Source organism: Gordonia sp. (in: high G+C Gram-positive bacteria) (assembly GCF_047600565.1).
In the GTDB taxonomy this organism is placed as follows: Bacteria; Actinomycetota; Actinomycetes; order Mycobacteriales; family Mycobacteriaceae; genus Gordonia.
Genome location: NZ_JASGKN010000001.1, coordinates 968,688 through 1,026,358, shown reverse-complemented (window position 1 = coordinate 1,026,358; position 57,671 = coordinate 968,688). Strand labels below are relative to the sequence as shown.

Annotated in this window: 53 protein-coding genes (2 of these 53 cut by a window edge); 47 read left to right on the top strand and 6 right to left on the bottom strand. The window is 69.8% G+C overall.

Translation table 11 applies throughout. The features are described from left to right. The 4 genes from QM774_RS04970 to QM774_RS04955 form a co-directional block, all read left to right on the top strand. On the top strand, window positions 1-822 hold the 3' portion of the coding sequence (locus tag QM774_RS04970) for a glycosyltransferase family 4 protein (protein WP_414974827.1). It extends 303 nt beyond the left edge of the window; only the last 822 of its 1,125 coding nucleotides appear in the window; its start codon lies beyond the left edge, outside the window; it ends in the stop codon at window positions 820-822. A gap of 10 nt (window positions 823-832) precedes the next feature. Further along, window positions 833-1,336, top strand: a complete 504-nt coding sequence (locus QM774_RS04965; RefSeq protein ID WP_414974826.1) for an NUDIX hydrolase — start codon at window positions 833-835, stop codon at window positions 1,334-1,336. Between the two features lie 95 nt (window positions 1,337-1,431). After that, window positions 1,432-2,334, top strand: a complete 903-nt coding sequence (gene pdxS / locus QM774_RS04960; protein WP_414974825.1) for a pyridoxal 5'-phosphate synthase lyase subunit PdxS — start codon at window positions 1,432-1,434, stop codon at window positions 2,332-2,334. Window positions 2,335-2,340: 6 nt separating this feature from the next. Beyond that, window positions 2,341-3,144: a PP2C family protein-serine/threonine phosphatase gene (locus tag QM774_RS04955; protein ID WP_414974824.1), complete on the top strand. Its 804-nt coding sequence runs from the start codon at window positions 2,341-2,343 to the stop codon at window positions 3,142-3,144. A 7-nt stretch (window positions 3,145-3,151) separates the two neighbouring features. Here QM774_RS04955 and QM774_RS04950 read toward each other — a convergent pair whose 3' ends face one another. Next, window positions 3,152-5,113 carry an acyl-CoA dehydrogenase gene (locus tag QM774_RS04950; RefSeq protein WP_414974823.1) on the bottom strand — a complete coding sequence of 654 codons (1,962 nt, stop codon included), beginning with the start codon at window positions 5,111-5,113 and terminating at the stop codon, window positions 3,152-3,154. 54 nt (window positions 5,114-5,167) lie between these two features. Between QM774_RS04950 and QM774_RS04945 the strand changes: the two genes are divergently transcribed. The 12 genes from QM774_RS04945 (at window position 5,168) to QM774_RS04890 (ending at window position 17,445) form a co-directional block, all read left to right on the top strand. Continuing rightward, window positions 5,168-6,022 carry an acyl-CoA thioesterase gene (locus tag QM774_RS04945; protein WP_414974822.1) on the top strand — a complete coding sequence of 285 codons (855 nt, stop codon included), beginning with the start codon at window positions 5,168-5,170 and terminating at the stop codon, window positions 6,020-6,022. Next, window positions 6,019-6,645 carry a pyridoxal 5'-phosphate synthase glutaminase subunit PdxT gene (pdxT, locus tag QM774_RS04940; protein ID WP_414974821.1) on the top strand — a complete coding sequence of 209 codons (627 nt, stop codon included), beginning with the start codon at window positions 6,019-6,021 and terminating at the stop codon, window positions 6,643-6,645. Before QM774_RS04945 ends, pdxT begins: the two co-directional genes overlap by 4 nt. Further along, window positions 6,642-7,397 carry a YebC/PmpR family DNA-binding transcriptional regulator gene (locus tag QM774_RS04935; protein ID WP_414974820.1) on the top strand — a complete coding sequence of 252 codons (756 nt, stop codon included), beginning with the start codon at window positions 6,642-6,644 and terminating at the stop codon, window positions 7,395-7,397. The genes pdxT and QM774_RS04935 overlap by 4 nt, the downstream gene beginning before the upstream one ends. An 83-nt stretch (window positions 7,398-7,480) precedes the next feature. Next, entirely contained in the window at window positions 7,481-8,053 is a 573-nt protein-coding gene (gene ruvC, locus QM774_RS04930; protein ID WP_414976595.1) for a crossover junction endodeoxyribonuclease RuvC, read from the top strand. Next, window positions 8,050-8,646 (top strand): Holliday junction branch migration protein RuvA, encoded by a 597-nt coding sequence (gene ruvA, locus QM774_RS04925; RefSeq protein ID WP_414974819.1) that lies wholly within the window; start codon window positions 8,050-8,052, stop codon window positions 8,644-8,646. The genes ruvC and ruvA overlap by 4 nt, the downstream gene beginning before the upstream one ends. Further along, complete coding sequence (ruvB, locus tag QM774_RS04920) at window positions 8,643-9,722, top strand: Holliday junction branch migration DNA helicase RuvB (RefSeq protein WP_414974818.1); 1,080 nt, start codon at window positions 8,643-8,645, stop codon at window positions 9,720-9,722. Before ruvA ends, ruvB begins: the two co-directional genes overlap by 4 nt. Window positions 9,723-9,759: 37 nt before the next feature. Continuing rightward, complete coding sequence (gene yajC / locus QM774_RS04915; protein WP_414974817.1) at window positions 9,760-10,140, top strand: preprotein translocase subunit YajC; 381 nt, start codon at window positions 9,760-9,762, stop codon at window positions 10,138-10,140. A gap of 11 nt (window positions 10,141-10,151) precedes the next feature. After that, window positions 10,152-11,753 carry a protein translocase subunit SecD gene (secD, locus tag QM774_RS04910; RefSeq protein ID WP_414974816.1) on the top strand — a complete coding sequence of 534 codons (1,602 nt, stop codon included), beginning with the start codon at window positions 10,152-10,154 and terminating at the stop codon, window positions 11,751-11,753. After that, window positions 11,750-12,874, top strand: a complete 1,125-nt coding sequence (secF, locus tag QM774_RS04905) for a protein translocase subunit SecF (RefSeq protein ID WP_414974815.1) — start codon at window positions 11,750-11,752, stop codon at window positions 12,872-12,874. Before secD ends, secF begins: the two co-directional genes overlap by 4 nt. Then, window positions 12,871-14,562, top strand: coding sequence for an ABC transporter substrate-binding protein (locus tag QM774_RS04900; RefSeq protein ID WP_414974814.1), 1,692 nt, complete (start codon window positions 12,871-12,873; stop codon window positions 14,560-14,562). Before secF ends, QM774_RS04900 begins: the two co-directional genes overlap by 4 nt. Further along, entirely contained in the window at window positions 14,559-15,125 is a 567-nt protein-coding gene (locus QM774_RS04895) for an adenine phosphoribosyltransferase (RefSeq protein ID WP_414974813.1), read from the top strand. Before QM774_RS04900 ends, QM774_RS04895 begins: the two co-directional genes overlap by 4 nt. 13 nt (window positions 15,126-15,138) lie before the next feature. Continuing rightward, on the top strand, window positions 15,139-17,445 hold the full coding sequence (locus tag QM774_RS04890; protein ID WP_414974812.1) for a RelA/SpoT family protein: 2,307 nt from the start codon (window positions 15,139-15,141) through the stop codon (window positions 17,443-17,445). Window positions 17,446-17,458: 13 nt separating this feature from the next. Here QM774_RS04890 and QM774_RS04885 read toward each other — a convergent pair whose 3' ends face one another. Continuing rightward, the gene (locus tag QM774_RS04885) at window positions 17,459-18,436 is read right to left on the bottom strand and encodes a peptidylprolyl isomerase (RefSeq protein WP_414974811.1); all 978 of its coding nucleotides are present in this window, start codon (window positions 18,434-18,436) and stop codon (window positions 17,459-17,461) included. Window positions 18,437-18,627: 191 nt separating this feature from the next. Between QM774_RS04885 and QM774_RS04880 the strand changes: the two genes are divergently transcribed. Both QM774_RS04880 and hisS read left to right on the top strand, forming a co-directional pair. Continuing rightward, window positions 18,628-19,332, top strand: a complete 705-nt coding sequence (locus QM774_RS04880) for an MBL fold metallo-hydrolase (protein WP_414974810.1) — start codon at window positions 18,628-18,630, stop codon at window positions 19,330-19,332. Continuing rightward, entirely contained in the window at window positions 19,329-20,603 is a 1,275-nt protein-coding gene (gene hisS, locus QM774_RS04875; RefSeq protein WP_414974809.1) for a histidine--tRNA ligase, read from the top strand. The genes QM774_RS04880 and hisS overlap by 4 nt, the downstream gene beginning before the upstream one ends. Window positions 20,604-20,667: 64 nt before the next feature. On the opposite strand, the gene QM774_RS04870 is transcribed toward hisS, so the two are convergent. Then, entirely contained in the window at window positions 20,668-21,537 is an 870-nt protein-coding gene (locus tag QM774_RS04870) for a neutral zinc metallopeptidase (protein WP_414974808.1), read from the bottom strand. A 151-nt stretch (window positions 21,538-21,688) separates the two neighbouring features. Here QM774_RS04870 and aspS point away from each other — a divergent pair, with 151 nt between their 5' ends. The 11 genes from aspS to aroB all read left to right on the top strand — a co-directional run bounded on the left by aspS (window position 21,689) and on the right by aroB (window position 35,261). Further along, on the top strand, window positions 21,689-23,512 hold the full coding sequence (aspS, locus tag QM774_RS04865) for an aspartate--tRNA ligase (RefSeq protein ID WP_414974807.1): 1,824 nt from the start codon (window positions 21,689-21,691) through the stop codon (window positions 23,510-23,512). Next, window positions 23,509-24,645: a phosphotransferase family protein gene (locus QM774_RS04860; RefSeq protein ID WP_414974806.1), complete on the top strand. Its 1,137-nt coding sequence runs from the start codon at window positions 23,509-23,511 to the stop codon at window positions 24,643-24,645. The genes aspS and QM774_RS04860 overlap by 4 nt, the downstream gene beginning before the upstream one ends. Before the next feature lies 1 nt (window position 24,646). Next, on the top strand, window positions 24,647-26,020 hold the full coding sequence (locus QM774_RS04855) for a replication-associated recombination protein A (RefSeq protein ID WP_414974805.1): 1,374 nt from the start codon (window positions 24,647-24,649) through the stop codon (window positions 26,018-26,020). Window positions 26,021-26,127: 107 nt separating this feature from the next. After that, the gene (gene alaS / locus QM774_RS04850) at window positions 26,128-28,797 is read left to right on the top strand and encodes an alanine--tRNA ligase (RefSeq protein ID WP_414974804.1); all 2,670 of its coding nucleotides are present in this window, start codon (window positions 26,128-26,130) and stop codon (window positions 28,795-28,797) included. A 4-nt stretch (window positions 28,798-28,801) separates the two neighbouring features. After that, complete coding sequence (gene ruvX, locus QM774_RS04845; RefSeq protein ID WP_414974803.1) at window positions 28,802-29,239, top strand: Holliday junction resolvase RuvX; 438 nt, start codon at window positions 28,802-28,804, stop codon at window positions 29,237-29,239. Between the two features lie 7 nt (window positions 29,240-29,246). Beyond that, window positions 29,247-31,040, top strand: coding sequence for an endolytic transglycosylase MltG (mltG, locus tag QM774_RS04840; RefSeq protein ID WP_414974802.1), 1,794 nt, complete (start codon window positions 29,247-29,249; stop codon window positions 31,038-31,040). After that, on the top strand, window positions 31,040-31,867 hold the full coding sequence (locus tag QM774_RS04835; RefSeq protein WP_414974801.1) for a shikimate dehydrogenase: 828 nt from the start codon (window positions 31,040-31,042) through the stop codon (window positions 31,865-31,867). The genes mltG and QM774_RS04835 overlap by 1 nt, the downstream gene beginning before the upstream one ends. A 110-nt stretch (window positions 31,868-31,977) precedes the next feature. Beyond that, the gene (locus tag QM774_RS04830) at window positions 31,978-32,385 is read left to right on the top strand and encodes a prepilin peptidase (RefSeq protein ID WP_414974800.1); all 408 of its coding nucleotides are present in this window, start codon (window positions 31,978-31,980) and stop codon (window positions 32,383-32,385) included. Between the two features lie 49 nt (window positions 32,386-32,434). After that, window positions 32,435-33,625: a chorismate synthase gene (gene aroC, locus QM774_RS04825; RefSeq protein ID WP_414974799.1), complete on the top strand. Its 1,191-nt coding sequence runs from the start codon at window positions 32,435-32,437 to the stop codon at window positions 33,623-33,625. Further along, complete coding sequence (locus QM774_RS04820; protein WP_414974798.1) at window positions 33,622-34,158, top strand: shikimate kinase; 537 nt, start codon at window positions 33,622-33,624, stop codon at window positions 34,156-34,158. The genes aroC and QM774_RS04820 overlap by 4 nt, the downstream gene beginning before the upstream one ends. Further along, window positions 34,155-35,261: a 3-dehydroquinate synthase gene (aroB, locus tag QM774_RS04815; protein ID WP_414974797.1), complete on the top strand. Its 1,107-nt coding sequence runs from the start codon at window positions 34,155-34,157 to the stop codon at window positions 35,259-35,261. The genes QM774_RS04820 and aroB overlap by 4 nt, the downstream gene beginning before the upstream one ends. Window positions 35,262-35,272: 11 nt before the next feature. On the opposite strand, the gene QM774_RS04810 is transcribed toward aroB, so the two are convergent. Then, the gene (locus QM774_RS04810; RefSeq protein WP_414974796.1) at window positions 35,273-36,250 is read right to left on the bottom strand and encodes a B-4DMT family transporter; all 978 of its coding nucleotides are present in this window, start codon (window positions 36,248-36,250) and stop codon (window positions 35,273-35,275) included. Window positions 36,251-36,294: 44 nt separating this feature from the next. Here QM774_RS04810 and QM774_RS04805 point away from each other — a divergent pair, with 44 nt between their 5' ends. The 10 genes from QM774_RS04805 (at window position 36,295) to pyrF (ending at window position 47,350) form a co-directional block, all read left to right on the top strand. Further along, complete coding sequence (locus tag QM774_RS04805) at window positions 36,295-37,401, top strand: M24 family metallopeptidase (protein WP_414974795.1); 1,107 nt, start codon at window positions 36,295-36,297, stop codon at window positions 37,399-37,401. A gap of 39 nt (window positions 37,402-37,440) precedes the next feature. Further along, window positions 37,441-38,004 (top strand): elongation factor P, encoded by a 564-nt coding sequence (gene efp / locus QM774_RS04800; RefSeq protein WP_414974794.1) that lies wholly within the window; start codon window positions 37,441-37,443, stop codon window positions 38,002-38,004. Then, window positions 37,991-38,485 (top strand): transcription antitermination factor NusB, encoded by a 495-nt coding sequence (nusB, locus tag QM774_RS04795; RefSeq protein ID WP_414974793.1) that lies wholly within the window; start codon window positions 37,991-37,993, stop codon window positions 38,483-38,485. The genes efp and nusB overlap by 14 nt, the downstream gene beginning before the upstream one ends. 72 nt (window positions 38,486-38,557) lie before the next feature. Continuing rightward, a complete protein-coding gene (gene pyrR / locus QM774_RS04790; protein ID WP_414974792.1) occupies window positions 38,558-39,166 on the top strand; it encodes a bifunctional pyr operon transcriptional regulator/uracil phosphoribosyltransferase PyrR in 609 nt (202 codons plus the stop codon). Further along, window positions 39,163-40,155 carry an aspartate carbamoyltransferase catalytic subunit gene (locus QM774_RS04785; protein WP_414974791.1) on the top strand — a complete coding sequence of 331 codons (993 nt, stop codon included), beginning with the start codon at window positions 39,163-39,165 and terminating at the stop codon, window positions 40,153-40,155. Before pyrR ends, QM774_RS04785 begins: the two co-directional genes overlap by 4 nt. Beyond that, complete coding sequence (locus QM774_RS04780; protein WP_414974790.1) at window positions 40,155-41,468, top strand: dihydroorotase; 1,314 nt, start codon at window positions 40,155-40,157, stop codon at window positions 41,466-41,468. Before QM774_RS04785 ends, QM774_RS04780 begins: the two co-directional genes overlap by 1 nt. Next, window positions 41,465-42,040, top strand: a complete 576-nt coding sequence (locus QM774_RS04775) for a transporter (protein ID WP_414974789.1) — start codon at window positions 41,465-41,467, stop codon at window positions 42,038-42,040. Before QM774_RS04780 ends, QM774_RS04775 begins: the two co-directional genes overlap by 4 nt. Continuing rightward, window positions 42,037-43,167, top strand: a complete 1,131-nt coding sequence (gene carA, locus QM774_RS04770; RefSeq protein WP_414974788.1) for a glutamine-hydrolyzing carbamoyl-phosphate synthase small subunit — start codon at window positions 42,037-42,039, stop codon at window positions 43,165-43,167. Before QM774_RS04775 ends, carA begins: the two co-directional genes overlap by 4 nt. Next, window positions 43,167-46,517: a carbamoyl-phosphate synthase large subunit gene (gene carB / locus QM774_RS04765; RefSeq protein WP_414974787.1), complete on the top strand. Its 3,351-nt coding sequence runs from the start codon at window positions 43,167-43,169 to the stop codon at window positions 46,515-46,517. The genes carA and carB overlap by 1 nt, the downstream gene beginning before the upstream one ends. Continuing rightward, a complete protein-coding gene (pyrF, locus tag QM774_RS04760) occupies window positions 46,514-47,350 on the top strand; it encodes an orotidine-5'-phosphate decarboxylase (RefSeq protein WP_414974786.1) in 837 nt (278 codons plus the stop codon). The genes carB and pyrF overlap by 4 nt, the downstream gene beginning before the upstream one ends. On the opposite strand, the gene QM774_RS04755 is transcribed toward pyrF, so the two are convergent. Continuing rightward, entirely contained in the window at window positions 47,347-48,339 is a 993-nt protein-coding gene (locus QM774_RS04755) for an IS481 family transposase (RefSeq protein WP_414974785.1), read from the bottom strand. The genes pyrF and QM774_RS04755 overlap by 4 nt on opposite strands. Window positions 48,340-48,445: 106 nt before the next feature. Then, a complete protein-coding gene (locus QM774_RS04750) occupies window positions 48,446-49,540 on the bottom strand; it encodes an alpha/beta hydrolase (protein WP_414974784.1) in 1,095 nt (364 codons plus the stop codon). A 210-nt stretch (window positions 49,541-49,750) separates the two neighbouring features. Between QM774_RS04750 and mihF the strand changes: the two genes are divergently transcribed. The 8 genes from mihF to QM774_RS04710 form a co-directional block, all read left to right on the top strand. Beyond that, window positions 49,751-50,068, top strand: coding sequence for an integration host factor, actinobacterial type (gene mihF / locus QM774_RS04745; protein ID WP_414974783.1), 318 nt, complete (start codon window positions 49,751-49,753; stop codon window positions 50,066-50,068). Between the two features lie 2 nt (window positions 50,069-50,070). Then, window positions 50,071-50,661 (top strand): guanylate kinase, encoded by a 591-nt coding sequence (gene gmk / locus QM774_RS04740; RefSeq protein WP_414974782.1) that lies wholly within the window; start codon window positions 50,071-50,073, stop codon window positions 50,659-50,661. Between the two features lie 24 nt (window positions 50,662-50,685). After that, window positions 50,686-50,982: a DNA-directed RNA polymerase subunit omega gene (gene rpoZ, locus QM774_RS04735; protein WP_414974781.1), complete on the top strand. Its 297-nt coding sequence runs from the start codon at window positions 50,686-50,688 to the stop codon at window positions 50,980-50,982. Between the two features lie 9 nt (window positions 50,983-50,991). Continuing rightward, window positions 50,992-52,266, top strand: coding sequence for a bifunctional phosphopantothenoylcysteine decarboxylase/phosphopantothenate--cysteine ligase CoaBC (gene coaBC, locus QM774_RS04730; protein WP_414974780.1), 1,275 nt, complete (start codon window positions 50,992-50,994; stop codon window positions 52,264-52,266). Window positions 52,267-52,322: 56 nt separating this feature from the next. Then, window positions 52,323-53,537: a methionine adenosyltransferase gene (metK, locus tag QM774_RS04725; RefSeq protein WP_414974779.1), complete on the top strand. Its 1,215-nt coding sequence runs from the start codon at window positions 52,323-52,325 to the stop codon at window positions 53,535-53,537. Window positions 53,538-53,763: 226 nt separating this feature from the next. Then, a complete protein-coding gene (locus QM774_RS04720) occupies window positions 53,764-55,704 on the top strand; it encodes a primosomal protein N' (RefSeq protein ID WP_414976594.1) in 1,941 nt (646 codons plus the stop codon). A 1-nt stretch (window position 55,705) separates the two neighbouring features. Next, entirely contained in the window at window positions 55,706-56,647 is a 942-nt protein-coding gene (gene fmt / locus QM774_RS04715) for a methionyl-tRNA formyltransferase (protein WP_414974778.1), read from the top strand. Continuing rightward, window positions 56,644-57,671: the 5' portion of an RsmB/NOP family class I SAM-dependent RNA methyltransferase gene (locus QM774_RS04710; protein WP_414974777.1), read on the top strand. 397 nt of this gene lie beyond the right edge of the window; 1,028 of the gene's 1,425 nt are visible here — the first part of the coding sequence; it begins with the start codon at window positions 56,644-56,646; its stop codon lies off the right edge, out of view. The genes fmt and QM774_RS04710 overlap by 4 nt, the downstream gene beginning before the upstream one ends.

Genomic DNA, 57,671 nt, shown 5'->3' with positions numbered 1-57,671 from the left:
TCCATGCTCGCGCTGATGGTCGCCACCGGACCGATCGTCACCACGTTCCACACCGCCACCACCAAGTCGCTGTGGCTGTCGGCGTTCGACGGCATGCTGCGCCAATTCCGGGAACGGATCTCCGGCAAGATCGCCGTCTCCGAGCTGGCGCGGCGCTGGCAGATGGAATCGCTCGGCAACGACGCCGTCGAGATCCCCAACGGCATCAACGTCGCCCAGTTCGCCGACGCACAGCCGCTCGACGGCTATCCGAGGGCCGGCCGCACCATCCTCTTCCTGGGCCGCTACGACGAACCCCGCAAAGGCATCGACATCCTGATGCGCGCCCTGCCCCGCATCGTCGAGTCCTACCCGGACGTGCGGGTGCTGGTGGTCGGCGGCGGCAACGAGAAGGCCCTGCAGCGACGGGCCGGCGCGCTCGCCGGACATCTCGAGTTCCTCGGCATGGTCGACGACGCCACCAAAGCGAGTGCCCTGCGCAGCGCCGACGTCTACGTGGCGCCGAACCTGGGCGGCGAGAGCTTCGGCATCGTCTTGGTCGAAGCGATGGCGGCCGGTGCCGCGGTGGTCGCCAGCGACCTGGTGGCGTTCTCCCGGGTGCTCGACGGCGGCAGCGCCGGACGGCTCGTCGAGACCGGCTCGCCGACCGCACTCGCCGACGCGGTGATCGACCTCCTGGGTGACGACGCCGAACGCTCGGCACTGGTCGAACGCGGCCGCCGTCGAGCGGACCTCTACGACTGGTCCCGCGTCGCCGACCAGATCCAGACGGTCTACGAGACGGTCACGCTGGGCGCCGGCCCGGTCGTGGTCTCGGATTGAGGGGGCCGACGTGCACACCCTGATCGTTCTGCTCGTCGTCGTCGCGGTCGCCGCACTGCTGTGGCTGGGCGTTCTGGCCGCGACCCGCGCGACCCGGCTCAACCGTCTCAACGTCCGCGTCGACCTGGCCCGCGCCTCGCTGCTGTCCGCGCTGGACCGCCGGGCGGTGGTCGCCCGCTCCATCGCCGCCACCTGTGACGACCCGGACCTGGCGGCGTCGCTGACCGCGGCGGCGACCGCCGCCGAGGACGCGGCCCCGGACGATCGTGAGGCCGCCGAGAACCGGCTCACCACCGTGCTCGCCCGAACCGGACCCGACCAGCGCCCGCCCGCCCTGACCGCAGAGCTCGCCGACGCCCAGGCCAGGGTCAGCATCGCCCGCCGGTTCTACAACGACTCGGTCCGTGACGCCCGCACCCTCGGCGGCCGCCGAATGGTGCGCTGGCTCCACCTGGGCGGCCACGCGCGACTACCGGAGTACTTCGAGATCAGCGAGCGCCTCACCCCGGAATAGACCGCCCTTGGGTCCGCGGCCCACCATCGGGTTTACTTATCTGGTGCTCGCACGTGGCGAGCAGCGTGCATGTGATGACTTCAGGAGCTGTGAGAGTGACTACCGACGCCAAGACCCCCGCCACCGGAACCGCCCGCGTCAAGCGCGGAATGGCCGAGATGCTCAAGGGCGGCGTGATCATGGACGTCGTCACCCCGGAGCAGGCGAAGATCGCCGAAGACGCGGGAGCCGTCGCGGTCATGGCCCTCGAGCGGGTCCCCGCCGACATCCGCGCCCAGGGCGGTGTCTCGCGCATGAGCGATCCCGACATGATCGACGGCATCATCAAGGCCGTCTCGATCCCGGTGATGGCCAAGGCGCGGATCGGTCACTTCGTCGAGGCGCAGATCCTGCAGTCGCTGGGCGTCGACTACATCGACGAGTCCGAGGTGCTGACCCCGGCCGACTACGCGAACCACATCGACAAGTTCTCCTTCACCGTGCCGTTCGTGTGCGGTGCCACCAACCTGGGGGAGGCGCTGCGCCGCATCACCGAGGGCGCGGCCATGATCCGTTCGAAGGGCGAGGCCGGCACCGGCGACGTCTCCAACGCCACCACCCACATGCGCAAGATCCGCGACGAGATCCGGCGCCTCACCTCGCTGCCCGAGGACGAGCTGTACGTCGCCGCCAAGGAACTGCAGGCCCCCTACGAGCTGGTCGTCGAGGTCGCCCGCGAAGGCAAACTGCCGGTCACGCTGTTCACCGCCGGCGGCATCGCCACCCCGGCCGACGCCGCCATGATGATGCAGCTCGGTGCCGAAGGCGTGTTCGTCGGATCGGGCATCTTCAAATCCGGCAATCCGGCCCAGCGGGCCGCCGCGATCGTCAAGGCCACCACCTTCCACGACGACCCGGACGTGCTCGCCCAGGTCTCGCGCGGCCTCGGAGAGGCCATGGTCGGCATCAATGTCGACGACATCCCGCAGCCGCACCGTCTCGCCGAACGCGGGTGGTGATCCGCCGTGGCCGAGTCGGGAACGAGTGAACCGTCGATCCTCCGGGACACGGCGGTGTCGGGCAGCGATGAGCTGGCCGGCCTGCGCATCGACTGGGCCGTGGCCTGCCATGTCGGCAGCGTCCGTGCCGCCAACGAGGACGCCGTGCTGGTGCAGCCCGGCCGCTACCTGCTCGCCGACGGCATGGGCGGACACGACAGCGGTGAACTCGCCAGCGAAGCGGCTCTGCAGACGCTGGCCGCCGCCCCCGTCGGCGACGAGCTCGACGAGACGACCGCAGCCCTCGCGAACCTCCTCGACGAGGCCCAGGAAAGGATCGGGGACCTCGACGGTGACCCTGCGCGGCGGGCCGGTACCACCGCCACGGGTGTCGTCCTGGCGACCGCACACGGCGAACCGCACTGGGTCGGTTTCAACATCGGTGACTCGCGCACCTATCTGCTGACCGGCGGCAAGCTCAAACAGGTCAGCGTGGACCACTCGCAGGTCCAGGAGCTCATCGAGGCCGGTGTCCTGACCCCGGAGACCGCCCGCATCGATCCGCGCCGGAACGTCATCACACGTGCACTCGGGGCCGGCATGACCGCGCCCGAAGCCGACTACACCGCGTTCCGAGCCGTTCCCGGCGACGTCGTCCTGCTCTGCTCGGACGGCCTCAACGGCGAACTGACCGACGACGAGATCGAATTCGTGCTGCGTCAGACCCCGGACCTGCGGGTCGGCGTGGAAGCGCTGGTCGAGGCCGCCCTCGCCTGCGGCGCCCACGACAACGTCAGCGTCGTCCTGGTCACCGTCTCACCGGCGGAGTAGCCGACCGTCAGGACGACAGCATCGGCACGTCGAGGGCGACCTCGGGGACGCCGAACGCGTCCACCAGGTCGCCGGCGATCGGCCGCAGCCGGCCGCAGAGTTCGTTGACGCCGCGGCGAATCGCCTTCGCGCGCTCGACGCTCACATGCCGGTGCATGAGGAACCAGCCGAGATCCTGCTCCAGCAGCGAATAGACGTACAGGTCGCGCACCGTCTCCAGGGTGTCCCGGACGGGCCCCTCGTCGAGCGCCGCGATCGTCTCGACCATGCTCTCCAGCACGAGACGCTCGATGTGTGCGCGGCCCAGCGTCAGCATGTGGTCCTGGGTGGCGGTGAACACCTCCAGCGCGTCCACGTCGTCGTCCTGGGCGCGGCGCAGACGAGCGGCGCAGGTGCGCTTGAGATGGTCCTCGCGGTTGCGCAGCAGACGCAGCTGCGTTCCGGCGTGGGTGAGGTCGGAGTCCTCCGGCTTCTCGCCCGAGTCGTCGAGCAGGGTCTGCACCACCTGGCGGGCGGCGGTCTTCTCCAACGTGACGTCCCGGGCCTGCTTCGCGACGAAACGCACCCATCCGGCGGCGTTCATGCCGGCCGCGTCGTGGGCGTACTCGGTGAGCAGGTTCTTCGCCACCAGCTGGGTGAGCACCGTGTTGTCGCCTTCGAAGGTGGTGAACACGTCGATGTCGCCGCGGAGCAGTGCGAGCCGGTTCTCGTCGAGGTAGCCGGCGCCGCCGCACGCGGTCCGGGCCTCGTTGATCGCCCGCGCGGCGAGATCGGTGTGGCCCACTTTGATGGCGGCGCCCTTGGTCTCCAGGCGGCGGATCTCGTCCGGGTCGACGTCCGCCGGGTCCCGGGTCTGCAGCTCGTGCAGTTCGGCGGTCACCTCGTTCTGGGCGATCGCGAACGCGAACGAGCGCGCGACCAGCGGGAGCAGCCGGCGCTGATGGGCGCGGTAATCCAGAAGCAGCAGTTCCTCGCCGCCGTCCGGACCGTCGAACTGGCGGCGGAACAGTGCGTACCGGACGGCGAGGGCGAGCGCGAGACGGCCGGCGGCGCCACCGGCCGCGCCCACCGTCACCCGGCCGCGGATCAACGTGCCGAGCATGGTGAAGAAGCGTCGGTTGTCCGATTCGATCGGCGACGAGTAGGCGCCGTCGGTCGCCACCGAGGCGTACCGGTCCAGGAGCGCCTCACGCGGCACACGGACCTTGTCGAACAGGATCCGGCCGTTGTCCACACCCGGCAGACCGCCCTTGTACCCGCAGTCCGAGGTGGTCACCCCCGGCAGATCGGCGCCTGCCGCGTCGCGGATCGGCACCACGAAGCAGTGCACGCCGTAACTGCGCCGCTCCTCGCCGGGCGCCGCGGTGAGGAGCTGCGCGAACACCGTGGCATAGCGGGCGTGCTGGGCGGCACCGCCGATGTAGTCCTTGCGGGCCGACGGCGCGGGGGAGTCGATCTCGAACTCCTGCGACTCCGGCAGATAGGTGGCGGTGGTCTCCAGGGCCTGCACGTTCGAGCCGTGACCGGTCTCGGTCATCGCGAAACAGCCGAGAACGTCCAGGTCGATCAGGCCCCTCACATACTCGTCGTGGTGCCGCTGCGTGCCGAGGTTCTCGATGGCGCCGCCGAACAGGCCCCACTGCACGCCCGACTTCACCATGAGCGACAGGTCGCCGTATCCGAGAGTCTCGATGGAGGTGACGGCCGAACCGGGATCGCCGGTGCCGCCCTCGGACTTCCGGAAGCCCTCCGCCGGGATTCCCATGGCGGCGATGTCCCGCATCTGATCCAGGATCCGGGCGCGATAGTCCTCGAGCGAGAGCCCGGCCTGCGGCACGAGCGCCTTCGCCTGGATGTGGTCGCGCACCCGATCGCGGGTAGCGGCCCAGCGGCCGTCGAGGACGGCGCGGAGGCCGGCGGACAGGTCCGCGGTGGTGGTCTCGGTCGGGGTCTGCTCGATGTGGCCCATGACTGCACCCTACCGATCGTCGGAGCCCGGTCGAGGGGGTGCGATAATCATGACGTGCCAAGCATCGAAGAGATCCTCGCCGTCGAGCGGATCGACGCCGACATCTACCGCGGCGGCGCGTTCCAGAGCACGCTGCTCCGCACGTTCGGTGGACAGGTGGCCGGACAGGCACTCGTGTCGGCGACGCGCACCGTCGCCCCCGACTTCGCCGTCCACTCCCTGCACGGCTACTTCCTGCGGCCGGGCAACCCCGACGAGCCGGCCATCTTCCTGGTCGACCGGATCCGGGACGGACGATCGTTCTGCACCCGCCGGGTGACCGGCGTCCAGAACGGGGAGGCCATCTTCTCCATGTCGGCGTCCTTCCAGGTGACCGGCGACGAAGGCATCGAGCACCAGGACCGGATGCCGCCCGCGCCCGACCCGGAGAGCCTGGTCAATCGCAACGACGACGTCGACGCCCCGCACCGGCGGCTCTACCAGGAGTGGGAGAACTTCGACGTCCGCGTCGTCCCCCGTGCCGAACTCGTCACCAACGACGTCTTCGCGGCGCAGCAGCGCGTGTGGTTCCGGTACCGCAATCCGCTGCCCGACGACCAGGTGATGCACGTGTGCACGCTCGCCTACATGAGCGACATGACCCTGCTCGGCTCGGCCAAGGTCCCGCACCACGAGGTGCCGACCCAGACCGCCTCCCTCGACCACGCGATGTGGTTCCTGCGCCCGTTCCGCGCCGACGACTGGCTGCTCTACGACCAGACCTCGCCGTCGGCCGGCGGCGGACGCGCCCTCACCCAGGGCCGCATCTTCGACCGGTCCGGACGCCTGGTCGCCGCCGTCACCCAGGAAGGGCTGTCCCGCACCAACGTGCCGGACAAGTACAAGACCTTCCTCCGGGACGATTCGTGACGCGCATCGGTGTCCTCGCTCTCCAGGGCGACGTCCGGGAGCACCTGGCGGCACTGCAGGCCTGCGACGTCGACGCGGTACCGGTGCGCCGGGTCGGCGAACTGAACGCGGTCGACGGTGTGGTGATCCCGGGAGGGGAGTCCACCACCATGAGCCGGCTGCTCGACGTCTTCGACCTCTACGATCCGCTGAGCGCGCGCCTGCACGACGGCCTGCCCGCCTACGGGTCGTGCGCGGGCATGATCATGCTGGCCTCCCGTATCCTGGACACCCGTCCGGATGCGAAGCACCTCGACGCGCTCGACATCACCGTCCGGCGCAACGCCTTCGGCCGCCAGACCGAATCCTTCGAGACCGATCTGGATTTCACCGGCATCACCGATCGTCCGGGGGCGGAGCCGCTGCGCGCGGTCTTCATCCGGGCGCCGTGGGTCGAGGAGGCCGGCGAGGGCGTGGAGGTCCTGGCGAGGATTCCGTCGGGGCCGGAGCAGGGACGGATCGTCGCGGTGCGCGGCGGCAGAGCGGGCAACGTCGTCGCGACGTCGTTTCACCCGGAGGTCACCGGAGACCATCGGGTGCACCAGTACTTTGTGGACATCGTCCAGGGAAGGGAACAACAGTGAGCGGTCACTCCAAATGGGCCACTACCAAGCACAAGAAGGCCGTCATCGACGCCAAGCGCGGCAAGATGTTCGCCAAGCTGATCAAGAACATCGAGGTGGCCGCCCGCACCGGCGGCGGTGACCCCGCGGGCAATCCGACCCTGTACGACGCCATCCAGAAGGCGAAGAAGTCGTCGGTCCCCAACGACAACATCGAACGCGCCCGCAAGCGCGGCGGCGGCGAAGAGGCCGGCGGCGCCGACTGGCAGACCATCATGTACGAGGGTTACGGCCCGAACGGCGTCGCCGTGCTGATCGAGTGCCTCACCGACAACCGCAACCGCGCCGCCGGCGAGGTCCGCACCGCCATGACCCGCAACGGCGGCAACATGGCCGATCCGGGTTCGGTGTCGTACCTGTTCACCCGCAAGGGCGTGGTGACCCTGGAGAAGGCCGGGCAGTCCGAGGACGACGTCCTGATGGCCGTGCTCGACGCCGGCGCCGAAGAGGTCACCGACCTCGGCGAGGCCTTCGAGGTCGTCTGCGAACCGGGCGACCTGGTCGCGGTCCGCACCGCGCTCCAGGAGGCCGGTATCGACTACGACTCGGCCGAGCCCGACTTCCGGGCCTCGGTGGAGGTCCCGGTGGACGCCGACGGCGCCCGCAAGGTGATGAAGCTGGTGGACGCCCTCGAAGACTCCGACGACGTGCAGAACGTGTACACGAACGTCGACCTGAGCGACGAGGTCCTCGCCGAACTCGACGAGGACTGACACTCCGCGTGTCGACCGCGGCCCGTCGCCGCCTTCCGCTAGAATCTCGAACAACTGTTCGGTGATCGGTGAGAGGCGGCGACGTGCGCGTCATGGGTGTGGATCCGGGTCTGACCCGGTGCGGCATCGCGCTGGTCGAGTCGTCCGGCGGACGGTCGGTGACCGCCCTGGACGTCGACGTCGTCCGCACGCCGGCCTCGATGGACCTGGCGGACCGGCTGCTCGCCGTCTACGTCGCCGCCCAGCACTGGATGGACACCCACCACCCGGATGTCGTCGCCGTGGAACGAGTCTTCGCGCAACGGCAGGTGAGCACCGCGATGGGCACGGCCCAGGCCGCCGGCGTGATCGCCCTCGCCGCGGCGCAGCGCGAGGTCCCGGTGCGCTTCCACACTCCCAGTGAGGTGAAGGCGGCCGTCACCGGCTCCGGCCGGGCCGACAAGGCGCAGGTCACCATGATGGTGACCCGGATCCTCGGCATGCAGCAGGCGCCCAAGCCGGCGGATGCCGCCGACGCCCTGGCGCTGGCGATCTGCCACTGCTGGCGCGGCCCGGTGAACGATCGCATGGAGGCGGCGGCCGCGAAGGCCCGGCAGATGCAGGACGAGCACCGGCGCAAGCTCGCATCGGCGCGCAGAAAGGCGGTGGGGCAGTGATCGCCTCGGTCTCCGGCGAGGTCATCGACATCGCGCTCGATCACGCCGTCGTGGAATGCGCCGGCGTCGGCTATCGCGTGCTGGCGACACCGCCGACGCTCGGCACTCTCACCCGGGGCGAACACGTGCGTCTGCTCACCGCGATGGTCGTCCGCGAAGACTCGATGACCCTCTACGGCTTCACCGACCCCGACGCCCGGGAACTCTTCGGCCTGTTGCAGACGGTCAGCGGTGTCGGACCGCGGCTGGCGATGTCGACGCTGGCGGTGCTCGAACCCGACCGGCTGCGCCGGGCCCTCGCCGACTCCGACGTGAAAGCGCTGACCTCGGTGCCCGGTATCGGCAAGCGGGTCGCCGAACGATTGACCGTCGAACTGCGCGACAAGGTCGGCCCGGCCGCGGCCGTCGCCGGCGGTGTCTCAGCGGGACCGGCCGGATCGACCGGCGACCAGGTGACCGAGGCCCTGGTGGGTCTGGGCTTCACCGAGAACGCCGCCTCCCAGGCGGTGGCCGCGGCACTGGCCGAGGCGCCGGACGCCGACTCGTCGACCCTGCTGCGCACCGCGCTCGCGACCCTGGGACCGCGACGATGAGCGACGAGTACCCGGACGAGGAACTGCTGGCGGCGTCGCTGGTCCCGGGGGACAGCGACTTCGATGCGAGCCTGCGCCCCAAGTCGCTGGCCGACTTCATCGGCCAGCCGAAGGTCTGCGAGCAGCTCGAACTCGTCCTGCACGCCGCCCGGCAGCGTGGCGGCACCCCGGATCACATCCTGCTGTCCGGTCCGCCCGGCCTCGGCAAGACGTCCCTGGCCATGATCATCGCCGCCGAGATGGGGGCCGCCATCCGGATCACCTCCGGTCCGGCCCTCGAACGAGCCGGCGACCTGGCGGCCATGCTGTCCAATCTCGTCGAGGGCGACGTGCTGTTCATCGACGAGATCCACCGGATCGCCCGGCCCGCCGAGGAGATGCTCTACCTCGCGATGGAGGACTTCCGGGTGGACGTGGTCGTCGGCAAGGGCCCCGGCGCCACCTCCATCCCGCTCGACGTCGCCCCGTTCACTCTCGTCGGGGCGACCACCCGCTCGGGTGCCCTGACCGGACCGCTCCGGGACCGGTTCGGTTTCACCGCGCACATGGAGTTCTACGAGACCGCCGAACTGGTGCGGGTGCTGCGCCGGACGGCGTCGATCCTGGGGATCGACCTCGCCGACGACGCGGCCGCCGAGGTCGCCGGGCGCTCCCGTGGCACGCCCCGCATCGCGAACCGCCTCCTGCGGCGGGTCCGCGACTACGCGGAGGTGCGCGGCGACGGCCGCGTCGATCTGGCCAGCGCGCGCGCCGCCCTCCAGGTGTACGACGTCGACGAACTCGGTCTCGACCGGCTCGACCGGGCCGTGCTGCACGCGCTGGTGAGCGGTTTCGGCGGAGGTCCGGTCGGCGTCTCGACCCTGGCGGTGGCCGTCGGGGAGGAGCCGGCGACGGTCGAGGAGGTGTGCGAGCCCTTCCTGGTGCGTGCCGGCATGATCGCGCGCACCCCCCGTGGACGGGTCGCCACGGCCGCCGCATGGCGGCATCTCGGTCTGCAGCCGCCCGCCGGAGCCCTCAGCCAGACCTACGGCGTCCGCGGTCGCGACGACGCCCCCACGCTCTTCGGCGAGGGTTGATCGGTTCGCACGCCGGCGGCCTGGCACACTGGTCGTCATGGATCCCACCTTTCTCATCCTGATCGTGGCCATGCTGGCCGCCTTCGTGTTCCTGAGCATGCGCAACCAGAAGAAGCAGCGCGCCGCCATGGAGAACCTGCAGTCGTCGGCCGTGCCCGGCGCACGCGTCCAGCTGTCGAGCGGTCTGTTCGGCACCATCGTCTCCGACGACGGCGGTGACTCCGTCGACGTCGAGATCGCACCCGGCGTCGTGACCACCTGGAACCGCCTGGCGATCCGCGAGGTCGTCAAGGAGCAGGACGACGCCGCCGTCACCCCGGCCGACGACACCGCCGTGACCCCGGCCGACGACACCGCCGCGACCGCGGCCGAGGACACCGACGCGCCGCACACCGATTCCGACGCCGACGACAAGTAGGCTGTTCGCCCGTGAGCAATCCCACCCCACGACCGCGCAAGGTCCGCGCGCGGCGCGAAGTCCCGCCGTGGCAGCCGCTGACCGTGTTCGCGCTGATCCTCGGCGTCGTCTATGCGCTGATCTTCTTCACCGGCGGCGGTAAGCCGGAGCCCAAACTGGGTATCGACCTGCAGGGCGGCACCCGCGTGGTGCTGACCGCACGGACCGACGACGGCAAGAAGCCGCCGCGCGACCAGCTGGATCTGGCCCGCCAGATCATCGAACAGCGCGTCAACGGCCTCGGCGTCGGCGGCTCGGAAGTCGTGGTGAGCGGCGACAACATCGTGATCACCGTTCCCGGTGAGGACGGCAAGCAGGCTCGTTCGCTCGGTCAGACTGCGCGGCTGTACGTGCGCCCGGTGGAGCAGTCCGGTGCCGCGACCAAACAACCGGCCGCACCGAAGCAGAACTTCTCGGAGATGACCGGGGACGAGCAGAAGGCCGCGATCGACGCGCAGCGTGCGCTGCGACAGGCACCGAAGGACGCCGACCCGGCGCGCATCAAGGCGCTCACCGACGAGATGGCCAAGCTCGACTGCTCCGACGAGAAGAACGATCCGCTCGTCGGCCACGACGACCCGAACTCGTACCTGGTCGCCTGCGGCACGGACGGCAAGAGCGTCTACCTGCTGGCGCCGATGATCATCGACGGCCGGGACGTCGAGAAGGCCGCCGCGGGCCAGAACCAGACCGGTCAGTGGACGGTGAACGTCGACTACAAGGGCGCCGGCAAGACCACGTGGGCGCAGTACACCGGCGCCAACGTCGGCAAGGTCACCGCGGTGACCCTGGACTCCGAAGTCATCAGTGCCGCGACCATCAACCAGAAGATCACCGGTACCACCGAGATCTCGGGCTTGTTCACCAAGGACGACGCCGAGCAGCTCGCGAACGCGCTGAAGTACGGCTCGCTGCCGCTCTCGTTCACCGCGTCCGACGCTCAGACGGTGTCGGCGACGATGGGCATGGCGGCGATGAAGGCGGCGTTGATCGCCGGTGCGATCGGCCTGATCGCCACCTTCCTGTACGCGCTCGTGTACTACCGCATGCTGGGCTTCCTGGCGGTCGGCTCCCTGATCCTGGCCGCCCTCATGGTCTACGGCGTGATCGTGCTGCTGGGTCGCTGGATCGGATTCACCCTGGACCTGGCCGGCATGGCGGGTCTGATCATCGGTATCGGCATGACGGCGGACTCGTTCGTCGTCTACTTCGAACGCATCAAGGACGAGATGCGCGAGGGCAGAAGTTTCCGCTCGGCCGTTCCGCGCGGCTGGGCCAGTGCCCGCCGCACGATCTGGACGGGCAACGCGGTCAGCTTCATCGCCTCGGTGGTCATCTACCTGCTGGCCGTCGGCGAGGTGAAGGGCTTCGCGTTCACGCTGGGTCTGACGACCATCCTCGACATCATGATCGTGTTCCTGGTGACGCACCCGCTCGTGGTGCTCGCCAGCCGTTCGCAGTTCCTGTCCAAGCCGAGCGTCAACGGTCTGGGGGCGGTGAGCGACGTCGCCCGCGAGCGCCGCCGCGCGTCCGGCCGCGTGAAGGACGCAACCGTGAAGGGAGGTGCGCAGTGACTCAGCCGAACCGCACCGGCCGCCACAGTGCCCCGGTCCGCAGTACTTCGGCCCGCGGTACGGCCGCGGCACAGGTCGTCGACGACGCCGCGCCCACCACCGAGTGGGAGGACGCCGACTACGTCGCCGACACCAAGCGGTCGTTCTTCTCCCGGCTGTACACCGGTACCGGTGCCTTCGACATCATCGGCAAGCGCAAGCGCTGGTACATCGTCTCCGGCGTGATCATGCTGATCTGTGTGCTGTCGATGATCTTCCGCGGCTTCACCTTCGGTATCGACTTCGAGGGCGGCACCGAGATCTCGCTGCCGAACGCCGCGCCGCTGACCACCCATTCGGTGGAGCAGGTGGTGGGCGACGCCCTCGGCAGCCCGCCCGAATCGGTCCAGATCGCCGGGTCCGGCGACACCGCTTCCATCCAGGTGCGCACCGAGCACCTCGATCAGAGCCAGACCAACAAGGTCACCGAGGCCCTGGTCGACAAGTTCGGCCCGACCATCAAGGCCGCGGACGTCAGCAGTTCCGACGTCTCCAGCACCTGGGGTCACGAGATCACCAAACGGATGGCGATCGCGCTGGTGGTGTTCCTCATCATCATCTTCGTGTACATCGCGATCCGCTTCGACCGGGAGATGTCCATCGCCGCGATGGCCTCACTCATCTTCGACGTGGTGGTGACCGCCGGCGTGTACTCGCTGGTCGGCTGGGAGGTGACGCCGGCCATGGTGATCGGCCTGCTCACCATTCTGGGCTTCTCCGTGTACGACACGGTGGTGGTGTTCGACAAGGTGCAGGAGAACACCAGATCGGTGTTCGCGACCAGCCGCCGGACGTATGCCGAACAGGCCAACCTGGCGGTCAACCAGACCCTGATGCGGTCGATCAACACGACCATCATCTCGGTGCTGCCGATCATCGCGCTGATGGTGATCGCGGTCTGGATGCTCGGTGTCGGCACGCTGAAGGACCTGGCGCTGATCCAGCTCGTCGGTGTCGTGGTCGGCACGTACTCGTCGATCTTCCTGGCGACCCCGCTGCTGGTCACCCTGAAGGAGCGGCGCAAGGACGTCGCCGCGCACACGCGGAAGGTCCTGGGCCGCCGCGAGCGGAGCGCGGCATGACAGCCCGTCGCGGGATCCGGCGCCTGCTCGGCGCCGGTCTCGTGGCGAGCCTGACGGCGGCGCTGGCAGCCTGCGGCCCCTCCGGACCGCAGACGATCAACTATCTGATCGACGCGCGGGTCAACAACTACAACGTCAACACCGTCGACGGGTTCTCGTCGGGTGCGGTGATGGCCCTCGCCCGCGTACTGCCCGGCTTCAGCTACCTCGGTCCGGACGGCGAACTCGTCGCCGACCGGGACGTGGGCACCGTGAGCATGGAGCAGGGTTCCTCGCTCAAGGTCACCTACACGTTCGCCGACGGCGCGAAGTACTCCGACGGACAGCCGATGGCGTGCGACGACATCATGCTGGCCGCGACCGCCATGGGCGGACACGTGAAGGGCTTCAACGCGGCGACCGGAGCCGGCTACCGCGACATCACGAACATCGAATGCACTCCCGGCGGCAAGACCGCCGTGGTCACCTTCGCCCGCGGCCGCGACTACGCCGACTGGCGGGCACTGTTCGGCGTCGGTGCACTGCTCCCGGCCCACGTGGTGGCCCGCAAGGCCGGGGTGGCCAACGTGGTCGATCCGATCACCAAGAACGACACGGCGGCGCTCGCGAAGATCGCCGACGCCTGGAACACCGGATTCGAGATGCATCCGGGCAAGGTGACGGCCGAGGACTTCCCGTCCGCCGGCCCGTACCGGGTCGCCGGCTACACCACCGACAAGGGTCTCGAACTGATCGCCAACCAGGCGTGGTGGGGTGAACGCCCGGCCGCCGAACACATCACCGTCTGGCCGCGCGGCACCAACTACGACACGGCGCTGAAAGACGGCAGGATCGACGTCGTCGACACCGCCGATCTGTCGGCCGCCGACCGCATGCAGGGCCGCACCGAGTCGACGGCACCGCAGAACCGTGCCGGAGCCAAGGACGCACGTCCACTCTCGGTGACCTCGCTGGTCCTGTCCGGCAAGGGCGCCTTCGCCGATCCGGCCATGCGCAAGGCGTTCGCGGCGTGCGTCCCCCGGGACACCCTGGCCCGCAAATACGGCGCGAACGGCCTCGTCTGGTCGCTGCGTACCGTCGCGCCCGCCGATTCGCTCGGCAGCGCTCTCAACCAGCAGTTCGCCAAGCGGTATCCGCGCGCCGACGCCGCCCGCGCCCGCACGCTGCTGGGCGACCGGCAGGGCGAAGCCCCGGGAAAGCCGACCGTGCGCATCGGCTACGTGGCCCCCGATGCCGTCGACAAGGCGATCGTCGAGGACATCGCGAACTCGTGCACGGCGGCAGGCATCGACGTCACCGACGACTCGGCCACCGAGCTCACCCCGGCCTCGCTCGGCAAGGACGTCGACGTGCTGATCGCGAACGGCCCGACCGGCATCGCCGCGGCCGGCACCGCCAGCGGGTTCCCGGCCGCCTACCAGCTCTTCGGCGGCGACGGCCTGGACCTGCCGGACTTCCGCGACGCCCAGGTGTCCGGCGCGGTCAACGACCTGTCGCTGACGGTCAGCGACAGCGCCCGACTGCCCCTGCTGCGCAGCATCGAGACCGCGGCGTGGGACTCGGTGGTGTCGATCCCGCTCTTCGGTACCGTCCGTGCCCGCGAAGCCACCGACAAGGTGCAGCGGGTGGTGCCCGGCATGGCCGCCACCGGCACCGGCTGGAACATGGACCGCTGGACCCGCAAGTGACCGATCCCGTCACCGCCGCCGCCGTCGACCGTGCCCGGGAGGCGATCGACCGGAAGATCCGCCTGGTCCCGGACTTCCCCGAGCCCGGCATCGCGTTCAAGGACCTGACACCGGTCCTGGCCGACCCGGAGGGTCTGGCGGCCATCGTCGCCGCGCTCGCCGATTTCTGTCGCGGCGCCGACCTCATCGCCGGACTCGATGCGCGCGGCTTCCTGCTGGGCGGCGCCGTCGCCGCCGAACTGGGGGTCGGTGTGGTGGCGGTCCGCAAAGGCGGCAAGCTGCCGCCGCCGGTCATCGGCATCGACTACGAGCTCGAATACGGCCGGGCGCGGCTGGAGGTGCCGGCCGAAGGCCTGGACCTGCGCGGTAAGCGCATCGCGGTGACCGACGACGTGCTGGCCACCGGGGGCACCGCCGTGGCCGCCGGGGCGCTCTTGCGCGACGCCGGCGCCCAGGTTCATTCGATCGCGGTGATCATGGAACTGGCCGGCATGCCGGGGCGCAGCGTGGTGCGGGACGGACTCGGCGCCGACGTTCCGGTGCGCACGGTGTGCGAAGGCTGAATAGAATCGCTGCATGAGCGAAGCGGAGACCGGACGCCGTCCCGAGGACGGCAGCGCGTCACTGAGTTCGCGCCGGGTGCGGGCGCGACTGGCGCGCCGCATGACGGCTGCTCCGCGCAGTGCCGTCGGCCCGGTTCTGGAGCCGCTCGCCGCACTGCATCGCGAGGTCTACCCGAAGGCCGACGTCGCGATCCTGCAGAAGGCCTACGACACCGCCGCCCGGCTGCACGACGGCCAGTTCCGCAAGTCCGGTGACCCGTACATCACCCACCCGCTCGCGGTCGCGACGATCCTCGCGGACCTGGGCATGGACACCATCACGCTGGTGGCGGCCCTGCTCCACGACACGGTCGAGGACACCGGCTACTCGCTCGAACAGCTCGAGTCCGACTTCGGGCCGGAGGTCGCGCACCTCGTCGACGGTGTCACCAAGCTGGACAAGGTGGCTCTCGGCAGCGCCGCCGAGGGCGAGACGATCCGCAAGATGATCATCGCCATGGCGCGCGACCCGCGCGTCCTGGTGATCAAGGTGGCCGACCGGCTCCATAACATGCGCACCATGCGCTTCCTGCCTCCCGAGAAGCAGGCCCGCAAGGCCCGGGAGACGCTCGAAGTGATCGCGCCGCTGGCGCACCGGCTCGGCATGGCCACCGTCAAGTGGGAGCTCGAGGACCTCTCGTTCGCGATCCTGCATCCGAAACGTTACGAGGAGATCGTGCGCCTGGTGGCCGACCGCGCCCCCAGCCGCGACACCTACCTCGAACGCGTGCGCACCGACCTCAACAACGCCCTGGCGGGCGCCCGCATCTCGGCGACCGTCGAAGGGCGCCCCAAGCACTACTGGTCGATCTATCAGAAGATGATCGTCAAGGGCCGCGACTTCGACGACATCCACGATCTGGTCGGCATGCGGATCCTCTGTGACGAGGTCAAAGACTGCTACGCCGCCGTCGGCGTCGTCCACTCGCTGTGGCATCCGATGGCGGGCCGTTTCAAGGACTACATCGCCCAACCCAGCTTCGGGGTCTACCAGTCGCTGCACACCACCGTGATCGGTCCGGAGGGCAAACCCCTGGAGATCCAGATCCGCACCCACGACATGCACCGCACCGCCGAATTCGGCATCGCGGCGCACTGGCGCTACAAGGAGGGACGCAAAGGCAAGGGCCGCAAGGCCACCGACGTCGCCGAAGTCGACGACATGGCCTGGATGCGTCAGCTCCTCGACTGGCAGCGGGAGGCTGCGGATCCGGGGGAGTTCCTCGAATCGCTGCGGTACGACCTCGCGGTCAAGGAGATCTTCGTCTTCACCCCGAAGGGCGACGTGGTCACCCTGCCGGCCGGATCGACCCCGGTCGACTTCGCCTACGCCGTCCACACCGAAGTCGGTCACCGCTGTATCGGCGCCCGCGTGAACGGACGTCTCGTCGCCCTGGAGCGTCCCCTGGAGAACGGGGAAGTGGTCGAGGTCTTCACCTCGAAGGACGAGGCCGCCGGCCCCAGCAAGGACTGGCAGAACTTCGTCGTCTCACCCCGAGCGAAGACCAAGATCCGCCAGTGGTTCGCCAAGGAGCGGCGCGAGGAGGCCCTGGAGGCGGGCAAGGAAGCGATCATCAAGGAGGTGCGCCGTGGTGGTCTGCCGCTGCAGCGCCTCCTGTCCGCCGAATCGGTCACCGCGCTGGCGGCCGAACTCGGCTACTCGGACGTCGACGCGCTGTACACGGCCGTCGGCGAACACAACCTGACCGCCGGTCGCGTGGTGCACCGTCTGGTCGCCATGCTCGGCGGCGTCGACGAGGCGCAGGAACAGCTGGCCGAACGGTCCACTCCGTCCACCGTTCCCCAGGGCACCCGTTCGTCGGGCGGGGACAGCGGCGTCGAGGTCGAGGGCGTCGACAACATCCTGATCAAACTCGCCAAGTGCTGCACGCCGGTGCCCGGCGACGAGATCCTCGGCTTCGTGACCCGCGGCGGCGGCGTGAGCGTGCACCGCAGCGACTGCACCAACGCCGACGATCTGCGCAACCAGGAAGAACGCCTGGTTCCGGTCAAGTGGGCGCCGAACCCGTCCTCGGTGTTCCTGGTCGCCATCCAGGTCGAGGCCCTCGACCGTCACCGGCTGCTGTCCGACATCACCCGCGTCCTCGCGGACGAGCGCGTCAACATCCTGTCCGCGTCGGTGCAGACCAGCCGCGATCGGGTCGCCATCAGCAAGTTCACCTTCGAGATGGGCGATCCCAAGCACCTCGGTCACGTCCTGAACGTGGTGCGCAACGTCGAAGGCGTCTACGACGTCTATCGCGTGACGTCGGCCGCCTGACCGGCGCCGCGCGTCACTTGTCGACGCTGGTCTTCTCGATGACGACCTTGTTCTTCGGAACACCCGACTGCAGCGGCTTGCCGGGCTCAGTGGTCCCGGAGATCGGGCCCGCAGCGATGCCGCCGTTCTTGATCTTGTCGAGCACGGCCAGGCCGTTCTTGTCGACGGTGCCGACCACCGCGAAGTCCGGAAGCATCGGCGTGTCCTGCAGGAAGAAGTACAGGGTGGCGCTGCCGGTCGGATTACCGCTGCCGCCCTGCATGGCCGCCGACGTGTCGACGTTGGCCACCGCGACCGTGCCGCGCGGGTAGACGACCGGCTGCTGGGTCGGGTCGGTCTGCTCACCGGACGACGGGGCGGCCTTGAGGTTCTGCGGCTTCTCGGTGGGGCTGACCCAGCCGGGATTGCCGCCGGCCATCCAGCCGGGCACCATCGCGGTCCCGGTCGGGTCGCCGCACAGGACGGCGCCGCCCTGGTCGGAGACCGTCATGGCGTGACAGGCGACGTCCTTGTAGTAGTCACCGCCGGCCAGCGACTCGATCGCGTTGACGTTGCATGGCGCATCGGCGCGGTTCATGGTGATCGGGAGGGCGCCCTGACTGGTGTCGAACGTGATGTGCACGGTGCCCGACTTGAGGGTGCGATCCTCCGGCGGCGGGGCGGTGCGCTTCTGCTTCATCCCCTCGCGGTAGAGGGCGAGCAGCTTGGCGGCCTCCTCCTGCTGGTCAGCGGGAGTCTGCTGCTTCATCTGCTCGTCGGTGGGCAGGCTGGCGAACGGATCGTCCGCCTTGGCGTACGTGCACTCGGTGTGCCGGCTGTTGTCCCAGGCACGGAAACCGAAGAAGGCGCCCGTCGCGACCGCGGCCAGCGCGACCACACCGACGATGCCGAGCACCGTCATCCGGCGCTTGTGCGCCTGCTGCCGTTCGGCCTCGAGGCGATCCTCGAGCTTGCGCTTCGCGGCTTCGCGACGCTCTTCGTTGGTCGACACGCTCTCGTATCCTCCTGGGTGCACGCGAGGTCGCGGTTCCGCGACTTCGCCATCGGCGACCCATGCTATCGCAGCGGTGGCCGGCCGAGCGCAGACCCGCGGCCCCGGGACGCGAACCCACAGTCGAATGACAGAATGGGAGTCCACGCGGCCGGACGGCCGCACACCAGCCTGGAGAGAGGACGGCGCCCGTGCTGATCACCGGATTCCCCGCCGGCATGTTCCAGACCAACTGCTACCTCGTGTCCGCGGAGGAGTCCGGCGGTGAGGCCGTGATCATCGATCCCGGTCAGGACTCGGCGCCGGCGGTCCGGGAGATCCTCGCCGAACGGAAACTGACACCGGTCGCGGTCTTCCTCACCCACGGTCACCTCGATCACACCTGGAACGCCCAGGAACTCGCCGACGAGTACTCCATTCCGGCCTACATCCACGCCGACGATCGCGAACAGCTCTCCAACCCGGGTGCCGGTCTCGGGCGTGCCCTGGCCACCATGATCGGTGTCCTGACGTTCCGGGAACCGGAGAAGGTGATCGAGTTCGCCGACGGCGAGGAGATCGAGGTGGCGGGCATCCGCTGGAAGGTCGACCACGCGCCCGGGCATTCGCGCGGCAGCGTTCTGCTGTCGATCGACGTACCCTCCGACGAGACGACGGTGCCGGTCTGTTTCAGTGGGGACGTGCTGTTCGCGGGCTCGATCGGCCGCACCGATCTGCCCGGCGGCGACCACGCTCAACTGCTCGACTCGATCTCACGCCTGCTGCTGCCGCGTGAGGACGACACCGTGATCCTGCCCGGGCACGGACCGCAGACCACGATCGGCGCTGAACGCGCCGGCAACCCGTTCCTGCAGGACGTCGCAGGCGACGACAAGAAAGGACGTTTCGGACTGTGAGTGGAGAGTTCGCCGCACCCAAGGGGATCCCGGACTATTACCCGCCGGCCTCGGCCGACTTCCTCGCCGTCCGTACCGCGCTGACCGATGCCGCCCACCGGGCCGGCTACGGGCACATCGAGCTGCCGGTCTTCGAGGACACGGCGCTGTTCGCCCGCGGTGTCGGTGAGTCCACCGACGTGGTCAGCAAGGAGATGTACACCTTCGCCGATCGCGGTGACCGTTCGGTCACGCTGCGCCCCGAAGGGACGGCCGGTGTCATGCGGGCCGTCATCCAGCACGGCCTGGACCGCGGCCAGCTGCCGGTCAAGGTCTGCTATGCCGGGCCCTTCTTCCGGTACGAGCGGCCCCAGGCCGGTCGCTACCGTCAGCTGCAGCAGGTGGGCGTCGAGGCCATCGGCGTCGACGATCCGGCACTGGACGCCGAGGTGATCGCGGTGGCCGACGAGGGCTACCGGCGGCTGGGTCTGTCCGGTTACCGCCTCGAGCTGACCTCGCTCGGCGACGACACCTGCCGTCCGCAGTACCGGGAGGCGCTGCAGACGTTCCTCCGGGGCCTCGACCTGGACGAGGCGACCGCGCAGCGCGCCGAGCTCAATCCGCTGCGGGTGCTCGACGACAAGCGGCCCGAGGTCAAGGAGATGACCGCCGGCGCCCCGCTGATGATCGATCATCTGTCGGATTCGGCCCGCGAGCACTTCGAGCAGGTGCGCTCCCATCTGGACCGGCTCGGCGTCGCCTACGAACTGAACCCGCGCCTGGTCCGCGGCCTGGACTACTACACCAAGACCACCTTCGAGTTCGTCCACGACGGTCTCGGCGCACAGTCGGGCATCGGCGGCGGCGGACGGTACGACGGTCTGATGAAGCAGATCGGCGGCAAGCAGGACCTGTCCGGGATCGGTTTCGGTATCGGCGTCGACCGCACCGTGCTGGCGCTGGCCGCCGAAGGCGTCTCGGTGGCCGGGGAAGGCCGGGTCGAGGTGTTCGGGGTGCCGTTGGGAGCCGCCGCCAAGGACGAGCTGGTGGCGCTCGCCGGAGAGCTGCGCTCGGCCGGCATCCGCGTCGACCTCGCCTACGGCGACCGCGGTCTGAAGGGCGCCATGAAGGCCGCCGACCGATCCGGAGCCCGTTTCGCTCTTGTCCTCGGCGAGAACGAACTCGCCGAGCGCACCGTGGAACTCAAGGATCTCTCCGACGGTGCGCAGAGCAAGGTGCCGCTCGACGGCATCGTGAACGACCTCGTCGCGCGACTCTCCGGTACTCGCTGAGCGCGCCGGCGCCGAACGACGAAGACCCGGACCGAAACGGTCCGGGTCTTCGTGTCTGCGGTCTCTACAGATCGTTGGTGGCGAAGGTGTCGCACTGCGTGCGATCACCCTGGCTGTAGCCGATCTTGAACCAGCGGGTGCGCTGCTCGGCACTGCCGTGCGTCCAGTTCTCCGGATTGGAGCGCGCGCCCTGGATCGTGTCGTCGCCGATCGCCTGGGCGGTCTGGATGACCGTCGCGATCTGCTGATCGGTCAGCGGCGCCAGCATGGCGTTGGGGCCCTTGTCGGCATGGTAGGCCCAGACGCCGGCCAGGCAGTCGGCCTGCAGCTCGATGCGGACCGAGCCGGGGTTGCCCAGACGCTGGCCCTTGGCGAGCACGCCGGTCAGATTCTCGACGTGGTGACCGAACTCGTGCGCCACGACGTACTCCTGCGACAGCGGGCCGTCCGAGCCGCCCATGCGCTTGAGCTCGGCGAAGAACGTCGGGTCGAAGTAGGCGGTCTGGTCGACCGGGCAGTAGAACGGGCCCATCTCCGAGGAGGCCGGACCGCACCCGGTGTTGACCGCGCCGCTGAAGATCTGCGTCTGCGGCTGCGTCCACTCGCTGCCCAGGATCTGCGACCAGACCTGCTTGACACTGTTGGTGGTCGCCACGATGCGGCAGACGTCGTCGGTGTTCGCCAGTGCGATGGTGCAGGAGTCGATGTGCTGCTGCAGCTGGGCGTCGGTCGAGTTGGTGCCGCTGGACTGCGAGGTCTGCAGACCGCTGCTCGCTCCGCTCAGGATCGACGGATTGATGCCCAGGAAGAGCGCCACCAGGGTCAGGAGGAGACCGGCGCCGCCGCCCATGGCGATGCGTGCCGCACCGCCGCCGGATGCGCTGCCGCCGTGGACCTGGCTGGTGTCGAGAGGGCCGTTGCCTTGGAAAGTCACGAGAGCATCATGACACGACAGGGGGTGGTTTCGCCGCAAGTGTCCGCCTCGGGCGAACGCGATCGCCGGGTGGGGGGTTCCACCGGCGGTGGCGACCACTACCATCGAAGGCGAATCCTCCTGCCGTTCGGCTTCCTGAGAAAGGTCCTCCGTGCTCCGCACCCATCTCGCCGGCTCGCTCCGTCGTGAGAACGCCTCGCAGACCGTCACCGTCGTCGGATGGGTGGCCCGTCGCCGCGATCACGGCGGAGTCGTGTTCATCGACCTCCGCGACAGCTCGGGTCTGGTCCAGGTCGTCTTCCGCGACGAGCAGGTCGCCGAGGCCGCACACAAGCTGCGCGCCGAATACTGCGTCCAGGTGACCGGTGAGGTCGAGGTCCGTCCGGACGGCAGTGAGAACACGCAGCTCGCCTCCGGTGACGTCGAGATCAACGCCACCGAGCTCGTGGTGCTGAACGAGGCGGCGCCGCTGCCGTTCCAGCTCGACGAACAGCCCGGCGAAGAGGCCCGACTCAAGCACCGCTACCTGGACCTGCGCCGCGAAGGCCCGGCCAAGGCGATCCGGCTGCGGTCGGCCGCCAACGCCGCCGCCCGCTCGGTCCTGGCCGAGCACGACTTCGTGGAGATCGAGACCCCCACGCTCACCCGCTCGACCCCGGAGGGCGCCCGCGACTTCCTGGTTCCGGCGCGTCTGCAGCCCGGCACGTTCTATGCGCTCCCGCAGAGTCCCCAGCTGTTCAAGCAGCTGCTCATGGTCGCCGGCATGGAGCGGTACTACCAGATCGCGCGCTGCTACCGGGACGAGGACTTCCGCGCCGACCGTCAGCCCGAGTTCACCCAGCTCGACATCGAGATGAGCTTCGTGGACGAGGACGACGTGATCGCCCTCGCCGAAGAGGTCCTCGTCGCGCTGTGGAAGCTGATCGGCTACGAGATCACCACACCGATCCCGCGCATGACCTATGCCGACGCCATGCGCCGGTACGGCAGCGACAAGCCCGACCTGCGGTTCGACATCGAGCTCGTCGAATGCACCGACTACTTCGCCCAGACGCCGTTCCGCGTCTTCCAGGCGCCGTACGTGGGTGCCGTCGTGATGCCGGGCGGCGCCTCGCAGCCGCGCCGCCAGCTGGACGCCTGGCAGGAATGGGCCAAACAGCGCGGCGCCAAGGGCCTGGCGTACGTGCTCGTCCAGGAGGACGGCACGCTCGGCGGCCCGGTCGCCAAGAACCTGTCGGACGCCGAGCGGGACGGCCTGGCCGCGCACGTCGGCGCGAAGCCGGGCGATTGCGTGTTCTTCGCCGCCGGTGCCGTCAAGAGCTCGCGTGCCCTGCTCGGTGCCGCGCGCGGTGAGATCGCCGACAAGCTCGGACTCATCGAAGACGGTGACTGGGCGTTCACGTGGGTGGTGGATGCGCCGCTGTTCGAGCCGGCGGACGACGCCACCGCTTCCGGCGACGTCGCCGTCGGTTCCGGCGCCTGGACGGCCGTGCACCACGCCTTCACCTCGCCGAAGCCGGAATGCCTCGACACACTCGAATCCGATCCGGGTTCGGCCCTGGCCTACGCCTACGACATCGTCTGCAACGGCAACGAGATCGGTGGCGGCTCGATCCGTATCCACCGCCGCGACGTGCAGGAACGTGTCTTCGCGATCATGGGTATCGACGAGGCCGAGGCGCAGGAGAAGTTCGGCTTCCTGCTCGACGCCTTCGCCTACGGTGCGCCGCCGCACGGCGGCATCGCCTTCGGCTGGGACCGCATCACCTCGCTGCTGGCGGGGGAGCCGTCCATCCGCGAGGTGATCGCCTTCCCGAAGTCGGGCGGCGGCATCGACCCGCTGACCGACGCGCCGGCACCGATCACGCCGCAGCAGCGCAAGGAGTCGGGCATCGACGCCCAGCCTAAGGAAACCCAGCCCAAGGACGCTCAGGCCACGGCGCCGCAGCCGAAGGACGACGCGAACAAGCGATGACCGTTCTGGCCGATCAGATCCTCGCCGAGGTGCTCACCGTCGGCGAGGAACTGCTGTCCCGTCGCGCCGGCGCCCCGGTCGCGCTGAGTGATCCGGAGGATCTCGGCGGCAGCGGTCGCAGCACGGTCATCCGTGCGCGGGTCAGCGAGAACACCCTCACGCCGGACCGGACCGTGGTGGTCAAGGCGCTCGGCGACGGTGCCCCGGCCGGACCGTTCCTGCGGGAGGTCGCCGCCTACCGGTACGCCACGGCACTGCCGTCCGGTTCGCAGCCGGGACCGCAACTGCTGGCCGTGGACACCGATACCCGCGTGCTCGTGCTGACCGATCTCGGAGACGGCCGCAGCATGGTCGCTCTCCTCGACGAGGACGCCGACGATGCGGCCCGCGGAGTCAGCGCCTGGGGACAGGCGCTCGGCCGGATGCATGCTGCGACCCTCGGCGGAGAAGGAGACTTCGACGCGCTGCTGCGGCGGACGACCGGCCGGTACGAGCCGCACGGCGACGAAGTGGCCCGTCAGGCCCACGCCGGGGTGCGCGCCGCGGACCGGATCGCCGACCGCCTGGGCATCGCAGTCCCCGAGCGGCTGGCCGCCGAACTGCGGGCCGGCGCCGAGCTGTTCGCCGAGGGCGACCACCGGGCGTTCAGCCCCTCGGACGTCGGGCCGGAGAACATCCTGCTCAACGACGAGGGCGTCCAGTTCATGGACTACGAGCACGCCGCGTTCCGGGACGCCGCACTCGACGTCGCCTACGCGCTCGCGACGTTCCCGGTGTACCTGGACGAATCCACGGTGTCGCACCGCGAAGAACTCGAGACCAGCCTTGTCGACGCCTGGCGGTCCGAGGTGCAGGCCCTCTGGCCCGATCTGGGCAGCGATGCCCGTGTCGCCCGGCAGATTCTGGCGGCGAGGACTCTCTGGGTGTGGCTGAGCACCTATTGGATGATCGAGGGCGGGGAGACCGGCCCCGGCGGCCAAGGCTCCGACTGGGCCCTGCACACCGGTGATGCCCGCGTGGTCCTCACCCGGTGGGCGGATCTCGCCGACGCGGCGCAGCGGGCCGGTGACGTCGAGTTGCGCGACCAGGCCGAGACCCTGGAGCGGGCACTCCGGGTGTTCTGGTTCGACTGACATGACCGACGGACTGTTCCCCGACCCCGACGCGGCGGCGCAGCCGCCGGCCGATCAGGGCCGCGCGGACCGTCCACTGGCCGTTCGGATGCGGCCGCAGTCCCTGGACGAGATCGTCGGCCAGTCGCATCTGCTCGGTGACCGCTCACCGCTGCGGCGACTGATCGAAGGATCCGGCGCCTCGTCGGTCATGCTCTACGGTCCGCCCGGCACCGGGAAGACGACCATGGCGTCGCTGATCAGCAACGCCACCGGTGGGCGCTTCGAGGCGTTGTCGGCACTGTCCGCCGGCGTCAAAGAGGTGCGGGCGGTGATCGATCTGGCCCGCCGCCGGCAGGCGCAAGGCCAGCAGACCGTGCTGTTCATCGACGAGGTCCACCGCTTCTCCAAGACCCAGCAGGACGCGCTGCTCGACGCCGTGGAGAACCGGATCGTGCTGCTGGTGGCCGCGACCACCGAGAACCCGTCGTTCTCCGTCGTCGCACCGCTGCTGTCCCGGTCGCTGGTCCTGCAGCTGCGGTCGCTCACCGACGAGGACATCGCGACCGTCGTGCAACGCGCCGTGGACGATCCGCGCGGCCTCGGCGGGCGCGTCACCCTGTCCCCGGAGGCGATGGACCACCTGGTCGCGGTCGCCGGCGGCGATGCCCGTCGCGCCCTCACCGCCCTGGAGGCGACCGCGGACGGGGTACTCACCGACGCCGACCCGGACCAGGTGCCGGAGATCGAGGTCGCCGACGTCGAGGCCGCCATCGACCGGGCGGCCGTCCGGTACGACCGGGACGGCGACCAGCACTACGACGTGATCAGCGCGTTCATCAAGTCGATCCGCGGCAGCGACGTCGACGCCGCGCTGCACTATCTGGCGCGGATGATCACCGCGGGGGAGGACCCCCGCTTCATCGCCCGCCGGCTGATGATCCATGCGAGCGAAGACATCGGCATGGCCGATCCGACCGCGTTGCAGACCGCGGTCGCCGCGGCGCAGGTGGTGCAGCTGGTCGGTATGCCGGAAGCACGGCTGGCACTGACCCAGGCGACCATTCATCTGGCGACCGCCCCCAAATCGCCGGGAGTGGTCGCCGCCATCAGCGAGGCCATGGCCGACGTGGCCGCCGGCCGGATCGGCGACGTGCCGTCCCACCTGCGTGACGGGCACTACGCCGGATCCGAGAAGCTGGGCAACGCGATCGGCTACCGCTACCCGCACGAGGATCCCGGGGGTGTCGTCGCGCAGCAGTATCCGCCCGACCCGCTCGTCGGCCGCGACTACTACGAACCCACCGACCACGGGTTCGAACGCGAACTGGCGCCGCGCGTCGGCCGCCTCCGGAACATCATCCGGGGACAGGGCCGGGGCGAGCGGAACCGCTGACCGACTCCGGAGTCCGCGGCGGCGGCCTGCGCCGGTAGGCTAGAAGGCCGTGAGCGACGCCGTCGCCGTACAACGCATCATTCGTGACTCTCGAGGACGACACAGCAGTGCAGACGCATGAAATCCGGAAACGGTTCCTGGATCACTTCATCCGGGCCGGACACACCGAGGTGCCCAGCGCCTCGCTGATCCTGGACGACCCGAACCTGCTGTTCGTCAACGCGGGAATGGTGCCGTTCAAGCCCTACTTCCTGGGCGACCAGACCCCGCCGTACACGCGGGCGACCAGCGTCCAGAAGTGCGTGCGCACGCTCGACATCGACGAGGTGGGCATCACCACCCGCCACAACACGTTCTTCCAGATGGCCGGCAATTTCTCGTTCGGCGACTACTTCAAGCGCGAGGCCATCGCCTTCGCGTGGTCGTTGCTGACCGACCCGGTGGACGAGGGCGGCTACGGCATCGACCCGGAGCGGCTGTGGCCGACCGTCTTCGTCGACGACGACGAGGCCGAAGCCATCTGGCGTGACGAGATCGGCGTGCCGTCCGAGCGCATCCAGCGTCGCGGCATGAAGGACAACTACTGGTCGATGGGCGTTCCCGGCCCCTGCGGCCCGTGCTCGGAGATCTTCTACGACCGTGGCCCGGAGTACGGCGTCGAAGGCGGGCCGGAGGTCGACGAGGACCGGTACATCGAGATCTGGAACCTCGTGTTCATGCAGAACGAGCGCGGCGAGGGCACCAGCAAGGACGACTACGAGATCCTCGGTCCGCTGCCCAAGAAGAACATCGACACCGGCATGGGCATCGAGCGGGTGGCCTGCATCCTGCAGGGCGTCGACAACGTCTACGAGACCGATCTGCTCAAGCCGGTCATCGACCTCGCCTCGCAGTTGAGCGGCCGCGACTATGCGGCCGGCAACAAGGAGGACGACGTCCGCTTCCGCGTGATCGCCGACCACTCGCGCACCGCCGTCATGCTGATCGGCGACGGCGTGGTGCCCGGCAACGACGGCCGCGGTTACGTGCTGCGGCGCCTGCTGCGCCGCGTGGTGCGCTCGATGCGGCTGCTCGGCGCCACCCAACCCACCATGAAGCAGATCGTCGAGAAGGTCATCGACATCATGAGCCCGGCGTATCCGGAACTCGCCGAACAGCACGACCACATCGTCTCGGTGGCGGTCGCCGAGGAGACCAGCTTCGGCAAGACCCTCGAATCGGGATCGAAGCTGTTCGCCGATGCCGCCGCGACCACCAAGGCGCAGGGACGCACCCGGATCAGCGGGGACGACGCCTTCACCCTCCACGACACCTACGGGTTCCCGATCGACCTCACCCTGGAGATGGCGTCGGAGGCCGGCCTGGAGGTGGACCGCGACGGCTTCACCACCCTGATGGCGGAGCAGCGCAGCCGTGCCAAGGCGGATGCCACCGCCCGCAAGTCCGGTCACGCCGACCTGTCGGTCTACCGCGACTTCCTCGACCGCGGCCCCACCGAGTTCACCGGCTACGACGAACTGGTCTCCGAGGCGCGCGTGCTCGGTCTGGTGTCCGGTGGCGAGCGGGTCCGTTCGGCCGCCCCCGGCACCGAACTCGAGGTGATCCTCGATCGCACCCCGCTGTACGCGGAATCGGGTGGGCAGACGGCCGACCTGGGCACCATCTCGACCGGCTCGGGTGTCCGCCTGAACGTGAAGGACGTGCAGCGCCTCAACAAGCAGGTGTGGCTGCACCGAGTGGTCGTCGACGAAGGCGAGATCGTCGAGGGCGACGAGGTCCTGGCCGCCGTCGACGCCGGCTACCGGCACGGCGCGACCCAGGGTCACTCCGGCACCCATCTGGTGCACGCCGCCCTGCGCCAGGTGCTCGGGCCCACCGCCACCCAGGCCGGTTCACTGAACCGTCCCGGCTACCTGCGCTTCGACTTCCACTCCGGTGCGGCGCTCACCGACGCCCAGCGCGAGGAGATCGAACGCATCAGCAACGAGGCGGTGGAGGCCAACTACACCGTCAACACCTTCGAGACCGACCTGGCGAAGGCCAAGGAGATGGGCGCTCTCGCCCTGTTCGGCGAGAACTACGGCGACCAGGTCCGCGTCGTCGAGATCGGCGGCCCGTTCTCCATGGAGCTGTGCGGCGGCACGCATGTCGGCAGCTCGGCCCAGATCGGGCCGGTCACGCTGATCGGCGAGTCCTCGGTCGGCTCCGGCGTCCGTCGCGTCGAGGCCTACGTCGGCATGGACTCGCTGCGTTACCTGTCCAAGGAACGGGCCCTGCTCGCCGGCCTGGCGTCCACCCTGAAGGTGCCGTCCGACCAGGTTCCGGACCGGGTCGAGCAGCTGGTGACCCGACTGCGGGACGCCGAGAAGGCCCTCGAGGCGGTGCGCGCCGATCAGGCGCGGGCGGCCGTCAGCGGACTCGTCGACGATGCCGAGACGGTCGGCGGAACCCGGATCGTCGCCGGCCGGGTGGCCGACGGCATCGACGCCAACGGTCTGCGCGGCCTGGCCACCGAGTTGCGGGGCAGGGTCGCCGACACCGATGCGCTGGTGGTGCTGTTCTCGTCCGCCGACGGCAAGGTGCCGTTCGTGGTCGCCACCACCGACGCCGCCCGCGGCCGCGGGATCAAAGCCGGAGACGTGGTCAAGGAGATCGCTCCGCTGGTGTCCGGGCGCGGCGGCGGCAAGCCCGACCTCGCCCAGGGCTCGGGTACCGACGCGGCCGGTATCGACGCGGCCTTGCGCCGGGTGCGCGAGCTCGCGCAGGAGCAGGGCTGACCCGGTGATCACACCGCGGGGGCGCCGAGTGGCGATCGACGTCGGCAGCGTGCGTGTCGGCGTGGCGCAATGCGACCCGGACGGCATCCTCGCGACGCCGGTCGAGACCGTGCACCGCACCACCGATGACGGCGACGTGCGCCGCATCGCGGAGATCGTCGCCGAATACGAGGCCGTCGGCGTGATCATCGGACTGCCCCGGACCCTGCGCAACACCGAAGGCGCCGCCGTCGCGGCCGCCAAGGACTTCGGCGCGCGTGTCGAGGCGGCGATCGCTCCCGTCCCGGTGATCTACCACGACGAACGCCTCACCACGGTGACGGCCGCGGCCGCCCTGCGGGAGAGCGGCCGGAAGTCCCGGACTGCGCGTGCCGTCATCGATCAGGCCGCAGCTGTGACTATCCTGCAAGGATGGTTGGATCTGCAACGGAGCGGAAGGTAACAGGCCAGTGACCGACGAAGATCGATCGCGCACCCCCGACGAGGGGTTGCCTCGCGACGACGCGCCACAGCCGGACCCGGCCGCGTCCGCCGGAGTTCCCCGGCACTACCGGGCACCCGGCGATCCCTCGACGACCGGCAGCGTTCCGGTGGTCGGCGGCGGTGAGATCCCGCCTCCCCGTCCCTCGTCGAGCCCGTACCTGGAGATCCGGTACGCGTCCGCGCCGGCACCCGAGCCGGTTCGGCCCGCCGCACCCCCGGTGCCTCCGGCAGCGGAGGCGGTGACCACGCCGGTCGCCTCCCAGCCCCCGGTCGCCCCGCCCGCCGCACCGGTTCTCGGCGCCGAGGCGGTCTCGACCACCCCGGTGCCCGCGACGCCGGCACCGGCCGCGCCGCAGGCACCCGCGGCGCCGGGATTCGGCGACCGGATCCGGCATGCGGCCGGTGAGGTCCGCGACGAGGCCACCCATCTCGGGCATGAGGCCGCCCACGAGGCCGGGCAGTTCGGCCACGCTGCGAGCCGGGAGGCTCACGAGCTGGGCGAACACTTCCACGGACGGCATGAAGCCGTCGACGCCGGTGCCGCCACCGCCGCGGTGGGTGCCGCCGCCGTCGCCGACCACCAGGTCCACGCCGATGCCGCGCCGCCCGCACGGAAGAGCAAGGGGCTGCGCAAGTGGCTGGTCGCGGCACTCGTCGCGATCATCGTCGTCGGCATCCTCGGTTTCCTGGGACGGTCGACCATCAAGGGCTGGCTGCCGTCGTCCGGCAAGGACTTCGACAGCGCCACCGGCGGACAGACCACGCTCGTCGAGATCCCGGACGGCGCGTCGATCACCCAGTTCGGCACCGTGCTCGCCGACGCCGGCGTCGTGGGCAGTTCGGCGGCCTTCGTGAAGGCCGCCGGCAACGACCAGTCGCTGTCCGCGGGCTACTACGAGCTGCCGAAGGGCATCAAGGCCAGCACCGCCGTGCAGATGATGCAGGGTGACGAGCATCGCGTCGGCCGCATCGTGATCCCGGAGGGCCTGCAGCTGGACTCGAAGAAGGGCGTCGACGGCAAGACCACGCCCGGCATCTTCGAGATGCTGCAGGAAGCCACCACGTTCGAAGCCGACGGCAAGAAGTACGGGGTCACGGTCAAGGACCTCGACGACGTCGCCGCGAAGACGCCCGCCGACGAGCTCGGTGTCCCCGAATGGGCGAAGGCGCCGGTCGAGAAGCTCACCGGCGACCATCGACGGATCGAAGGACTGATCGCGTCGGGCGCCTGGGAGGACATCGATCCGCGTCTGGGCGCCAAGGAGCTGCTGAAGACGCTGATCAGCCGGTCCACCGCCCGATTCGAGCAGTGGGGTGTGCTGAACGAGAACTCGTCCGGCCTGCTCCCGTACGACACCCTGGTGGTCGCCTCCATCGTGGAGCGCGAGGTCAGCCAGCCCGACGACTACCCGAAGGTCGCACGCGTCATCCTCAACCGGATGGCCAAGGACCAGCGTCTGGAGATGGATTCGACGGTCAACTACACCGCCGGCATCACCGACATCGACGTCAAGGGCAAGGACTACGAGGACGAGAACCCGTGGAACACCTACCAGAAGGAAGGTCTTCCGGCGACGCCGATCGGAGCGATCGGTGAAAAGGCGCTCGAGGCCACCGAGAACCCGGCCGACGGCAAGTGGCTGTACTTCGTGACCGTCGACAAGGACGGAACGACGCTGTTCGCCAACACCTTCGCGCAGCACAAGCAGAACCGTCAGAAGGCCTGCGACAACAAGCTGCTGACCACCGGCTGCAACTGATGTCGTCGCCGCGCAGAGCCGCGGTGCTCGGCTCGCCGGTGTCGCATTCGCGATCGCCGGACCTGCACCGGGCCGCGTATGCGGCGCTCGGCCTGACCGGCTGGACGTACGAGGCCATCGACACCACCGCCGAGCAGCTGCCGCCCCTGGTGCGGGGTGCCGGCCCCGAATGGGTCGGTTTCTCGGTCACCATGCCGGGAAAGCCGGCGGCTCTCGAGGTGGCCGACGAGCGGACGGCACGGGCCGAACTGATCGGGTCGGCCAACACTCTGGTCCGGCTGCCGGACGGGGGCTGGCGTGCGGACTGCACGGACGTCGACGGCATGGCCGCGGCACTCGACGCCGCCGGTGTGCCGGCGGGAGCGGACCGTGCGGTGGTGATCGGTGCCGGCGGGACCGCGCTGCCCACGGTGGCCGCTCTCGCCGACCGCGGCATCACCGACATCGCCGTGGTGGCGCGCAGCGCCGATCGGGCCCGCGACGTCCTCGACCTGGCCGACCGGCTCGAGACGACCGCCTGGCATGTGGCGTTCGACGACGCCGAGGCGATCGAGGCGGAATGCCGGGAGGCGGCGGTGTGCGTCTCGACCGTCCCGGCGGGCGCCGCAGTGTCGCTGGCGGCGCCGGTCGCACCGTCGGCGCGACTGATCGACGTCATCTACGACCCCTGGCCGACGCCTCTCGCGGCGGCGGTCCAGGACGCGGGGGGAACCGTCGTCGGCGGCCTCGTCATGCTGCTGAATCAGGCGTACAGCCAGGTCGAGCAGTTCACCGGCCTGCCGGCCCCGCGCGCGGCGATGGCCGCCGCATTGACCGCCGATCACTGACCGCCGGCCGATCGGGCTTCGGCGGTCCGGAGAGGTGTCTGTGGACCGGCTCGGACGCGCCTGGGGACGAGGGCCCGCGACCGGAGCGCCGGCGGCCGATCCTGGACGTCATGACGATCCTGGTGTGCGCCTGGCTGATCCTGCTCGCCGAGACCGATCGCCGGACCGGGCGGCTCCCGAAGACACTCATGGCGCCCCTGCTCGCGGTCGCGGTCCTCGTGACCGCCGGTACGCCCTCGGCGGGACTCGCAGCGCTCGCGGCGGCTGTCCCGTACCTGGTGGGATACGGTCTCCGGGCCTGCGGCGGGGGTGATGTGAAGCTGGCCGGCGTCTGCGGCGCCCTGGTCGCCACCGTCCCCGCGGCACTCGTCACGGTGCTGCTGGCGAGCGTCCTGGCCGCCGTCGCCGGAGTGCTGACCCGGCGCCGCCGGATGCCGCACGGTCCCGCCCTGGTGACCGCTGTGGTGAGCGTCGCCGTCCTCGCCGGGACCTGGCCCTGGCGGGACCTGCTCGGCTGACGGTCGGGCGATGCGGGACTCGGGACGGGCGTCTGGAAGAATCGACGGCGTGTTGCGCTGGAGTACTGCTGGAGAATCCCACGGTCGCGCCCTGATCGCCATGGTCGAGGGCATGGTGGCCGGGGTCGAGGTGACCTCGTCCGATATCGCTGAACAGCTCGCGCGTCGCCGTCTCGGCTACGGCCGCGGCGCGCGCATGAAGTTCGAAGCCGACGAGGTGACCATGCTGGGCGGCTTCCGCCACGGCCTGACTCTCGGCAGCCCGATCGCCATCGAGATCGGCAACACCGAATGGCCCAAGTGGGAACAGGTGATGTCACCCGACCCGGTCGACGCCGCCGAACTGGCGGGCAGCGCACGCAACGCGCCCCTGTCGCGGCCGCGCCCCGGCCACGCCGACTACTCGGGCATGCTCAAGTACGGATTCGACGACGCCCGTCCGGTGCTCGAACGCTCCAGTGCGCGGGAGACCGCGGCGCGCGTCGCCGCCGGCACCGTCGCACGCAATCTGCTGCGCCAGGTGTTCGGTATCGAGGTCCTCTCGCACGTCGTCTCCATCGGCCCCAGCACTCCGTACGAGGGCCCGGCGCCGCGCTACAGCGACCTGGCCGCCATCGACGAGAGTCCGGTCCGGGCCTTCGGCAAGGACGCCGAAGCGTCCATGATCGAGGAGATCGAGGCCGCCAAACGCGACGGCGACACCCTGGGCGGCGTCGTCGAGATCATCGCGACCGGCCTGCCGATCGGCCTCGGCTCGCACGTGTCGGGGGAGACCCGGCTCGACGCCCGGCTCGCCGGTGCCCTCATGGGCATCCAGGCGATCAAGGGAGTGGAGGTCGGCGACGGCTTCACCACCGCACGTCGCCGCGGCAGCGAGGCCCACGACGAGATCGTTCCCGGTCCCGACGGCATCGAGCGCTCGACCAACCGGGCCGGCGGCCTGGAGGGCGGCATGACCAACGGCGAGGACCTGCGAGTCCGGATCGCGATGAAGCCCATCTCGACCGTGCCGCGCGCCCTGTCGACGGTCGACATGACGACCGGCGAGCCCGCCAGCGCCATCCACCAGCGGTCCGACGTCTGCGCGGTGCCCGCCGCGGGCGTCGTGGCCGAGGCCATGGTGGCACTGGTCGTCGCACAGGCGGCGTTGGACAAGTTCGGCGGCGACTCGGTCGCCGAGACCGCATCGAACTTCGCCTCCTATGTCACGGCCGTCGGCCAGCGGCCGCCGCGTGGATGAACGCCGCACCGCGCGTCGTCCTGACCGGGTTCATGGGATCCGGCAAGTCCACCGTCGGCCGGGCACTGTCTGACGCCCTGGACGTCGACTTCATCGACACCGACGCCGAGATCGAGCGGCGCACCGGCCGCACGATTCCGGAGATCTTCGCCACCGACGGCGAACCGGCCTTCCGGGCGCTGGAGCGCACCGTGGTCACCGATGTGCTGACCGGCCACGACGGGGTGGTCGCACTCGGCGGGGGCTCGGTGACGGTCCCCGGAATCGCCGAGGCGCTGACCGGTCTCCCCGTCGTGTATCTGGAGATCACGCCGGACACCGGATTCGATCGCGTGGCCGCCACCGACCGTCCGCTCCTCGATCATCCCGATCCACGCGGCCGGTACGCCGAACTGCTCGCCGGCCGCACCGCCGCCTACCGCGCGGTCGCCACCCTGACCGTCGACGCCGGCGCACCGGTCGACACGATCGTCGCCCGCATCCTGGACGGGCTCGGCCCGTCGCCCCACCGTACCGAGGAGGACCCCGCATGACCGATCCCGTCAAGGTCGCCGTTCGCGCCACCGATCCCTACGACGTGACGATCGGCCGCGGACTGCTCACCGATCTCGCCGAGGCGCTCGACGGCGCCGACCACGTCGCCATCGTCTACCAGCCGACGCTGAAGGAGACCGCGGAGCAGATCCGTGAGTTCCTGTCCGACCGCGGCTACGACGCCCACCGCATCGAGATCCCCGATGCCGAGGCCGGCAAGGAGCTCCAGGTCGCCGCGTACCTGTGGGACGTCTTCGGTCAGATCGGCATGATGCGCAACGACAAGGTGGTGAGCCTGGGCGGCGGTGCCGCGACCGACCTCGCCGGATTCGCCGCCGCGACCTGGATGCGCGGTATCGGTGTCGTCCACGTGCCGACCACGCTCCTGGCGATGGTGGATGCGGCCGTCGGCGGCAAGACCGGCATCAACACCGACGCCGGCAAGAACCTCGTCGGTTCCTTCCACGAGCCGGACGCCGTCCTCATCGACCTGGCGACCCTGGAGACGGTGCCGCGCAACGAGATCGTGGCCGGCCTGGCCGAGGTCATCAAGACCGGATTCATCGCCGACCCGGTGATCCTGGATCTCATCGAGCAGGACCCGGAGGCCGCACTGGATCCGACCGGCGACGTGCTCCCGGAGCTGATCCGCCGGTCGGTGCAGGTCAAAGCCGATGTGGTGTCGGCGGACCTGAAGGAGTCGTCGCTTCGCGAGATCCTCAACTACGGCCACACGCTCGGGCACGCCATCGAGCGGCGCGAGCGGTACAAGTGGCGTCACGGCGCGGCGGTGGCCGTCGGCATGGTCTTCGCGGCCGAGCTGGCGCGTGCGGCGGGCCGCCTCGACGACGAGACCGCCGATCGGCACAAGCGGATCCTGGAGCTGGTCGGTCTGCCGACCACCTACGATCCGGACGCGCTCGGCGACCTGCTCAAGTACATGGCCGGTGACAAGAAGAACCGCTCGGGCATGCTCCGCTTCGTGGTGCTCGACGGTCTCGCCAAGCCGGGCCGTCTGGAGGCACCGGACCCGTCACTGATCGCCGCCGCCTACTCGGCGGTCGCCGGTGCCGCCGGCAGCGGGGGAGTGCTGCTCGGCTGAGACCCGGACGGTCAGCGCTCGGGGTGGGAGTATCCCGCCGCCTGTGCCGCCTCTTCGGTGGCGAACCACATCTCGGCGACCGTCTGGGAGTACCAGGGCGACTCGGGGGTGTGGTACAGGCCGGAATCGGCGTTGCCCTTGATCGGGAAGCCCTCGGGCACCTGATTCGGGTCCGCCAGCGGAAGGTGCGCACCGGCCGGCACCGCCACCGAGCCGGAGGCCTCGCTGCTGCCGGCGGCCGCAGTGGTCGCCGCGACGGCGGCCGTCTCGGTCGCCGACTTCTTACCGCGACGTGCACCGCGGAGTCCGCGCTTGGCGGAACGGCCCGCAGCCGCACCACCGGCAGCCGCACCACCCGCGGCCGCGGTGGTGGCGATCGTCTCGGTCGGCCGGTAGGCGAGCGCGGTCGCGGTGGCCGATCCGCTCGCGGCGGCACTCGATGCGCCGCCGGTCGCCGACGACCCGTCGATACCGGCCGTGACCGGCACGGTCGTGCCCGACGTCGACAGTGCTCCGGTGTCCCCGGCGCGTTCCGCGGCATCCTGCGCAGCCAGTTCCTTCTTCCGCAGATCACGGCGGATGAGGTAGCGGCCGACGCTGACGCCGATGAAGGCCGGAACGTAGATCAGCAGCGTGATGAACGAGGTGCCGGCGGTCATATCGATGAAGAACGACGACTGGCCCATGCCCTTCAGCCAGTAGGTGCCGAGGATGAAGCAGACCAGGCACGAGACGACGCCCGCGAACAGGCCGGCCTTCAGCCAGCGCATGGTCAGATCCTCGTAGTCGTCGGGATCCGGGTTCTTGCGTGCGTCCCACAGACCGTCGACGCCGCCCCAGATGAGGGCGACCAGAACGACGATCAGCAGGGCGAGCGTGCGGTAGGTCGGCGACTCCTCGGGGAAGTTGCTGACGAACTCGCCGAGCGCGAAGCGGACCGCGATGACGATGATCGACATGACGATTCCGCGCACAAGCCACTGATGCATGGCCGAAAGATTACCCGGGGTGAGACGTGTACAACAATCGAGGTATGTCTGTCATCTACGACCACCCCGCGCGCCGCGCCCGCCTCGCGACCCTGCTGGCCGCCGACGGGGTGGATGCTCTGCTGGTGACCGACCTGGTCAACGTGCGGTACCTGAGCGGATTCACCGGCAGCAACGGTGCCCTGCTGATCGCCGCTGGCGCCGCGGATCCGGCCGACACGCCGGAGGCGGTGATCGCGACCGACGGCCGCTACACCTCGCAGGTCGCTGACCAGGCGCCGGACCTTCCCGTCGTCCTGGCGCGGGACACCGGACCCGCGCTGGTGGCCGGGGCGGGGCACCTGCGCAGAGTCGGGATCGAGGCCGATGCGGTGACCGTCGCCGGCCTCGAAGCACTGCGGGCCGCGGCGGCCGACGTCGAGCTGGTGCCGCTCCGGGGCGTCGTCGAGCGCTTGCGCGAGGTCAAGGACGCCGGTGAGTTCGATCAGGTGGAGCAGGCCTGCGCGATCGGCGATCAGGCCCTGGCCGCCCTGGTCGACGGCGGCCGAATCGTCCCCGGCCGCACCGAACGCCAGGTGGCCCGCGACCTGGAATGGGCGATGTTCGAACGCGGCGCCGAAGCCGTCGCCTTCGAGACCATCGTCGCCGCCGGCGCGAACTCCGCCGTTCCGCACCATCGGCCGACCGACACCGTGCTGGCGGCCGGGGACCTCGTGAAGATCGACTTCGGCGCCGTCGCCGGCGGCTACCACTCCGACATGACCCGCACGCTCGTCCTGGGCGAACCCGCCGACTGGCAGCGGGAGATCTACGAGATCGTCCGCACCGCGCAGGAGGCCGGCTGCGCGGCGCTGACGGCCGGTGCGGATCTCGCCGGGATCGACGCGGCGGCACGATCGATCATCGACGACGCCGGGTACGGCGAGAACTACGTGCACGGCCTCGGTCACGGAGTGGGACTGGAGATCCATGAAGCGCCGGGGATCGGCGCGACGGCGACCGGTACACTGCCATGCGGCGCGACCGTCACCGTCGAGCCGGGGATCTACCTTCCCGGCCGCGGTGGTGTTCGGATCGAGGACACCCTGGTGGTCACCGACACCGGCTCGCGGTCGCTGACGAGAACATCGCGGACGCTGCGCGTCCTGTAGCAGCTTCCGACCCGAAGCATTTCAACAAGGAGACGATTCATGGCTTCGACCGCCGACTTCAAGAACGGCCTGGTCCTCAACATCGACGGCCAGCTCTGGCAGATCCTGGAGTTCCAGCACGTCAAGCCGGGCAAGGGCCCCGCCTTCGTGCGGACCAAGATGAAGAACGTGCTCTCGGGCAAGATCGTCGACAAGACCTGGAACGCCGGCGTCAAGGTCGAGACCGCGACCGTCGACCGCCGCGACATGACCTACCTGTACAACGACGGCAGCGACTACGTCTTCATGGACGGCGACACCTTCGACCAGATCTCCATCAGCCCGGAGACCCTCGGCGACGGCGCCCGCTTCCTGCTGGAGAACATGACCGTGCAGGTCTCGACTCACGAGGGCAAGCCGCTGTCGGTCGAGCTGCCGGTGACCGTCGAGCTCGAGGTCACCCAGACCGACCCCGGCCTGCAGGGCGACCGCTCCACCGGCGGCACCAAGCCGGCGACCCTGGAGACCGGCACCGAGGTGCAGGTCCCGCTGTTCATCAACACCGGCGACAAGCTGAAGATCGACTCCCGCGACGGCAGCTACCTCGGTCGTGTCAACAGCTGACCGCGGCCGGCCGCGCTCGGGGCACGGCAAGGGCGGGGAACCGCGCGGACGGCACCGTCAACGCCGCCGTGCCGTGGACCTGCTGTTCGAATCCGATCTGAAAGACGTTCCGGCGACCACCCTGGTCACCGAACGGCGCGAGGTCTTCGACACCGACGACAGTGTCGGCGAGATGACCGGTTACGCCGTCGCCATCGTCGACGGCGTCACCGCGAACCGCGAACAGATCGATGCCGTGATCAGCGCGCGCCTGCAGAACTGGAAGTTCGACCGTCTCCCGGGCGTCGACCGGGCCATCCTGCGGCTGGCCACCTGGGAACTGCTGTATGCGAGTGACGTCGACATCCCGGTCGTGATCAGCGAGGCGGTCGCCCTGGCGACGGAGCTGTCCACCGACGAGTCGCCGGCGTTCGTGAACGGCGTCCTGGATCGCATCGCGACACTCGCCCCCCAAGCGCGCGCCGCGTCGGCCGGGGAGTAAGCTCAGTCGCGGACTTAGACGAGCCCAGATTCCTTTAACGACCGTCCCGTGAGGCGGAGAAGGAGGTCGGCTTTGGCCCGCGAAGATTCGTCGCCGTCGCGCGACGCAGCGGACGAGGCGCCCTTGCGCACCCGCACCCTCCTCGATGCCGCCGACGTCGGCCGCACGGTCGCGCGCATGGCGCACCAGGTGATCGAGAAGACGGCCCTGGACTCGACGGACGCCACCCCGGTCGTCCTCATCGGAATCCCCACCCGCGGCACCTCACTGGCGCAACGGCTCGCCGCGAAGATCGCCGAGTTCAGCGGTGTGGACGTGCCGACCGGCTACCTCGACATCACCCTCTACCGCGACGACCTGCGCGACAAACCGCACCGGCCGCTGGAACGCACCATGGTGCCGTCCGGCGGAGTGGACGGTGCGCTGGTGATCCTGGTCGACGACGTGCTGTTCTCCGGCCGCACGGTGCGGGCGGCACTGGACGCACTGCGCGACCTCGGCCGGCCCGCCGCCGTCCAGCTGGCCGTCCTCGTCGACCGCGGTCATCGGGAACTCCCGTTGCGCGCCGACTACGTGGGCAAGAACATCCCGACCGCCCGCGACGAAGAGGTGGACGTCCACCTCGCCGAGGACGACGGCGTCGACGAGGTCGTCGTCCGCTCGCCGGAGGTGCCGCGATGAAACATCTGCTGTCGACCGCCGACCTGGGCCGCGACGAGGCGGTGGAGATCCTCGACGAGGCCGCCCGCTTCGAACAGGCGCTGGCCGGCCGCGAGGTGCGCAAGCTGCCGACCCTGCGCGGCCGCACGGTGATGACCGTGTTCTACGAGAACTCCACCCGGACCCGGGTGTCGTTCGAGGTGGCCGGCAAGTGGATGAGCGCCGACGTGATCAACGTGAGCGCCTCCAGCTCGTCGGTCAACAAGGGAGAGTCGCTGCGCGACACCGCGAAGACGCTGCGGGCCCTGGGCGCGGACGCACTCATCGTGCGGCACCCGGCGTCGGGTGCGGCGGCGCAGATCGCCCGCTGGACCAACGACGGCACCGACGTGCTGGGCCTGCCCACCACCGGCCCCTCGGTGATCAACGCCGGCGACGGCACGCACGAACATCCCACCCAGGCACTGCTCGACGCGTACACGCTCCGCTCGAAGTTCGGTGACCTCGACGGCCGCCGGATCGCGATCGTCGGCGACATCCTGCACTCCCGGGTCGCCCGCTCGAACGCCCACCTGCTGTCCACGCTCGGTGCCGACGTCGTGCTCGTCTCCCCGCCGACCCTCCTGCCGACCGGCATCGAGACCTGGCCGGTGCGGGTGGCCACCGAGCTCGACGCCGAACTGCCCGCCTGTGACGCCGTCATGATGCTGCGGGTGCAGGCCGAACGGATGAACGGCGGCTTCTTCCCGAGCACCCGCGAATACTCGGTGCGGTACGGACTGAACGACGCGCGCCTGGCGCTCCTGCCGGACCACGCCGCGGTGCTGCACCCCGGACCCATGCTGCGCGGCATGGAGATCGGCTTCGGCGTCGCCGACGCCCCGCAGACCGTGGTCCTCGATCAGGTGCGCGCCGGAGTGCACGTCCGGATGGCGGTCCTGTTCCGCCTGCTGGCATCGGATTCGGCCGACGCACCCGCACATCATCAGCACTCTGGAGAGGGGCAGTAGTGGCCGTCACCGGTTCGGTCCTCATCACCGACGTCCGTCCGTACGGGGAAGGCGATCGGGTCGACGTGCTCGTCACCGACGGCGAGATCACCGCGATCGGCCCGGGCCTCACCGCACCGAAGGGCGTCGCGACGCTCGACGGCGGCGGCGGGATCCTGCTGCCGGGACTCGTCGACATGCATGTGCACCTGCGCGAACCCGGCCGCGAGGACACCGAGACGATCGCCACCGGGTCACAGGCCGCGGCACGGGGCGGCTTCACTGCCGTGTTCACGATGGCCAACACCGAACCGGTCGCCGACAACGCCTCGGTGACCGACCTGGTCTGGCGGATCGGCCAGGAGGTCGGACTGTGCGACGTCCACCCGGTCGGCGCGGTCACGGTCGGTCTGGAAGGCGAGCAGCTCGCCGAGATGGGCATGATGAACGCCGGCGCCGCCAAGGTCCGGCTGTTCAGCGACGACGGCAAGTGCGTCCACGACCCGGTCGTGATGAAGCGCGCCCTCGAATACGCCAAGGGTCTGGGTGTTCTGATCTCCCAGCATTCCGAAGATCCCCGGCTGACCGTCGGGGCGGTCGCTCACGACGGACCCACCGCGGCGCGCCTCGGCCTCACCGGCTGGCCGCGGGCCGCCGAAGAATCCATCGTCGCCCGCGACGCACTGCTCGCCCGCGACGCCGGGGCCCGGATCCACGTCGCCCATGCCTCCTGCGCCGGCACCGTCGAACTCATCCGGTTCGCCCGCGAGCAGGGGATCGACATCACCGCAGAAGTGACCCCGCACCACCTGCTGCTCGACGATTCACGGCTCGAGACCTACGACGGCGTCAACCGCGTCAATCCGCCGCTGCGCGAGGCCAGCGACAACCTGGCCCTGCGTGCCGCCCTGGCCGAAGGCCTCATCGACTGCGTCGCCACCGACCATGCGCCGCACGCCAGCCAGGAGAAGTGCTGCGAGTTCTCCCAGGCGCGCCCCGGCATGCTCGGCCTGGAGACGTCGCTGTCGGTGATCGTGCAGACCATGGTGCAGACCGGCCTCCTCGACTGGCGGGGCGTGGCCCGGGTCATGAGCGAACGGCCCGCGCAGATCGTCGGACTCGACGACCACGGACGCCCGATCGAGGTCGGGGAACCGGGCAACCTGACGATCGTCGACCCCGACACCGAATGGGTCGTGAAGGCCGACGACCTGGCCAGCAAATCGACGAACACCCCGTACGCCGAGATGACGCTGCCCGCGAAGGTCACCGCGACCGTGCTGCGCGGCACCGTCACCCACGGCTCGGCCGCCGCCGGCGGTGAGAACCGATGAGCAACTGGGTCTACTACCTGATCGTCGCCGCCGTCGTCATCGGCCTGTGGCTCACGTTCATCACGCTCGTGCTGCGCGGCTGGCGCAATCGCGGCCTCCGCCAGACCGACCTCGTCGGCGACCCGCCGCCGGCGCCCGCCGACCTCGGCGAACCGATCCTGGGACCGGACACCGGCATGTACGTCGGCAGCACCATCGCCCCCAGCTGGCAGGACCGGGTCGCGGTCGGCGACTTCGGCGACCGCGCCGTGGTCACCTACAGCCGCTACCCGAACGGAATCCTGCTCGACCGCCGCGGCGCCTCGGACATCTGGATTCCGGAGGAGTCCATCGACGCCGTCCGCACCGAGAACGGTCTGGCCGGCAAGGTGATGTCGCGCGACGGCGTGCTCGTCATCCGATGGACGCTCCCGTCGGGCACCCAGATCGACTCGGGAATCCGCGGCGACGACAGGTCGGTGTACCCGGCCTGGACGGAACCCTACGAGGCGATCACCCAGGCCACCCACGACGCCCTCGCCGCGAACGATCGCGCGCAGCCGGCGAAGAAGACGAAGAGGAAGAAGAAATGAGCAAGGCGGTACTGGTACTGGAGAACGGCCAGGTCTTCACCGGCCGCAGCTTCGGCGCCGAAGGCGAGACCCTGGGCGAGGCGGTGTTCTGCACCGCGATGACCGGCTACCAGGAGACGCTCACCGACCCGAGCTACCACCGGCAGATCGTCGTCGCCACGGCACCGCAGATCGGCAACACCGGCTGGAACACCGAGGACGACGAGAGCGCCAAGATCTGGGTGGCCGGCTACGCCGTGCGCAACCCGACCCGGCGCGTCTCCAACTGGCGGGCCTCGACGAGCCTGCAGGACGAACTCGAGAAGCAGGACGTGGTCGGGATCGCCGGGATCGACACCCGTGCCGTCGTGCGCGTCCTGCGCGAAGCCGGATCCATGCGGGCCGGCATCTTCTCCGGACCGGCGCTCACCACCACCGACGACATGCTGGCGGCGGTCAAGAACCAGCAGGGCATGGCCGGCTCGAACCTCGCCGACGAGGTCAGCACGTCAGAACCGTACGTGGTGAAGGCTGACGGCGACGCGAAGTATCGGGTCGCCGCCATCGACCTGGGCATCAAGTCGAACACCCCGCGGATGCTCGCCGCCCGCGGCGTCGAGGTGCACGTCCTGCCCGCCACCGCCACGTTCGACGACGTGCAGGCGATCGGACCGGACGGCTTCTTCCTGTCCAACGGCCCCGGCGATCCGGCCACCGCCGACCGCGCCGTCGACCTCACCAAGAAGGTGCTGGCCGCAGGCCTGCCCATGTTCGGGATCTGCTTCGGCAACCAGATCCTCGGGCGCGCCCTCGGCCGCAAGACCTACAAGCTCAAGTTCGGCCACCGCGGAATCAACATCCCGGTCAAGGACGTCGCCACCGGCGAGATCGCGATCACCTCGCAGAACCACGGGTTCGCCCTCGAAGGCGCCGAAGGCGACGAGTTCGAGACCGACTTCGGCCCCGGCCGCGTCAGCCACGTCTGCGCCAACGACGGTGTCGTCGAAGGCGTCGAGCTGGTCAACGGCAAGGCCTTCTCCGTCCAGTACCACCCCGAAGCCGCCGCCGGGCCGCACGACGCCGCGAATCTGTTCGACAAGTTCGTCGCCGCCATGCAAGCGCATGCAACCGAAGGGAAGCGTTCCTGATGCCCCGCCGTTCCGATCTGAAGCACGTCCTGGTGATCGGCTCGGGCCCGATCGTCATCGGTCAGGCCTGCGAGTTCGACTACTCCGGCACCCAGGCGTGCCGCGTGCTCAAGGCCGAAGGCCTGCGGGTGTCGCTGATCAACTCCAACCCGGCGACGATCATGACCGACCCGGAGTTCGCCGACGCCACCTACATCGAACCGATCACCCCCGAGTTCGTCGAGAAGGTCATTCTCACCGAACGCGAGAACGGTCATCCGATCGACGCGGTGCTGGCCACCCTCGGCGGTCAGACTGCACTGAACACCGCGGTCGGCCTGCACGAGCAGGGAATCCTCGAGAAGTACGGCATCGAGCTGATCGGCGCCGACATCGACGCCATCCAGCGCGGCGAGGACCGGCAGATGTTCAAGGACATCGTCGCGAAGATCGGCGGCGAGAGCGCCCGCTCGCGGGTCTGCCACACGATGGACGAGGTCTACGCGACCGTCGAGGAACTCGGCTACCCGGTGGTGGTGCGCCCGTCGTTCACGATGGGCGGCCTCGGTTCGGGCATGGCCTACGACGAGGACGATCTGAAGCGGATCGCCGGCGGCGGGCTGGCCGCGTCGCCGACCGCCAACGTGCTCATCGAGGAGTCCATCCTCGGCTGGAAGGAGTACGAGCTGGAGCTCATGCGTGACAACCGCGACAACGTGGTCGTCATCTGCTCCATCGAGAACGTCGACCCGGTGGGTGTGCACACCGGCGACTCGGTGACCGTCGCCCCCGCGCTGACCCTCACCGACCGCGAGTACCAGATCATGCGCGACCAGTCGATCGCCATCATCCGCGAGGTCGGCGTCGACACCGGCGGCTGCAACATCCAGTTCGCGCAGAACCCGAAGGACGGCCGCCTGGTCGTCATCGAGATGAATCCGCGCGTGTCCCGCTCGTCGGCACTGGCCTCCAAGGCGACCGGATACCCGATCGCCAAGATGGCCGCGAAACTGGCGATCGGCTACTCGCTCGACGAGATCACCAACGACATCACCAAGGCCACCCCGGCCTGCTTCGAGCCGTCCATCGACTACGTCGTGGTCAAGGCGCCGCGGTTCGCGTTCGAGAAGTTCCCGGGCGCCGACGACACCCTCACCACGACCATGAAGTCGGTGGGTGAGGCGATGAGCCTGGGACGCAGCTTCGCCGAGGCCCTCGGCAAGGTCATGCGGTCGCTGGAGACCAAGGCCGCCGGATTCTGGACCGAGCCCGACCGTCCGGATCCGTCGACGATCGACGTGCCCGCCCTGCTCGATCAGATCGAACTGGGCCGCGACGGCCGGCTGTACAAGGTCATGCAGGCCCTCGAAGCCGGCGCCACCATCGAGCAGCTGTACGACGCCACCGGCATCGACCCGTGGTTCCTCGCCGAGATCGACGGCATCCGGCTCATGGGTGAGGCGGTCCGCGATGCGGACACCGTGGACGAGGACCTGCTTCGTGAGGCGAAGTCGACGGGACTGTCGGACAAGCAGATCGCCGCCCTGCGGGCCGCCGCCGGCGACCACGCTCTCGGGACCGAGGACGCGGTGCGCGCCCGCCGCCACGCGCTCGGTGTGCGGCCGGTCTACAAGACCGTCGACACCTGTGCCGCCGAGTTCGAGGCCAAGACGCCGTACCACTACTCGTCGTACGAACTGGACGCCGGTGCGACCACCGAGGTGGCGCCCCAGACCGAGCGGCCGAAGGTGATCATCCTCGGTTCCGGTCCCAACCGGATCGGCCAGGGCATCGAGTTCGACTACTCGTGCGTCCACGCCGCGCTCACCCTGAGCCAGGCCGGCTACGAGACCGTGATGGTCAACTGCAACCCGGAGACCGTCTCCACCGACTACGACACCGCCGACCGCCTGTACTTCGAGCCGCTGACCTTCGAGGACGTCCTCGAAGTGGTGAACGCGGAGTCGGAGTCGGGTACGGTCGCCGGCGTGATCGTCCAGCTGGGCGGTCAGACCCCGCTGGGGCTGGCGGCACGTCTGGAGGAGGCCGGGGTCCCGATCGTGGGCACCGGTCCGTCGGCCATCGACCTCGCGGAGGATCGCGGCGAGTTCGGCAAGGTGCTCACCGACGCCGGTCTGCCGGCACCCAAGTTCGGCACCGCCACCACCTTCGAGCAGGCCCGCGACATCGCCTCCGACATCGGCTACCCGGTGCTGGTGCGCCCGTCCTATGTGCTCGGCGGCCGCGGCATGGAGATCGTCTACGACGAGGCGGCCCTGGCCGACTACATCGCCCGCGCCACCGAGATCTCCGACGACCGCCCGGTGCTCGTCGACCGCTTCCTGGAGGCGGCCGTCGAGATCGACGTCGACGCCCTCTACGACGGCACCGACCTGTACATCGGCGGCGTCATGGAGCACATCGAAGAGGCCGGTATCCACTCCGGCGACTCGGCGTGCGCACTGCCGCCGATCACGCTGGGCGCCGAGGAGATCGAGGCGGTGCGCCGCTCGACCGAGGCCCTCGCCAAGGGGATCGGGGTCCGCGGTCTGCTGAACGTCCAGTACGCGCTCAAGGACGGTGTCCTGTACGTCCTGGAAGCCAACCCGCGCGCCAGCCGCACCGTTCCCTTCGTGTCGAAGGCGACCGCCGTGCCGATGGCGAAGGCGTGCGCCCGCGTGATGATGGGGATGTCGATCGCCGAGCTGCGCAACCAGGAGGTGCTTCCCGCCGAAGGCGACGGCACCGTGGTGCCGGTCGACTCGCCGGTCGCCGTGAAGGAGGCCGTCCTGCCGTTCAACCGTTTCCGCACCCCGGACGGCGACTCGGTGGACACGCTCCTCAGCCCGGAGATGAAGTCGACCGGCGAGGTGATGGGCCTGGACGACGATTTCGGCCGCGCCTTCGCCAAGTCGCAGATCGCGGCGTTCGGGCCGCTGCCCACGTCCGGAGCGGTGTTCGTATCGGTCGCCAACCGCGACAAGGCGTCGATCATCTTCCCGGCCAAGCGTCTGGCCGACCTCGGCTTCGAGATCCTCGCCACCGGCGGCACCGCCGACGTGCTGCGCCGCAACGGAATCGAGGTCTCCGAGGTGCGCAAGCACTACGAGGCCGCCGACGGCGAGAAGTCGATCGTGGACATGATCCGCGCCGGCGACGTCGCCATGATCATCAACACCCCGTCGGGTGCGGCCGGGCCGCGTGCCGACGGCTACGAGATCCGGGCCGCCGCGATCGCCGCCTCCATCCCGTGCATCACCACCGTGCCGGGTGCCGGCGCCGCGGTGCAGGGAATCGAAGCCGTCCTCGGCTCGCAGATGGGCGTCGAATCGCTGCAGCGCCGCCACGCGGCGATGGTGGCCGGCAAGTGACCACCGGGCCGGTCGGATTCGCCGCCGCCTACCTGCCGGCCGTCGCCGGCCGCGGACGGCTGTGCGCCGGCATCGACCCGCACCCCGGGTTGCTGACCCGGTGGGGCCTGCCGGTCTCGGTGGACGGGCTCGCAGCGTTCGGCGACGCCTGCGTCGCCGGGCTCGGCCCCGCCGCCGCGGTCATCAAACCGCAGGTGGCGCTGTTCGAGGCGTTCGGGTCGGCCGGGATGGCGGTCCTGGAGACGGTGATCGCCGGGTGCCGCGACGCCGGCGCCCTGGTGATCGCCGACGCCAAACGCGGCGACATCGGCTCCACCATGGAGGCGTACACCCGGGCATGGCTCGACGAGGCGTCCCCGCTGTGCTCGGACGCCGTTACGCTGTCGCCGTACCTGGGATTCGGATCGCTGGCGCCGGCGGTGCGGCAGGCCCACGACACCGGGCGCGGCGTGTTCGTCCTGGCCCGCACCTCCAATCCTGACGGCGCCGCGCTGCAGACGGCGCGGGCGGGGGAGACCAGCGTCGCCCAGGCCATCGTCGACGACGCGGGCGCGGTCAACGCGGACGGTTCGGGAACGGTCGGCGTCGTGGTCGGTGCGACCGGAGAACACGGCTTGGACCTGACCCGTCTGGCCGGCCCGATCCTGTCGCCGGGACTGGGAGCACAGGGCGCGACACCCGCCGACCTGGCCGCGATCTTCGCCGGAGACACCGTACTGCCGTGGCTGCTGCCCGCCGCGTCCCGCAGCGTGCTCGCCGCCGGACCCGACCCGGCGGCCCTGCGCGCCGCGGTCGAGCAGACCCGCGACGAGATCGAGTCCGCGCTCAGCTAGTTGTAGTGCTCAGGCAGGTTGTTTGAGAGGCGGCTGATCGGAGGGCGCTTCTCGGTGGCGGTGTGGGGCCTGTGGTGATTGTAGAAGTGCAGCCAGGCTGGCAGGGCGGCTCGGCGTGCTGACTCTGAGTTGTAGTGCCGCGAGTAGGCCCAACCGTCGGCCAGGGTGCGGTGGAATCGTTCGATTTTGCCGTTCGTCTGTGGACGGTATGGGCGGGTGCGTTGGGGTCTTATACCAAGCTGGTTGCAGGCCCGTTGCCAGTCCTTGGATCGGTATGCCGAGCCATTGTCGGAGAGGACTCGCTGCACGCGAACCCCTCGATCGGCAAACCAGGACACGGCCCGCTGCAGCACACCGATCGCGGTGACCGCCTTCTCGTCGTCGTGGATCTCGGCGTAGGCCACGCGGGAGTGGTCATCGATGACGGTGTGCACGTAGGCGTGCCGCATTAACGGCTGACGGCGCTTGTTGCGTTCAGTGGCTGTGACTGCTCGGTTGCGGCCGCCTTGGCTGCGGCCGACAGAGCGCCACCCGCCGCCATCTGGGATGTTGCCGAGTTTTTTGACGTCGACGTGGATCAACGAGCCGGGTGTGTCGTGTTCGTAGCGTCGGATCGGTTCACCGGTCTTCACCTCGACATGAGAGAGCCGGTTGAGGCGGCACCGCACCAGCACCGCGTGCACCGTGGAGGCCGGCAGGTTCAACCGGCCGGCGATCTGGACTGGACCCCAGCGTTTACGGATCCGTAGGTGCACGATCTTCTTCACCACCGGCAGCGGCGTCCGGTTCGGATGAGAGTGCGGCCGCGAGGACCGATCGGCCATGCCTTCGGGTCCGAGCTCGAGGTACCGGCGGGCCCATTTCTGCGCCGTCGGCCAGGACACTCGGAAGTAGTCGGCAGCTGCACCAACTGACCATCCGTCATCGATGACCTTGCGCGCGAGCTTCAGCCGTTGTCGTGGCGTCAGTGCCGCATTAGCGTGGGACACGAGAACCTCCTGTTTTGCAGAGCGAGTGGTAAGCAAGCTCCACTCTGCCGGGAGGTTCTCTTCAGATCAGGGCAGCCAGATCAAACAATGTCCCTGAGCACTACAGCTAGTTGTAGTTCTCGCCACGGTCGTGTTCGGCACGGTCGAGTTCGGCACGGAAGCCGGCGATCGCCGGCCAGGTGACCGACTCCGCGTCCGGGCCGGTCAGTGCCCCCAGATGGCTGCTCTCGACCGTGTGGAACTCCACGTGCGGAGACCCGGTGAACAGGTCCACCCCGTGCCGGGCTCCCTCGAAGCTGCAGATCGCGTCCCAATGCGATCCGAACAGTGCGATCGGCACCGCGATCGAATGCAGGTCCACCACCAGGCCGTCGAAGTCCAGGACGCCGCCGGCGATCTCGTCACGCAGGATCAGATTCGTGAGCATCTGCTGCGACACCCGGCCCGGGTAGCCGGGCATCGAACGCTGGAACCGGTCGATCACCTGCATGCGCGCCAACGCATCCTCGTCGTGCAGGTTCTCCACGATGTACTTCGGCTTCTTGAGCTCCCGCTGCCAGGCACTGGCCCGGTATGCCGCACGGACCAGCGGCGCCGGGATACCGCCGAGCGCGGCCATCGCGCAGGTCGCCGGACGGCCGCCCGTCGGACCCAGCAGTTTCCTGACCAGCGGATACGGCGGAATCGCCTGGTAGTTCAGGGGAGTCGTCACGGCGATCACCGACCGGATCGGCAGCGAGGGATCGTTGCCGGCGGTGAGGAACGACAGCGTGCCGCCGAGACTCCAGCCCATCAGATCGAGCGTCGCCGCGGCGTCGTAGTCGCTCACCACGTCCGCGATCGCGCGCGGGATGAACGAACCGAAGTAGTCCTCGAACCCGAGACCACGCTCGGCCCGTCCCACCGGGCCGAAGTCGACCACATACGGCACGGTGCCGGTGGACAGCAGGAACTCGACCACCGAATTGGCCGGCGACACGCCCGGCGCCAGGTCGTAACAGCGGGCGTCGACGGCCAGGGGAGGAACCAGCAGAACCGGAACCGCGCCGGCCTCGCGGGCCGCCGCCAGCTGCTCCGGAGTGCCGTAGCGCCGCAGGGACGCGTGCGGACGCTCCACCACCATCGTCGACTGGGTCGCGCTGTGCGGAGCGATGTCGTCACGCAGCACTCGGGCCAGCGTTCGCAGATCCGTCGGAATCATGGTCGAGCAGGCTACCGGGCGCGGAAACCTCCGGCGCGCCCGGGGGCGGTGTTCGCCCGCCGACGACACGCGGGGTACCGTCTGTCCTGGTCATGACGAGAATGGATAGGATCGTCATAGAGCTCCGAGGGCTGGTCCCGAGGCGCACGACCATCCGTCGCCGGACGGCGGCGGTGGAACAACCGAACCGAAACGAAAGACGGAGGAACCGTGGCTCTTCCCCAGTTGACAGATGAGCAGCGCGCCGCAGCGCTGGCGAAGGCGGCCGAGGCCCGTAAGGCCCGCGCTGAGCTGAAGGAGCGCCTGAAGAAGGGCGACACGAACCTCGCTCAGGTTCTGGCCGACGCCGAGAACAACGAGATCCTCGGCAAGATGAAGGTTTCGGCTCTGCTCGAGTCGCTGCCGAAGGTCGGCAAGGTCAAGGCCCAGGAGACCATGGCCGAGCTGGAGATCGCTCCGACCCGTCGCGTCCGCGGCCTGGGTGACCGGCAGCGCAAGGCACTGCTCGAGAAGTTCGCTTCCGCCTGAGCGTGACCGCACAGAGCACACCGCCGAGGGGCCGACTGGTTGTACTGGTCGGCCCCTCGGCTGTCGGCAAGTCGACCGTTGTGCAGCGCCTGCGCGAACTGCTGCCGTCGCTGCGGTTCTCGGTGTCGGCGACGACCCGCGCCCCGCGGCCCGGCGAGGTCGACGGACGCGACTACTACTTCGTGACCCCCGAACAGTTCGACGGGATGATCGAGCGCGGCGAACTCCTCGAATGGGCGGAGATCCACGGCGGCCTGCAGCGTTCCGGCACGCCGGAGGCGCCGGTCCTCGAGGCTCTCGACGCCGGTGACCCGATCCTGGTGGAGGTCGACCTGGAGGGCGCACGCAACGTCCAGGCCCGTCTGCCGGAGGCGATCACCGTCTTCCTGGCCCCACCGAGCTGGGACGATCTGGTCGCCCGGCTCACCGGCCGCGGCACCGAATCGCCGGAGGTCATCGAGCGCCGGCTGGAGACCGCACGCACCGAGATGGCCACCGTCGACCAGTGGCAACACGTCCTGGTGAACGACGATGTCGACTCAGTGGCCGCAGAGTTGGTAAACTTGCTGATCGGCCCCCAGAAGGCCCCCTAAATCTTCCACTGTTCAGGAGAACGCGTGAGCACCCAGACCGAGATCGACACCGACCTCGCGACCGAGCCCGTCTACGACACCCCGCTGGGTATCACCGACCCGCCTATCGACGAGCTCCTCGAGCGCGCGTCGTCGAAGTACGCGCTCGTCATCTACGCGGCCAAGCGCGCGCGTCAGATCAACGACTACTACAACCAGCTCGCCGAGGGCATCCTCGAGTACGTCGGCCCCCTGGTGGAGCCGGGCGTCCACGAGAAGCCGCTCTCGATCGCGCTGCGTGAGATCCACGCCGACCTGCTCGAGCACACCGAAGGCGAATAGGCCCCGACCGTGGCAGGCACGGACGACAACCGTCGTCACATCCTGATCGGGGTGGGTGGCGGAATCGCCGCCTACAAGGTCTGTTCGGTCATCCGGCACTTCACCGAGGCCGGCCACGACGTCCGCGTCGTACCGACCCGGTCGGCCCTCAACTTCGTCGGTAAGGCGACCTTCGAGGCGCTGTCCGGCAATCCCGTCACCACCGACGTCTTCGACGACGTCGACGAGGTGGCGCATGTCGCTCTCGGCCGTCAGGCCGATCTGGTGATCGTGGCGCCGGCCACCGCCGACCTCATGTCGAGGGCCGCGGCCGGCCGCGCCGACGACCTGCTCACCGCGTCACTGCTGACCGCTCGCTGCCCGGTGCTGTACGTGCCGGCCATGCACACCGAGATGTGGGAGCACCCGGCGACCGTCGCCAACGTCGTAACGCTGCGCGAGCACGGTGCCACCGTCATGACGCCCGCCTCGGGCCGTCTCACCGGCGCGGACACCGGTGCCGGCCGGCTGCCGGAACCCGACGAGATCGGTCTGATCGGCGATCTGCTGCTCGATCGGCCCGACGCCCTCCCGTACGACTTGAGCGGTGTGCGCATGGTGATCAGCGCCGGCGGCACCCGCGAGGCACTCGATCCGGTCCGTTACCTCGGCAATCACAGCTCCGGAAAGCAGGGCTACGCCCTCGCCCGCGCGGCGGCGCAGCGCGGCGCCCAGGTCACTCTCGTGTCCGGTGCCGTCAGCGAACCCGGTGATCCGGCCGCCGTCGACGTCGTTCACGTCGATTCGGCGGTGCAGCTGGGTCAGCAGATGCAGACCTTCGCCAAGGACGCGGACGTGGTCATCATGGCCGCGGCGGTCGCCGACTTCCGGCCGGTGAACGTGTCCGGCAGCAAGATCAAGAAGGGCGCCGACGGTCCGTCGCCGATCCAGCTGAGCACCAACCCCGACATTCTGGCGCGGCTCGTCGCGGCCCGGACCGACGGCGAGATCGCCGCGGAGACGGTGATCGTCGGCTTCGCCGCCGAGACCGGCGACGAGAACGGCGGAGTCCTCGATCACGGCCGGACGAAACTCGCGCGGAAGGGCTGCGACCTGCTGGTCGTGAACGCGGTGGGCGACGGCCGGGCGTTCGGCACCGACGACAACACCGGCTGGATCCTGGCCGCCGACGGCAGCGAAACGAGCCTGCCGTACGGTTCGAAGACATTGATGGCGAGCAGAATCCTTGACGAAGTCGCCACGCTCGTGCCTCATGGTGAGGGCGCCCCGGACGCTTCCGGGTAGCCCGCGCCACCGATGAGCACGTCCCCCGATATGCAATGCCGATCCGAGAGGAACCGATGACCGCGTCAGCGTCCCGCCTGTTCACCAGTGAGTCCGTCACCGAGGGCCATCCGGACAAGATCTGCGACGCGATCAGCGACTCGATCCTGGACGCCCTCCTGGCGAATGATCCGAAGGCGAAGGTGGCGGTGGAGACGCTGGTCACCACCGGTCAGGTGCATGTCGCGGGTGAGGTCAACACCACCGCCTACGCCGACATCCCGACCATCGTGCGCGAGAAGATCCTGGAGATCGGCTACGACTCGTCCACCAAGGGGTTCGACGGCGCCTCGTGTGGCGTCAACGTCGCGATCGGTGCCCAGTCGCCGGAGATCGCGCAGGGTCTCACCGAATCGCATGAGAAGCAGACCGGCACGCATGCCGACGATCTGGATCTTCAGGGCGCCGGCGACCAGGGCCTGATGTTCGGTTACGCCACCGACGAGACCCCGGAGCTGATGCCGCTGCCGATCGCGCTGGCGCATCGCCTGTCGCGTCGTCTCACCGAGGTCCGCAAGACCGGTGTGCTGCCGTACCTGCGTCCGGACGGCAAGACCCAGGTCACCATCGAGTACGCCGATGATCTGCCGGTCCGGCTGGACACGGTGGTCGTCTCCACCCAGCACGCCGCCGACATCGACCTGCAGGGCATGCTGACCCCGGACATCGAGAAGCACGTCCTGCAGCCGGTGTTCGACGCCCTCGAACTCCCGCATCCGCTCGACACTTCCAAGCATCGTCTGCTGGTCAATCCGACCGGCAGCTTCGTGCTCGGTGGCCCGATGGGTGACGCCGGCCTGACCGGACGCAAGATCATCGTAGACACCTACGGCGGCATGGCCCGTCACGGCGGCGGCGCGTTCTCGGGTAAGGATCCGTCGAAGGTCGACCGCAGCGCCGCCTACGCCATGCGCTGGGTCGCGAAGAACGCGGTCGCCGCCGGCCTCGCGAAGCGCCTCGAGGTGCAGGTCGCCTACGCCATCGGCAAGGCGGCTCCGGTCGGTCTGTTCGTGGAGGCGTTCGGCACCGAGCAGGTGGATCTCGGCACCATCCAGAAGGTCATCTCCGAGGTCTTCGATCTGCGTCCGGGCGCCATCATCCGCGACCTGGATCTGCTGCGCCCGATCTACGCGCCGACCGCCGCCTACGGCCACTTCGGCCGCACCGACATCGACCTCCCGTGGGAGCAGACGAACCGCGTCGCAGAGCTCAAGGCCGCCGCCGGCCTCTGACCCCGCGGTCTGCCGGGCCGTCACCTGTGCACAGCCCGGCGCGCGTCCCGGCGCCCCGGATAGGCTTCTTCCCGTGACCGGATCGCAGGAGAGCACCCAGGAAGCCCTGGTGCCTGCCCCCGAGCCGGTGCCTAAGAAGACCACCCGGAAGAACGCCTCCGGCACGAAGGCCGACAAGAATCGGCGGCTGCCGGTGGGGGAGAAGCCGGTGGCGCGGGTTCTGCCGATGCTCGGACTGGCACATCTGGACCGGCCGTTCGACTATCTGGTGGACGAGGCGATGGACGCCGACGCCCAGCCGGGTGTGCGGGTGCGTGTGCGGTTCTCCGGGCGGCTCGTGGACGCCTACCTGCTCGAGCGGCGGGACAAGAGTGAACACGGCGGCCGGCTGGCCTGGCTGGAACGGGTGGTGTCGCCCGAGCAGGTGCTGACGCCGGAACTCGCGACGCTGGCCCGGGCGGTCGCCGACCGGTACGCCGGCACCATGCCCGACGTCCTGCGGCTGGCGATCCCGCCACGCCATGCGCGGGTGGAGAAGGCCGACCAGGCGGCTGAGCCGGCCACCTCGATCACCGCCCCCGAGACGACGTCGTGGCGGCGATACGACGGAGCCGAACAGTTCCTGCACACGGTTCGCGAGGGCGGACGGGCACGCGTCTGCTGGCAGGCGCTGCCCGGCGAGGACGTCGCCCAGCGGCTCGCGGAGCTCGCCGCCGCGGTCGCGGCCCTGGGGCGCGGGGTGATCGTGGTCGTTCCCGACCAGCGGGACCTGGACCGGCTCGCCGCCGCCAGCGAACCGCTGCTGGGCGACTGGTGCGTCACGCTGGCCGCCGGACTGGGACCGACCGCCCGGTACCGCCGTTGGCTGACGGTCCTGCGCGGTCAGGCCCGCGTGGTGATCGGGACACGCAGCGCCGTCTTCGCGCCGGTCCGGGACCTGGCGCTGACGATCGTGTTCGACGACGGCGACCCCAGCCTCGACGAACCGCGCTCGCCGTACCCGCATCCCCGCGAGATCGGGGTGCTGCGCGCACACCAGACCTCGTCGGCGCTGCTGGTCGGCGGATTCGCCCGGACCGCGGAGGCTCAGGCACTGGTGGAATCCGGCTGGGCCCACGACCTGGTGGCCCCCCGGCCCGCGGTGCGGGATGCGATGGCGCGGATCGTCGGCATCTCCGAAGAGGACCGCCGCGTCGCAGGGGACCCCCTCGCACGATCGGCACGCATCCCGGGCATCGCGTTCGACGCCGCGCGCCGCGCGCTGGCCGCCGGCGCACCGGTGCTGTTCAGTGTGCCGCGGCGCGGATACATCAACTCGATCGCCTGCGAACGGTGCCGCGAGCACGCCCGCTGCCGCGCCTGCCACGGCCCGTTGCAGATGAGTGAACGGGGAGAGCTGTCGTGCCGCTGGTGCGGGCGCCCGGAGAACCGGTTCGTCTGCCCGAACTGCGGGGGCACCGCGGTCCGTGCACTGATGGTCGGCGACCGGCGCACCGCCGAGGAGTTGGGCCGTGCGTTCAGCGGGGTGCCGGTCGTCACGTCCGGCGGCAAGAAGATCGTCGACCAGATCGACGACGGGCCCCGGGTGGTCGTGGCCACGCCCGGCGCGGCCCCGCGTGCGACCGGCGGCTACGGCGCCGCGGTCCTGCTGGACACCTGGGCCCAGCTCGATCGGGAGGATCTGCGGGCCGCCGAGGAGGCCGTCCGCAACTGGATGGCCGTCGCGACCCTCGTCCGTCCGCACAGCGACGGGGGACAGGTCGTCGTGGTTGCCGATGCGGCGATCGACGCCGTCCAGGCGTTGATCCGCTGGGATCCGGTCGGCTTCGCCGTCCGGGAACTCGGGCACCGGCGCGACCTGGGCCTTCCGCCCGCCGTCACCATGGCGTCCGTCGACGGGCCGTCATCGGCGGTCGGCGCGTTCCTGGACATGGTGGACCTCCCGGCGGGAGCGGAGAAACTCGGCCCGGTGCCGTTGCCGCCGGGAGTCCGGCGCCCCGCCGGCATGGACGAGGTCGCCGGGCTGGAACGGGTGCTGCTGCGGACCGATCGCGCACACGGGCGGCAGCTCGCGATGTCGCTGCGCGCCGCGCAGGTGTTGCGTCACGCCCGCCACGAGGACACCGCGGGTATTCGGGTCCAGATCGACCCGCCTACGATCGGTTGACATGAGAGTCGTCTTCGCGGGAACACCGCAGGTCGCCGTACCGGTGCTGCAGGAACTCCTCGACAGCGACGACCATCGCGTCGTCGGCGTGATCACCCGGCCCGACACCACCGCCGGACGTGGCCGCAAGACGGTCCGCTCGCCGATCGGCACCCTCGCCGACGAGCACGCGCTCGACGTGATCAGTCCCGCCCGGATGACCGATCCCGAGGTCGCCGAGGCGCTGAGTCGCTGGCGACCCGATCTGGGCGTGGTGGTCGCCTACGGCGGCCTGATCCCCGCCGAGGTCCTCGAAGCCGTGCCACACGGCTGGATCAACCTGCATTTCTCGTTGCTGCCCGCCTGGCGCGGTGCCGCACCCGTGCAGGCGGCCATCGCGGCCGGCGACGAGTTCACGGGCGCTTCGGTGTTCCAGCTGGAGCCGTCCCTGGACACGGGGCCGGTGTACGGATCGCTCACCGAACGCATACGGCCCGCCGACACCGCGGGCGATCTTCTGCAGCGTCTGTCCGAGGCCGGCGCCGTGCTGGTCCGGGACGTCGTCGACGGTATCGCCGCCGATTCGCTCGCCCCCGTGGCGCAGGACGCCGACGGCGTGTCGTACGCGCCGAAGATCGAGGTCGACGACGCCCGCGTGCGATGGAGTCTGCCCTCGCACATCGTGGACCGCACCATTCGTGCCCACACGCCGGCACCCGGGGCCTGGACGTCGCTCGGCGACACCCGGATCAAACTCGGCCCGGTGACCGTCGCCGACGCCGACCCGGACGCTCCGCAAGGATTGCCACCGGGTGCGTTGGTCGCCGGGAAGAGGACCGTCCACGTCGGCACCGCATCCGGCGCGGTCCTGCTGGGCACCGTGCAGCCGCCGGGCAAGAAGCCGCTTCCGGCCGCCGACTGGGCGCGGGGCGCCCGGCTGGACGGAACGGAGCGATTCGCGTGAGCGGGCCGCAGCGCGGCTCGCGCCGGCCGCAGGACCGGAAGCCGCAGGACAAGAAGCTGCGCGACAAGGACGCCGATCCGGCGCGCACCGTCGCCCGCGACGTTCTGCGCGCGGTACGCGAACGGGACGCCTACGCCAACCTCCTGCTGCCGCAGCTGCTGCGCGAACGCCGGATCACCGGACGGGACGCCGCCCTGGCCACCGAACTGACCTACGGCACGGCCCGCAGCGCAGGCATGCTCGACCAGGTGATCGCGGCGGCCGCCGGACGGCCCGCCACCGAGATCGACGGCACGCTGCTCGACGTGCTGCGGCTGGGCGCCTACCAACTCCTGCGCACCCGGATCGGGGCGCACGCCGCCGTGTCCACCTCCGTCGACCTCGTCCGCAGCGAGAACGGCATGGGCCCGGCCGGGTTCGTCAACGCGGTGCTGCGGAAGGTCTCGCAGAAGTCCGAGCAACTGTGGATCGACCAACTGGCGCCACCGATCACCGACGACCTCATCGGCCACCTGGCCTTCGCCTATGCGCATCCGCGCTGGATCGCCGAGGTGTTCTCGGACGCTCTCGGCGGCAGAGCCGGCGAACTCCAGGCCGCGCTGGCCGCCGACGACGAGCGCCCGATCGTCCATCTGGTCGCCCGCCCCGGTCAGATCACCGCGGAGGAACTCGCGCTGATCAGCGGCGGCGACATGGGACGCTGGTCGCCGTACTGCGTGTACCTGCCCGAAGGCGACCCCGGAAAACTCGACGCGGTCCGCGAAGGCTTCGCCGGCGTCCAGGACGAGGGCAGCCAGCTCGTCGCCCTGACGGTCGAGCGGGCCGCGCTCGACGGCGACGACACCGGTCGGTGGCTGGATCTCTGCGCCGGCCCCGGCGGCAAGGCGGCGCTCCTCGGGTCGCTGGCCGACCTGGCCGGCGCCACCCTCGACGCCGTGGAGATCTCCGAGCACCGCGCCGAGCTCATCTCGAAGGTCGTCGACGGTCTTCCGGTGACCGTGCACGTCGCGGACGGTCGCGACAG

What these genes read in the sequence shown, in the direction of transcription:
- QM774_RS04950 (WP_414974823.1), bottom strand. Translation starts at nt 5,113, where the DNA reads ATGGGCCACATCGAGCAGACCCCGACCGAGACCACCACCGCGGACCTG.
- ruvB (WP_414974818.1), top strand. Translation starts at nt 8,643, where the DNA reads ATGAGCGACGAGTACCCGGACGAGGAACTGCTGGCGGCGTCGCTGGTC.
- yajC (WP_414974817.1), top strand. Translation starts at nt 9,760, where the DNA reads ATGGATCCCACCTTTCTCATCCTGATCGTGGCCATGCTGGCCGCCTTC.
- QM774_RS04900 (WP_414974814.1), top strand. Translation starts at nt 12,871, where the DNA reads ATGACAGCCCGTCGCGGGATCCGGCGCCTGCTCGGCGCCGGTCTCGTG.
- QM774_RS04890 (WP_414974812.1), top strand. Translation starts at nt 15,139, where the DNA reads ATGAGCGAAGCGGAGACCGGACGCCGTCCCGAGGACGGCAGCGCGTCA.
- QM774_RS04860 (WP_414974806.1), top strand. Translation starts at nt 23,509, where the DNA reads ATGACCGTTCTGGCCGATCAGATCCTCGCCGAGGTGCTCACCGTCGGC.
- QM774_RS04855 (WP_414974805.1), top strand. Translation starts at nt 24,647, where the DNA reads ATGACCGACGGACTGTTCCCCGACCCCGACGCGGCGGCGCAGCCGCCG.
- QM774_RS04835 (WP_414974801.1), top strand. Translation starts at nt 31,040, where the DNA reads ATGTCGTCGCCGCGCAGAGCCGCGGTGCTCGGCTCGCCGGTGTCGCAT.
- QM774_RS04830 (WP_414974800.1), top strand. Translation starts at nt 31,978, where the DNA reads ATGACGATCCTGGTGTGCGCCTGGCTGATCCTGCTCGCCGAGACCGAT.
- QM774_RS04820 (WP_414974798.1), top strand. Translation starts at nt 33,622, where the DNA reads ATGAACGCCGCACCGCGCGTCGTCCTGACCGGGTTCATGGGATCCGGC.
- aroB (WP_414974797.1), top strand. Translation starts at nt 34,155, where the DNA reads ATGACCGATCCCGTCAAGGTCGCCGTTCGCGCCACCGATCCCTACGAC.
- QM774_RS04810 (WP_414974796.1), bottom strand. Translation starts at nt 36,250, where the DNA reads ATGCATCAGTGGCTTGTGCGCGGAATCGTCATGTCGATCATCGTCATC.
- QM774_RS04805 (WP_414974795.1), top strand. Translation starts at nt 36,295, where the DNA reads ATGTCTGTCATCTACGACCACCCCGCGCGCCGCGCCCGCCTCGCGACC.
- efp (WP_414974794.1), top strand. Translation starts at nt 37,441, where the DNA reads ATGGCTTCGACCGCCGACTTCAAGAACGGCCTGGTCCTCAACATCGAC.
- QM774_RS04785 (WP_414974791.1), top strand. Translation starts at nt 39,163, where the DNA reads ATGAAACATCTGCTGTCGACCGCCGACCTGGGCCGCGACGAGGCGGTG.
- QM774_RS04775 (WP_414974789.1), top strand. Translation starts at nt 41,465, where the DNA reads ATGAGCAACTGGGTCTACTACCTGATCGTCGCCGCCGTCGTCATCGGC.
- carA (WP_414974788.1), top strand. Translation starts at nt 42,037, where the DNA reads ATGAGCAAGGCGGTACTGGTACTGGAGAACGGCCAGGTCTTCACCGGC.
- carB (WP_414974787.1), top strand. Translation starts at nt 43,167, where the DNA reads ATGCCCCGCCGTTCCGATCTGAAGCACGTCCTGGTGATCGGCTCGGGC.
- QM774_RS04750 (WP_414974784.1), bottom strand. Translation starts at nt 49,540, where the DNA reads ATGATTCCGACGGATCTGCGAACGCTGGCCCGAGTGCTGCGTGACGAC.
- metK (WP_414974779.1), top strand. Translation starts at nt 52,323, where the DNA reads ATGACCGCGTCAGCGTCCCGCCTGTTCACCAGTGAGTCCGTCACCGAG.
- QM774_RS04720 (WP_414976594.1), top strand. Translation starts at nt 53,764, where the DNA reads ATGCTCGGACTGGCACATCTGGACCGGCCGTTCGACTATCTGGTGGAC.
- fmt (WP_414974778.1), top strand. Translation starts at nt 55,706, where the DNA reads ATGAGAGTCGTCTTCGCGGGAACACCGCAGGTCGCCGTACCGGTGCTG.